The sequence below is a fragment of the Streptomyces sp. NPDC048297 genome, from assembly GCF_043201585.1.
In the GTDB taxonomy this organism is placed as follows: Bacteria; Actinomycetota; Actinomycetes; order Streptomycetales; family Streptomycetaceae; genus Streptomyces.
Window position 1 is genome coordinate 1 of record NZ_JBICZA010000029.1, and the last position, 56177, is coordinate 56177.

58 protein-coding genes (1 of these 58 running past the window's edge) are annotated in these 56177 nt (G+C 70.8%); 28 read left to right on the forward strand and 30 right to left on the reverse strand.

The genetic code is table 11. The features are described 5' to 3' along the window. The 4 genes from ACGFYV_RS27455 to ACGFYV_RS27470 all read left to right on the forward strand — a co-directional run. Positions 1 to 545, forward strand: a 545-nt coding sequence (locus ACGFYV_RS27455) for an RNA-guided endonuclease TnpB family protein (RefSeq protein WP_393881155.1), incomplete at its 5' end; no start/stop codon positions are given. 17 nt (positions 546 to 562) lie between these two features. After that, positions 563 to 1303 carry a DUF1906 domain-containing protein gene (locus ACGFYV_RS27460; RefSeq protein WP_393881250.1) on the forward strand — a complete coding sequence of 247 codons (741 nt, stop codon included), beginning with the start codon at positions 563 to 565 and terminating at the stop codon, positions 1301 to 1303. A 102-nt stretch (positions 1304 to 1405) separates the two neighbouring features. After that, positions 1406 to 1555 carry a hypothetical protein gene (locus tag ACGFYV_RS27465; RefSeq protein WP_393881156.1) on the forward strand — a complete coding sequence of 50 codons (150 nt, stop codon included), beginning with the start codon at positions 1406 to 1408 and terminating at the stop codon, positions 1553 to 1555. 297 nt (positions 1556 to 1852) lie between these two features. Then, the gene (locus ACGFYV_RS27470; RefSeq protein WP_393881251.1) at positions 1853 to 2968 is read left to right on the forward strand and encodes an acyltransferase family protein; all 1116 of its coding nucleotides are present in this window, start codon (positions 1853 to 1855) and stop codon (positions 2966 to 2968) included. A 126-nt stretch (positions 2969 to 3094) separates the two neighbouring features. Here the strand turns inward: ACGFYV_RS27470 and ACGFYV_RS27475 are convergent, their stop codons facing one another. The 5 genes from ACGFYV_RS27475 to ACGFYV_RS27495 form a co-directional block, all read right to left on the reverse strand. Then, a complete protein-coding gene (locus tag ACGFYV_RS27475) occupies positions 3095 to 4252 on the reverse strand; it encodes an acyltransferase family protein (protein ID WP_393881157.1) in 1158 nt (385 codons plus the stop codon). Positions 4253 to 4495: 243 nt separating this feature from the next. Further along, on the reverse strand, positions 4496 to 5041 hold the full coding sequence (locus ACGFYV_RS27480; protein ID WP_393881158.1) for a hypothetical protein: 546 nt from the start codon (positions 5039 to 5041) through the stop codon (positions 4496 to 4498). Continuing rightward, complete coding sequence (locus tag ACGFYV_RS27485; RefSeq protein WP_393881159.1) at positions 4960 to 5676, reverse strand: glycosyltransferase family 4 protein; 717 nt, start codon at positions 5674 to 5676, stop codon at positions 4960 to 4962. The genes ACGFYV_RS27480 and ACGFYV_RS27485 overlap by 82 nt, the downstream gene beginning before the upstream one ends. Before the next feature lie 381 nt (positions 5677 to 6057). Next, positions 6058 to 7392 carry an alpha-2,8-polysialyltransferase family protein gene (locus tag ACGFYV_RS27490; RefSeq protein WP_393881160.1) on the reverse strand — a complete coding sequence of 445 codons (1335 nt, stop codon included), beginning with the start codon at positions 7390 to 7392 and terminating at the stop codon, positions 6058 to 6060. Continuing rightward, positions 7389 to 8369 (reverse strand): glycosyltransferase family 2 protein, encoded by a 981-nt coding sequence (locus ACGFYV_RS27495; protein ID WP_393881161.1) that lies wholly within the window; start codon positions 8367 to 8369, stop codon positions 7389 to 7391. Before ACGFYV_RS27495 ends, ACGFYV_RS27490 begins: the two co-directional genes overlap by 4 nt. A 198-nt stretch (positions 8370 to 8567) precedes the next feature. On the opposite strand from ACGFYV_RS27495, the gene ACGFYV_RS27500 reads away from it, so the two are divergent. From ACGFYV_RS27500 to ACGFYV_RS27525, 6 genes are all read left to right on the forward strand, one after another. Next, positions 8568 to 9896, forward strand: a complete 1329-nt coding sequence (locus ACGFYV_RS27500) for a DUF6716 putative glycosyltransferase (protein ID WP_393881162.1) — start codon at positions 8568 to 8570, stop codon at positions 9894 to 9896. Between the two features lie 32 nt (positions 9897 to 9928). Continuing rightward, on the forward strand, positions 9929 to 11206 hold the full coding sequence (locus ACGFYV_RS27505; protein WP_393881163.1) for a cytidylyltransferase domain-containing protein: 1278 nt from the start codon (positions 9929 to 9931) through the stop codon (positions 11204 to 11206). Positions 11207 to 11218: 12 nt separating this feature from the next. Next, positions 11219 to 12157 (forward strand): N-acetylneuraminate synthase family protein, encoded by a 939-nt coding sequence (locus ACGFYV_RS27510; RefSeq protein ID WP_393881164.1) that lies wholly within the window; start codon positions 11219 to 11221, stop codon positions 12155 to 12157. Between the two features lie 47 nt (positions 12158 to 12204). Continuing rightward, complete coding sequence (locus ACGFYV_RS27515) at positions 12205 to 13350, forward strand: hypothetical protein (RefSeq protein ID WP_393881165.1); 1146 nt, start codon at positions 12205 to 12207, stop codon at positions 13348 to 13350. Between the two features lie 139 nt (positions 13351 to 13489). Then, positions 13490 to 14923 carry a protein kinase gene (locus tag ACGFYV_RS27520; RefSeq protein ID WP_393881166.1) on the forward strand — a complete coding sequence of 478 codons (1434 nt, stop codon included), beginning with the start codon at positions 13490 to 13492 and terminating at the stop codon, positions 14921 to 14923. A gap of 11 nt (positions 14924 to 14934) precedes the next feature. Then, positions 14935 to 15558, forward strand: a complete 624-nt coding sequence (locus ACGFYV_RS27525) for a hypothetical protein (RefSeq protein ID WP_393881167.1) — start codon at positions 14935 to 14937, stop codon at positions 15556 to 15558. On the opposite strand, the gene ACGFYV_RS27530 is transcribed toward ACGFYV_RS27525, so the two are convergent. After that, entirely contained in the window at positions 15555 to 16250 is a 696-nt protein-coding gene (locus ACGFYV_RS27530) for a class I SAM-dependent DNA methyltransferase (RefSeq protein ID WP_393881168.1), read from the reverse strand. The genes ACGFYV_RS27525 and ACGFYV_RS27530 overlap by 4 nt on opposite strands. A 223-nt stretch (positions 16251 to 16473) precedes the next feature. Here ACGFYV_RS27530 and ACGFYV_RS27535 point away from each other — a divergent pair, with 223 nt between their 5' ends. The 8 genes from ACGFYV_RS27535 (at position 16474) to ACGFYV_RS27570 (ending at position 25719) form a co-directional block, all read left to right on the forward strand. Further along, positions 16474 to 17703, forward strand: a complete 1230-nt coding sequence (locus tag ACGFYV_RS27535; protein ID WP_393881169.1) for an amidohydrolase — start codon at positions 16474 to 16476, stop codon at positions 17701 to 17703. Between the two features lie 368 nt (positions 17704 to 18071). Beyond that, positions 18072 to 19130: a BMP family protein gene (locus tag ACGFYV_RS27540; RefSeq protein WP_393881170.1), complete on the forward strand. Its 1059-nt coding sequence runs from the start codon at positions 18072 to 18074 to the stop codon at positions 19128 to 19130. A gap of 169 nt (positions 19131 to 19299) precedes the next feature. Further along, on the forward strand, positions 19300 to 20859 hold the full coding sequence (locus ACGFYV_RS27545; RefSeq protein WP_393881252.1) for an ABC transporter ATP-binding protein: 1560 nt from the start codon (positions 19300 to 19302) through the stop codon (positions 20857 to 20859). Continuing rightward, complete coding sequence (locus ACGFYV_RS27550) at positions 20856 to 21983, forward strand: ABC transporter permease (protein WP_393881171.1); 1128 nt, start codon at positions 20856 to 20858, stop codon at positions 21981 to 21983. Before ACGFYV_RS27545 ends, ACGFYV_RS27550 begins: the two co-directional genes overlap by 4 nt. Continuing rightward, the gene (locus tag ACGFYV_RS27555) at positions 21983 to 23269 is read left to right on the forward strand and encodes an ABC transporter permease (RefSeq protein ID WP_393881172.1); all 1287 of its coding nucleotides are present in this window, start codon (positions 21983 to 21985) and stop codon (positions 23267 to 23269) included. The genes ACGFYV_RS27550 and ACGFYV_RS27555 overlap by 1 nt, the downstream gene beginning before the upstream one ends. Next, positions 23266 to 23670, forward strand: a complete 405-nt coding sequence (locus tag ACGFYV_RS27560; RefSeq protein ID WP_393881173.1) for a cytidine deaminase — start codon at positions 23266 to 23268, stop codon at positions 23668 to 23670. Before ACGFYV_RS27555 ends, ACGFYV_RS27560 begins: the two co-directional genes overlap by 4 nt. Positions 23671 to 23744: 74 nt before the next feature. Beyond that, positions 23745 to 25028: a thymidine phosphorylase gene (locus ACGFYV_RS27565; RefSeq protein ID WP_393881174.1), complete on the forward strand. Its 1284-nt coding sequence runs from the start codon at positions 23745 to 23747 to the stop codon at positions 25026 to 25028. 97 nt (positions 25029 to 25125) lie between these two features. Beyond that, entirely contained in the window at positions 25126 to 25719 is a 594-nt protein-coding gene (locus tag ACGFYV_RS27570; RefSeq protein WP_393881175.1) for a Uma2 family endonuclease, read from the forward strand. Positions 25720 to 25726: 7 nt separating this feature from the next. Here the strand turns inward: ACGFYV_RS27570 and ACGFYV_RS27575 are convergent, their stop codons facing one another. Next, positions 25727 to 26647, reverse strand: coding sequence for an AEC family transporter (locus ACGFYV_RS27575; RefSeq protein WP_393881176.1), 921 nt, complete (start codon positions 26645 to 26647; stop codon positions 25727 to 25729). 81 nt (positions 26648 to 26728) lie between these two features. On the opposite strand from ACGFYV_RS27575, the gene ACGFYV_RS27580 reads away from it, so the two are divergent. Next, complete coding sequence (locus ACGFYV_RS27580; protein WP_393881177.1) at positions 26729 to 27115, forward strand: STAS domain-containing protein; 387 nt, start codon at positions 26729 to 26731, stop codon at positions 27113 to 27115. Here ACGFYV_RS27580 and ACGFYV_RS27585 read toward each other — a convergent pair. Further along, positions 26999 to 28015 carry a sigma-70 family RNA polymerase sigma factor gene (locus ACGFYV_RS27585; RefSeq protein ID WP_393881178.1) on the reverse strand — a complete coding sequence of 339 codons (1017 nt, stop codon included), beginning with the start codon at positions 28013 to 28015 and terminating at the stop codon, positions 26999 to 27001. The genes ACGFYV_RS27580 and ACGFYV_RS27585 overlap by 117 nt on opposite strands. Positions 28016 to 28194: 179 nt before the next feature. Next, on the reverse strand, positions 28195 to 29508 hold the full coding sequence (locus tag ACGFYV_RS27590; RefSeq protein ID WP_393881179.1) for an MFS transporter: 1314 nt from the start codon (positions 29506 to 29508) through the stop codon (positions 28195 to 28197). Between the two features lie 63 nt (positions 29509 to 29571). Between ACGFYV_RS27590 and ACGFYV_RS27595 the strand changes: the two genes are divergently transcribed. After that, positions 29572 to 30525 carry a LysR family transcriptional regulator gene (locus ACGFYV_RS27595; RefSeq protein ID WP_393881180.1) on the forward strand — a complete coding sequence of 318 codons (954 nt, stop codon included), beginning with the start codon at positions 29572 to 29574 and terminating at the stop codon, positions 30523 to 30525. A gap of 371 nt (positions 30526 to 30896) precedes the next feature. Here ACGFYV_RS27595 and ACGFYV_RS27600 read toward each other — a convergent pair whose 3' ends face one another. Then, positions 30897 to 31658 (reverse strand): alpha/beta hydrolase, encoded by a 762-nt coding sequence (locus ACGFYV_RS27600; protein WP_393881181.1) that lies wholly within the window; start codon positions 31656 to 31658, stop codon positions 30897 to 30899. A gap of 124 nt (positions 31659 to 31782) precedes the next feature. On the opposite strand from ACGFYV_RS27600, the gene ACGFYV_RS27605 reads away from it, so the two are divergent. Further along, a complete protein-coding gene (locus ACGFYV_RS27605; RefSeq protein ID WP_393881182.1) occupies positions 31783 to 32970 on the forward strand; it encodes an adenosine deaminase in 1188 nt (395 codons plus the stop codon). 151 nt (positions 32971 to 33121) lie between these two features. Next, positions 33122 to 33475 carry an ATP-binding protein gene (locus tag ACGFYV_RS27610; RefSeq protein ID WP_393881183.1) on the forward strand — a complete coding sequence of 118 codons (354 nt, stop codon included), beginning with the start codon at positions 33122 to 33124 and terminating at the stop codon, positions 33473 to 33475. A 79-nt stretch (positions 33476 to 33554) separates the two neighbouring features. Here ACGFYV_RS27610 and ACGFYV_RS27615 read toward each other — a convergent pair whose 3' ends face one another. From ACGFYV_RS27615 to afsQ1, 5 genes are all read right to left on the reverse strand, one after another. Continuing rightward, positions 33555 to 33758 (reverse strand): PspC domain-containing protein, encoded by a 204-nt coding sequence (locus ACGFYV_RS27615; RefSeq protein WP_393881184.1) that lies wholly within the window; start codon positions 33756 to 33758, stop codon positions 33555 to 33557. A 111-nt stretch (positions 33759 to 33869) separates the two neighbouring features. After that, positions 33870 to 34442, reverse strand: a complete 573-nt coding sequence (locus ACGFYV_RS27620) for a VanZ family protein (RefSeq protein ID WP_393881185.1) — start codon at positions 34440 to 34442, stop codon at positions 33870 to 33872. 562 nt (positions 34443 to 35004) lie between these two features. Beyond that, complete coding sequence (locus ACGFYV_RS27625; RefSeq protein ID WP_393881186.1) at positions 35005 to 35622, reverse strand: hypothetical protein; 618 nt, start codon at positions 35620 to 35622, stop codon at positions 35005 to 35007. Further along, a complete protein-coding gene (locus tag ACGFYV_RS27630) occupies positions 35619 to 37220 on the reverse strand; it encodes an ATP-binding protein (RefSeq protein ID WP_393881187.1) in 1602 nt (533 codons plus the stop codon). Before ACGFYV_RS27630 ends, ACGFYV_RS27625 begins: the two co-directional genes overlap by 4 nt. Beyond that, entirely contained in the window at positions 37217 to 37894 is a 678-nt protein-coding gene (afsQ1, locus tag ACGFYV_RS27635; protein ID WP_186785832.1) for a two-component system response regulator AfsQ1, read from the reverse strand. The genes ACGFYV_RS27630 and afsQ1 overlap by 4 nt, the downstream gene beginning before the upstream one ends. A gap of 249 nt (positions 37895 to 38143) precedes the next feature. Here afsQ1 and ACGFYV_RS27640 point away from each other — a divergent pair, with 249 nt between their 5' ends. Beyond that, entirely contained in the window at positions 38144 to 38884 is a 741-nt protein-coding gene (locus tag ACGFYV_RS27640; protein WP_393881188.1) for a SigE family RNA polymerase sigma factor, read from the forward strand. Between the two features lie 173 nt (positions 38885 to 39057). Here ACGFYV_RS27640 and ACGFYV_RS27645 read toward each other — a convergent pair whose 3' ends face one another. Next, positions 39058 to 39660 carry a uridine kinase gene (locus tag ACGFYV_RS27645; protein WP_393881253.1) on the reverse strand — a complete coding sequence of 201 codons (603 nt, stop codon included), beginning with the start codon at positions 39658 to 39660 and terminating at the stop codon, positions 39058 to 39060. Between the two features lie 161 nt (positions 39661 to 39821). Between ACGFYV_RS27645 and ACGFYV_RS27650 the strand changes: the two genes are divergently transcribed. Next, complete coding sequence (locus ACGFYV_RS27650) at positions 39822 to 40226, forward strand: hypothetical protein (protein WP_393881189.1); 405 nt, start codon at positions 39822 to 39824, stop codon at positions 40224 to 40226. An 89-nt stretch (positions 40227 to 40315) separates the two neighbouring features. Here the strand turns inward: ACGFYV_RS27650 and ACGFYV_RS27655 are convergent, their stop codons facing one another. The 3 genes from ACGFYV_RS27655 to deoC are packed head-to-tail and all read right to left on the reverse strand — an operon-like array spanning position 40316 to position 43649. Next, the gene (locus tag ACGFYV_RS27655; protein WP_393881190.1) at positions 40316 to 41245 is read right to left on the reverse strand and encodes an aldehyde dehydrogenase family protein; all 930 of its coding nucleotides are present in this window, start codon (positions 41243 to 41245) and stop codon (positions 40316 to 40318) included. Next, on the reverse strand, positions 41238 to 42683 hold the full coding sequence (locus ACGFYV_RS27660) for an aldehyde dehydrogenase family protein (RefSeq protein ID WP_393881191.1): 1446 nt from the start codon (positions 42681 to 42683) through the stop codon (positions 41238 to 41240). Before ACGFYV_RS27660 ends, ACGFYV_RS27655 begins: the two co-directional genes overlap by 8 nt. 6 nt (positions 42684 to 42689) lie before the next feature. Then, on the reverse strand, positions 42690 to 43649 hold the full coding sequence (gene deoC, locus ACGFYV_RS27665; protein WP_393881192.1) for a deoxyribose-phosphate aldolase: 960 nt from the start codon (positions 43647 to 43649) through the stop codon (positions 42690 to 42692). 352 nt (positions 43650 to 44001) lie between these two features. Between deoC and ACGFYV_RS27670 the strand changes: the two genes are divergently transcribed. Beyond that, positions 44002 to 44739, forward strand: coding sequence for a PH domain-containing protein (locus ACGFYV_RS27670; protein ID WP_393881193.1), 738 nt, complete (start codon positions 44002 to 44004; stop codon positions 44737 to 44739). Between the two features lie 16 nt (positions 44740 to 44755). On the opposite strand, the gene ACGFYV_RS27675 is transcribed toward ACGFYV_RS27670, so the two are convergent. The 6 genes from ACGFYV_RS27675 to ACGFYV_RS27700 form a co-directional block, all read right to left on the reverse strand. Beyond that, the gene (locus ACGFYV_RS27675) at positions 44756 to 44962 is read right to left on the reverse strand and encodes a DUF397 domain-containing protein (protein ID WP_393881194.1); all 207 of its coding nucleotides are present in this window, start codon (positions 44960 to 44962) and stop codon (positions 44756 to 44758) included. Continuing rightward, positions 44959 to 45804, reverse strand: a complete 846-nt coding sequence (locus ACGFYV_RS27680; RefSeq protein ID WP_393881195.1) for a helix-turn-helix domain-containing protein — start codon at positions 45802 to 45804, stop codon at positions 44959 to 44961. The genes ACGFYV_RS27675 and ACGFYV_RS27680 overlap by 4 nt, the downstream gene beginning before the upstream one ends. Positions 45805 to 45887: 83 nt before the next feature. Further along, positions 45888 to 47519 (reverse strand): phospho-sugar mutase, encoded by a 1632-nt coding sequence (locus ACGFYV_RS27685; protein WP_393881196.1) that lies wholly within the window; start codon positions 47517 to 47519, stop codon positions 45888 to 45890. Between the two features lie 203 nt (positions 47520 to 47722). Then, on the reverse strand, positions 47723 to 48547 hold the full coding sequence (locus tag ACGFYV_RS27690; RefSeq protein WP_393881197.1) for a purine-nucleoside phosphorylase: 825 nt from the start codon (positions 48545 to 48547) through the stop codon (positions 47723 to 47725). Positions 48548 to 48653: 106 nt separating this feature from the next. After that, positions 48654 to 48932 carry a hypothetical protein gene (locus ACGFYV_RS27695; RefSeq protein WP_393881198.1) on the reverse strand — a complete coding sequence of 93 codons (279 nt, stop codon included), beginning with the start codon at positions 48930 to 48932 and terminating at the stop codon, positions 48654 to 48656. Between the two features lie 51 nt (positions 48933 to 48983). After that, on the reverse strand, positions 48984 to 49421 hold the full coding sequence (locus tag ACGFYV_RS27700; RefSeq protein ID WP_393881199.1) for a gamma-glutamylcyclotransferase: 438 nt from the start codon (positions 49419 to 49421) through the stop codon (positions 48984 to 48986). Positions 49422 to 49529: 108 nt separating this feature from the next. Between ACGFYV_RS27700 and ACGFYV_RS27705 the strand changes: the two genes are divergently transcribed. Together ACGFYV_RS27705 and ACGFYV_RS27710 are read left to right on the forward strand one after the other, a co-directional pair. Further along, positions 49530 to 50978, forward strand: a complete 1449-nt coding sequence (locus ACGFYV_RS27705) for an NAD(P)H-quinone dehydrogenase (protein ID WP_393881200.1) — start codon at positions 49530 to 49532, stop codon at positions 50976 to 50978. Positions 50979 to 51144: 166 nt separating this feature from the next. Further along, positions 51145 to 52089 carry a DeoR/GlpR family DNA-binding transcription regulator gene (locus ACGFYV_RS27710; protein ID WP_393881201.1) on the forward strand — a complete coding sequence of 315 codons (945 nt, stop codon included), beginning with the start codon at positions 51145 to 51147 and terminating at the stop codon, positions 52087 to 52089. Positions 52090 to 52334: 245 nt separating this feature from the next. On the opposite strand, the gene ACGFYV_RS27715 is transcribed toward ACGFYV_RS27710, so the two are convergent. After that, entirely contained in the window at positions 52335 to 54110 is a 1776-nt protein-coding gene (locus ACGFYV_RS27715; protein WP_393881202.1) for an acetyl/propionyl/methylcrotonyl-CoA carboxylase subunit alpha, read from the reverse strand. A gap of 390 nt (positions 54111 to 54500) precedes the next feature. Between ACGFYV_RS27715 and ACGFYV_RS27720 the strand changes: the two genes are divergently transcribed. Continuing rightward, positions 54501 to 55088 carry a hypothetical protein gene (locus ACGFYV_RS27720; RefSeq protein WP_393881203.1) on the forward strand — a complete coding sequence of 196 codons (588 nt, stop codon included), beginning with the start codon at positions 54501 to 54503 and terminating at the stop codon, positions 55086 to 55088. Here ACGFYV_RS27720 and ACGFYV_RS27725 read toward each other — a convergent pair. From ACGFYV_RS27725 to ACGFYV_RS27740, 4 genes are all read right to left on the reverse strand, one after another. Next, a complete protein-coding gene (locus ACGFYV_RS27725) occupies positions 55060 to 55677 on the reverse strand; it encodes a Maf family protein (protein ID WP_393881204.1) in 618 nt (205 codons plus the stop codon). The two genes, ACGFYV_RS27720 and ACGFYV_RS27725, sit on opposite strands and share 29 nt — an antisense overlap. Positions 55678 to 55701: 24 nt before the next feature. Then, a complete protein-coding gene (mmpB, locus tag ACGFYV_RS27730; RefSeq protein WP_393881205.1) occupies positions 55702 to 55830 on the reverse strand; it encodes a morphogenic membrane protein MmpB in 129 nt (42 codons plus the stop codon). 59 nt (positions 55831 to 55889) lie between these two features. Continuing rightward, entirely contained in the window at positions 55890 to 56099 is a 210-nt protein-coding gene (locus ACGFYV_RS27735) for an acyl-CoA carboxylase epsilon subunit (protein WP_393881206.1), read from the reverse strand. A gap of 66 nt (positions 56100 to 56165) precedes the next feature. Then, a protein-coding gene (locus ACGFYV_RS27740; protein ID WP_393881207.1) for an acyl-CoA carboxylase subunit beta crosses the window boundary here: on the reverse strand, positions 56166 to 56177 show its 3' portion. It continues 1584 nt past the right edge of the window; only the last 12 of its 1596 coding nucleotides appear in the window; its start codon lies beyond the right edge, outside the window; its stop codon occupies positions 56166 to 56168.

The window sequence follows — 56177 nt, forward strand, 5'->3', positions numbered from 1 at the left end:
AGAACCGGGCCAAGGCCCGCGTCAAGGTCGCACGCCGGCACGCCAAGGTAGCCAACCGGCGCCGGGACTGGCACCACAAGGTTTCCACACAGATCATCCGCGACAACCAAGCGGTGTACGTGGAGGACCTCGCGGTGTCCGGCCTCGGCCGCACCCGGCTCGCCACGTCCGTGCACGACGCGGGATGGTCCGCGTTCGTCGGCATGCTGGAATACAAGGCGGCTCTGCACGGCCGCACCTTCGCCAAGGTGGACCGGGCCTTCCCCTCCTCCCAGGTCTGCTCGGCCTGTGGATTCAGGGACGGCCCCAAACCCCTGCACGTCCGGCAGTGGACGTGCGGCGCGTGCGGCACCGCGCACGACCGCGACCACAACGCAGCCCGCAACGTCCTCTTCGAAGGACGCCGTATCGTCGCCGCCGGACGGGCGGAGACGCCAAACGCCTGTGGAGCGCCGGTAAGACGGGCACCCGTGCCCGCACAGCGCGGTGAAGCAGGAAGCCCCCGGAAGGGTCAGCCGACCCAGGCCGGAATCCCTGGACTTTAGGCCAGGGAGCACGTCAAATCGGTGGTTCTCAGCGCGCGTGCAGCCAGCCCAATCTGACGGCGTCCTGGGTGCAGCAGCGGGCCACTGACGGCTGGAGGTTCGTGCCCATCTACGTGGGGACGCAGGCTTCGGGCATCACCTCGCCCGCGACCCAGGGCGCCGCCGCGGCCGACGACGCCGTCGATGACGCCACCGCTCTCGGCTTCGGGCCCGGGGCGACGCTGTACTACGACATGGAGGCGTACTCCTCGGCGTACTCCGCCAAGGTGCTGGCCTTCGAGGAAGCCTGGACCGAGCGGATACGCGCCCGGGGCTTCCACTCCGGCTGGTACAGCAGCAGTGATTCGGGCATCCAGGACCTGGTCGGCAACGTCACCGGCCACACCATGCCCGATGTCATCTTCGACGCGCTGTGGAACGGCTCCGCGAACACCGCCGACCCGGGCGTGCCCGGCAACCTGTGGAGCGACCACCAGCGCGTCCATCAGTACTCCGGCGGCCACGGTGAATCGTGGGGCGGCACGACGATCGACATCGACCAGGACTACCTGGACGTGCAGATGGCCACGGACACCTCACCGGTGGCGCATGGGCGGGTGTGGGATCGTGCGCGGCCGGACGGTGGTCCGTGGGACACGAACGCCACGCTCATCGACACCAACGACGCCATCACGGCGGTGGCTGCCGCGGGCCTGCCCGACGGCACGGTGCATGTCCAGGCGCTGGTCAACGGCGAGATCTGGGACCGTACCCGCTAGGCCGCGGGTGTCTGGGGCAACGCGACGCAGATCGACGCCAACGGCGGCATCAGCCACGTCAGTTCTGCGGCCCTGCCGAACGGCGACCTTCACGTCGAGGCGGTGGTCAACGGTGAGGTCTGGGACCGGGTCCGCAAGGGGACGACCGGCAACTGGAGCAACAGCTCCATGATCGACGGCAACGGCGCGATCTTCGGCACCTACGCCACCGGCACTCCCGACGGAACCCTCCACGTCGGCACCAACGCCTGACTGGTCCGGTGACCGTCGGCGATGGGCGTCGCGTGAACTCTTGGCGAACAGCGTGGGGATTCACATTGAGAGTTGCGGTAACCCCATGTCGCCAATGTTCGGAATATTCATACTGACTCCCTGTGGGGCAAATGTGGCACCTTAGTGTGGCTGTTCGAAGAAGCGGATGAACGGGGCCGAGGGATGGCTGGGGTCTCCATGCGTGGTGCGAACAGAGGGTCGTTGAGAGCCACCAGGGGCGCGGACGGGCTGCGGCAGTCGCTCCCGCCGCTTGCCGAGGGCCGGCCGACCCAGCCGTTGCGAAGGGTGTCGCCCGACGCGCTCGCCACGTCGCCCCGGCCACAACGCGAGCGTGGTCGCCTCTACGCCATCGACGGCCTCCGGCTCGTCGCCGCGCTGATGGTCGCCCTGCATCACTACGCCGGGACCGACCGGGTCGACCAGCCGCACAACGCGGTCTGGGACCGGCCGGTGTCCGACATCATGCCGACCGTGTTCCACCTCGCGACGTACGGCTGGATCGGCGTCGAGATATTCTTCGTGATCAGTGGCTTCGTGATCTGCATGTCCTGCTGGGGCCGTACGCCCCGGCAGTTCTTCGTCTCCCGGGTGATCCGCCTCTATCCGGCGTACTGGTTCGCCATCATCTTCACGACGGTCGTCCTGGTGGCGCTGCCCGGCGTCTGGGACCGGCTGCGCACGCGTGACATCCTGCTCAACTTCACGATGCTGCAGTCCGGTTCCGGTGTGCTGAACGTGGACGGCGTGTACTGGACGCTCTGGTCGGAGCTGCGCTTCTACCTGCTGTTCATGGTGGTGGTCGTCACCGGGCTGACGTACCGCAAGGTCGTGATCTTCTGCTGTGTCTGGGGCGCGGCGGCGATGCTCGCCCCGGTGGCGAAGTTCGATCTCCTCACCCTGGCCGCCGACCCCGGCGGCGCCTGGTACTTCATCGCCGGCCTCGCCCTCTATCTCATGCACCGCTTCGGTCAGGACCTGCTGCTGTGGGGCATCCTCGCGATGGCGTGGCTGATGGGGCAGCGGGAGCTGCAGCTCAGGATCGATAACGTCGAGCACGTGTCGGGGTGGCGGGGCAGCGTGCTGATCTTCACGGTCTTTCTGCTCGTCATGGTCGCGATCGCGCTCGGTGCGACGGACGGCATCCGGTGGAAGTGGCTGGTGACGGCCGGGAGTCTGACCTTCCCGCTGTATCTGATGCACTACGCGGCCGGTACGACGTTCATCAACCGGATGAAGGACACGATGGACGCGCGGCTGCTGGTCGTCTCGGTGATCGCCGGGTTCCTGGTGCTGAGCTGGCTCGTGCACCGGTTCGTGGAGGCCCCGGTGGCACGGATGCTGAAGCGGGGGCTGGACACGTCCTTCGCGCGGCTGCGGAACGCGGGGGCATGAGGTCCCCGGGGGCATCAGGGCCGCGGAGGCATGAGGTCCGCAGAGGCCGGTCCCCCCCGCCGACGTTCGACGGGGGGACCGGCCTCAGCGGACCTGGTTCAGCGGACCTGGTTCAGCGCACCTGCCTCAGCGGATCTGGTTCAGGGCCTTGCGCAGCCGCGGTGTCAGCGGGTCCTCGACGAACCGGTGCAACAGCCAGGCCAGCAGCAGCATCCCGGTGATCGTTCCGGTGAAGGTGACCGACGAGGGCAGGTGCAGACCGTGGTGCAGCGTGCGGATGACCACCCAGCCCAGGTGCTCGTGCACCAGGTAGAAGGGGTACGTCAGCGCCCCGGCCACGGTCAGCCAGCGCCAGTTCGCCCAGTCCAGCCAGCCGAGCGCGATCGCGGCGACGGCGAGGAAGCCGAAGGCCACGACCGCGATGATGCCGAACGAGGTGCGATGGGCGAAGGCGTTCGGATCCGTGGCGTTCCACAGGTCGCTCACCGCGTAGTGCTGGCCGATCAGGAAGTTCACCCCGACGACCCCCCATGCGAGCGCGTCCTTGCGGTCACGGTGGACCAGATACAGCCCGATCCCGCCGATGAAGAACGGCGCGTACTGCGGCATCAGCACGATGTCGAGCAGCGGCTGCCGGGCCCCCTGCGCGATGGCGGCGCCCATCGTCCAGCAGGCGCAGAACAGGAGCACCCGGCGCCTGCTGACGCCCGGCAGGACCACGAGCAGGGCGAACAGGGCGTAGAAGCGGATCTCCGCCCACAGCGTCCAGTCGACGCCCAGCACCCGGTCGACACCCAGGGGTTCCTGCAGCAGGGTCAGGTTCACCAGGGCATCGCTCGGCGACACCGTCTCGTACACCACCGCCGGTAGCGCGAACACCACCGTGACCAGCACGACCGCCGCCCAGTACGCCGGCATCAGCCGGGACACGCGGGAGGCGAAGAAGGAGCGCAGCGGCCTGCCCCAGCCGCTCATGCAGATGACGAACCCGCTGATGACGAAGAAGATCTCGACACCGAGACAGCCGTAGGCGAACGGCGTGTGCAGCGTGGGGAACTGCTCTTTGGGCGAGGTGCCCCAGGCCTGGCTGACGAAGCCGTCGCGACCGCCGTAGTGGTACAGCGCCACCATGAGGGCGGCGACGAGCCGCAGCCCGTCGAGGGCGCGGAGCCGTCCGCCGGTACGTTTCTCCGGCGGCGCGGGCGCGGTCGGCGTGTCCGCCGCGGAAGCGGGCGCCGCTTTCGCGGATCGCGGATTCTGTGTGGTCACGACCGTCTCGGTCACGCTGGCACCCCTCGCAAGTACACCGCGGGCTGTCCTCGTACGCACTCCCCACTGGATGCGCACACACTCCTGACCGGAGGAGGCCCAGGCCGAAGGAGGATCGCCGACAGGAATACTAGAACTCCCGTTGGGAGCTGATGTTCGACGAAAACCCCCCTTCGGTCAGTTGTTCCCAAGGGGTCATCTCCAGGCCACGTAAGGTTCCCGATACCTTCCCGGGACGTCCCGCGCGGCCCTGTCGCCTCAGTCCAGCTTCAGCAGCCGGCCGGAACGGTTGCCCAACTGGATGCGCAGCGACTCCTTGCGTGCGAGCTGCCGGATGGACCGGCCGCGGGAACCGAGCTTCTCGGCGACTCGTGCCACCTCGGACCACACACGGGCGCGGTCCCCTCCCGCGATCGCGGCCGCGGACAGCAGTTGGCATGCCTCGTCGACGTCGCCCCGTGAAGCCCGTATCTCCGCCATGCCGATGAGCACGTCCACCGGCTGTCTGCGCCGCAGGATCTCCGTGCCGACGCGCAGGGCGTCGTCGTACTTGCCCTTGGTGAAGTGCCGGTTGAAGTCCTCGGCGAGATACTTGCCGTGCCGGGAGAGCACCGCCGAGAACGACCCCTCGCCGTACGACGTGTCGCCGTCAGGCTGCTGGGCATCGCCCTCCGGTACGGCGTGCACCAGGTCCTCGGGGCCCGCCAGGTTGAGCGCGGCCGTCATCCGGGCGGAGAAGGAGGAGATGTCGAACAACTCCTCCACGTCCCGGTACTCGGCCTCCGAGACCTCTTCGTCGAGCACATGACGCAGCGCGTCCAGCGCTGCCTCCGGTGTGTACTCGGCGAACGAGCGGTACCCGGGCACGCCCTCGACACCTCCCGGGAGCCCACCCGGTGGTAGGTGACCGTGCGCAGCCGCTGCTGCACCGCCTCGACCACCGACAGCGGCATCGGATCGTCCACGCTGGACGGGAAGAAGACGTCCGAGGCGGCCAGTTCCTCGCGCACCCGGTCCCGGGAGAGCGCTCCCATCCATTCGACGCGGTCCGACAGCAGCGTCGAGGCACCGATGCGCCACGTCTTGTGGCCGATCCACGCGAACCGCCACGGCAGGCCTCGCGCATAGGCGAGTTCCGCGACCCGCGAGAACAGGTCGAGACCCTTGCGGTCCTGCATCGAACCGACCATCACGATCCGTGGCCGCTCACCGGGCGTCTGCCGGGCCCGTGCGCGGTGGGTGTCGAGCGGCACCGTGTTGTACACGACGACCGGGTCGCTCACGCCGAGCTGGCGGAACATGTCGGCCCGCGCGGTCGAGACGCACAGCACCTTGATCTTGGGCAGCACCTTGAGCATCTCGGCGTGCCGCAGTGCGTGCTTCGCCGAATGGATCGAGCAGGAGGCGGCGGCGCGCTTCGGCGACCTGAAGGTGCACAACCTACATCGCCGTCCCGGTCGGCCGTCACCAGGTGAAAGGAGTGTGCCGCGGCCCCCGGCGCCTTCATGATCTCCGAAGCGAGACCGACGCCATTGCGGTTCTCCACAAACACAGCGATGCGCATGGACCTAATCCATCTTCAGTGGGGCCGGTCGCACCATCATCACGGTCCAGCCCGAGCCTTGATGTGAGTGCATGGAACCTGACCTTGTTGCGCCTGTGATTGAAGCAGGGGGGAACCCTGGGTGAACTCTGGGCCATGCGTCGTTGTGCGGGAGGGGAAAACATGGTGAGGGAAGGGAAAAAAAGGAAGCTTCTTGTGGTCGCACGGTCGTTCGCGCCGTGCGCCCACAAGAAGCTTCGAGGGTTCCCCTCCGCGATCAGCCCTTCATGGCCCTCTTCAACGCCAACGCCCGCCGCGCCACCCGGCGCACGGTGGCGTTGCGCGGGATGAACCCCAGCTGGGCGGGCACTCCGCCCGGCAGCCCCAGTGACGTCAGGCGCCTGCGCTTGAAGTAGCGCAGGGTCTTGGCGTCGAGGTTCTCGGCGAGGAAGGCCTCGGTCTCCCGGCGCAGTCGCGGCAGGATCTTCGACTGCATCGCGAAGCCCACCGCCCGCACCAGCCGGCCCAGGTCGCCGACGTCCATCCCGCGGCGCTGCTCGGTGACCGCGGCCCGGTCCGTCAGCTCCGGCAGCAGCGCGTCGACGATGGTGACGGGGACACGGTTGCTGTTCTCGAACGGGGACAGCCGGTCAAGGAGCAGCCCCGTGCCCACGCGGGCGACCGGCAGACCGTACAGCGCGGACGCGGTCAGCAGCGCCGTGGAGAAGCAGCCGACGACCAGCGCCGGGCGCATCCGCTGGTACAGCACCTCGGCCAGCACCGGCGTCTCCAGGACGGTCAGCTCGGCGCCGAGCTTCTCCGCCTCCTGCTCCAGCGTGCGCGCGAACCGGGCCGGCGCCGTCGGGTGCGGCTTGAACACGATCCTGGTGTGGCCGAGTTCGAAGGCGCCCTTCAGCATGCGGACGTGGAGGTCCTCCTCCTCCTCGGCGCTGAGGATGCCGAGCGCGGAGAGGTACTGGCCGAGCAGCAGCGCGGGCTCCTCGATCTCCGGCAGCCCCTCACCGCCGCCGGCGAGTTCGGCGAGCACCTTGGTGAAGGCAGCGGTCGGCACGATCTCGCCCGCCACACCGAACTCGGTGAGCAGCAGCGGCTCCAGGCCCGGCACCAGGTCGAGGTGGAGCACCCGGTCCACCCGGGTACCGACCAGCGGGTCGATCTTGTTGCGCGTCGGGCCGTAGCTCATCAGGCCGTCCGCGTACACGGTCACGGGCGCGCCGGTGAAGATCTGCGTCAGCGAGAGCGACGGGTTGACCTGGATCGACTCGACCGCGAACTCGACGTCGTCGTCACCGAGCCGCCATTCGAGGCGCAGATACCGCTCCCAGAGCGGCATGTCCTCGGGGCGCGGGGCCCAGCCGCCCGGGTGGAAGGGGAAGATCGTCTCGTTGTACGACAGCACCTCGTCGAACCGCTCGCGCAGCCGCTCGAAGCCCGGCATCTCGTCCGGACCCGGTGTCGTCTCGGGCGTCGCGGCGTTGTTGCAGACCAGCAGGATGCGGCGGTCGGCGGGACGGAAGCAGCCGGAGTCCAGCGCGGCGGCGAGCGTCGCCATGCCGTAGAGCGTGGACGCCTGGAAGATCTGGGTGCTCACGCGGCGACCCCCGGGGCGGCGGCCGGCCGGCGGCGCAGCCGGCGCAGCTTCGTTGCGCGCTGGAGGTCCATGGAGTCCAGGGCCTCCTCCAGCACGTCCTGCGGCATGCGCCGCAGCGCGGCCGCACTCATGGACTTCAGCTTCTTCGCCACCGCGGGCTCGAACCTTTCGATGGATCCCAGATGATGGGAAATGATGGCGCAGTACGTGCGGACGGCCTTCGGCAGCAAGGTGTCCGCCTCCGGGTCCTGGGCCGTCTCCTCGACGACCTGGTCGAACGCCCGGATGAAGTCGAGCTGGCGCACATCGCCGATCTGGGTGAGCGAAGAGGCGACGCCCCGCCGGTAGAACAAGCCGAGCAGGCTCACCGCGGCGAAGGACTCCGCCTCCCGGTGCAGCTTCCAGATCCACGGGCGGTCCTCGGCCGTGCGCAGCCCGTCGGTGAAGTGCAGCAGCCCCCTGTCGAGCAGCCGGCGGTGGTAGATCCCCGCCCAGGCGTACGCGTAGTCGACGGAGGTGGAGCGGTCGGCGGGCAGGATCGCCGCCCGCGGGTCGAGCACCGTGTTGCGGCGGCCGACCGGCACCCGGTGCACGGTGCGCGCACGCGCCGTGGTCTGCACATGATCGGTGCGCAGGAAGTCACAGCCCAGTGACTCGATGGCGGCGAGCAGCTGCGGATAGTAACCGGGGGCGAGCCAGTCGTCGCCGTCCAGGAACGTGATGTACTCGCCGCGCGCCCGGTCGATGCCCGTGTTGCGCGCGGTGGCGAGTCCCCCGTTCTTCTCGTGGGTGACATGCACCGCGCCTGGCAGCTCGCGCTCGGCGCGCGCCAGAATCCCGGGTGTCCCGTCGCTGGAGCAGTCGTCGACGAGGATGAATTCGAAGTCTTCACGCGCGTTCTCTCTGAGGCTCCTCAGAGTGTCGGGCGCGTATTGCTGCACGTTGTAGAACGGCACGATGACGGAGAGCTTGACCACGTACTGGACGTTAGGGCGGTGTCCGTCATCAGTCTTGGACGGTAGCTTGATGGCAGATGAATGACGCATGGCGAACCTGTGAACCGGGACTGTTCCGCACGCGTTTTTGGATCGATTCGCCATTCGGCGATGTGCTGTTAACCGTTTGTTGTGTTCGGGTTGGGCCGATCCTCGGAATGCCTTCCTAGCGTCTTCGACGTGCCAGCAAGTGCTACGAAGTCCCTGCGGGTCGCCGTCCTCGCCGACTCCGACACCCGATGGAAGTGGGGCGCGCTCACCGCGCAGCGCGTCGCCCCCTCGGGTGCCGAGATGAAGCTCGACGGCTACCTCCTGCGCGGACGAGCCACCCCCACCGCCCGCCAGCTCCAGGAAGTCGGCGTCCAGGCCGACTCCCTGCGCGAGGTGACCGCGGCCGAGTTCCTGCGCGCCATGACCGGGGAGTCCTACGACGTCCTCGTCCTCGCGCTGGTCGGCGGCGGCGTCCAGGCGATGCTGCACGGACTGCGCCACGCCTGGGGCACGGGCCCGCGCCCCGTCGTCGTCACCGGCTACGTCGGTGTCGTCTACGAGAAGCTCGCCGACGGCCTGCTGCTGCGGCACGGCGCCGACCTCGTCCTCGCCAACTCGGCCCACGACGCGGACCGGTTCCGCGCCGTGTTCGAGGGGGTGGGCGCCGACGCGTCCGCGGTGACCGAGGTCGCGCTGCCCTTCCTCGGCGGGGAGCCGTACACCGGTGAACACGAGCCGTACACCGTGGTGTTCGCGGCCCAGCCGTCCGTCCCGGACAGCCGCAGAGACCGTGCGTACCTGCTGAACCGGCTGATCGAGCACGCCCGCAGGCACCCCGAGCGCGAGGTGCTGCTGAAACTGCGCTCCAAGCCCGGCGAACACACCACGCACATCGAGGAGTTGCCGTACCAGAAGCTGGTCCAGGGCAAGGACGTCCCGGCCAACTTCCAGCTGGTCTACGGCCACATGGGCGACGTGCTCGACCGCACCGACCTGCTCGTCACGATCAGCTCCACCGCCGCCTTGGAGTCCCTGCACCGGCGCATCCCCACGGTCGTCCTGACCGACCTGGGGGTGCGCGAGGTGCTCGGCAACCACCACTTCACCGGCTCCGGGTGCCTCGCCTCCTGGGACCAGCTCGACGCCGGACACCGCCCGGCGCCGGACGAGGAGTGGGTGGCACGGCAGGGGGTCGCGGCTGGGGGTACCCCCTCTGGGGGAGGGTCGTACGCCACCGCCTTCGACACGGCGCGTGAGCGCATCGCCGAGCTGCTGGAGCGCCCCGGCGGCCTGCCGCCCCTGAACCCGTACTACACACCCGAGACCGCGCCCGGCTACCTGCCCGGCATCCTCGCCCGCCACCACCTCGGCCCCGACGGCGCCCCGCTGCCCGGCGCGCCCGCCGCCGACAAGGAGCCGGGACCGGTCCGCCAGATCGTGCGCCGGGCCGCACGCGGCGCCTACCGCCACGGCGTACAGCGCGTCGCCCCCGTGATCCGCCGGATGGGGGAGCTGTGAGCGACCGGATACCACCTCAAGGAGAACAGCCCATGTCCCACCCGGAAGCAGGCCCAGGCGCTTCGTTGCGCCGGGTGCTCGCGGTGATCCCCGCGCGCGGCGGCTCCAAGGGCGTACCCGCGAAGAACCTCGCCCCCGTCGGCGGCATCCCGCTGGTGGCCCGCGCGGTCCGCGAGTGCCGGGCGAGCCGGCTGGTGACCGACGTCGTCGTCTCCACCGACGACCAGGCCATCGCGGCCGCCGCCCGCCAGGCCGGCGCCGAGGTCGTGCTGCGCCCGGCCGCCATCGCCGGGGACACGGCGACCTCCGAGGCCGCGGTCCTGCACGCCATGGACGCCCACGAGACCCTGCACGGCGCGGCCGTCGACGTGGTCCTCCTCGTCCAGTGCACCAGCCCCTTCATCATCCGCGAGGACATCGACGGCGTCGCCGGCGCGGTCGTCGAGAACGGCGCGGACACCGCGGTGACGGTGGCCCCCTTCCACGGCTTCATCTGGCGCGAGGCGGAGACCGAGGCCGGCGCGGAGCCCGCGGGCGGCGTGGGCGTCAACCACGACAAGTCCTACCGCCCGCGCCGCCAGGACCGCCCCCAGGACTTCCTGGAGACCGGCGCCGCCTACGCCATGGACGCGGCGGGCTTCCGCAAGCACAACCACCGCTTCTTCGGCCACACCGAACTGGTGCGCACCGACCCGGCCCGCGTGCTGGAGATCGACGACCCGCACGACCTGGCCCGCGCCCGCGCCCTGGCCCCGCTCTTCGACGCGGACCTCCCCCACTCTCGAACCTGCTCGAGCGGGGGGACCCCCACCGGCGCCCTGCCCACCTACGACGACATCGACGCCGTCGTCCTCGACTTCGACGGCACCCAGACCGACGACCGGGTGCTGATCGACTCCGACGGACGGGAGTTCGTCTCCGTGCACCGCGGAGACGGGCTCGGCATCGCCGCCCTGCGCAAGAGCGGCCTGAAGATGCTGATCCTGTCCACGGAACAGAACCCGGTGGTCGCCGCCCGCGCCCGGAAGCTCAAGATCCCCGTGCTGCACGGCATCGACCGCAAGGACCTCGCCCTCAAGCAGTGGTGCGAGGAGCAGGGCATCGCGCCTGAGCGCGTGCTCTACGTCGGCAACGACGTCAACGACCTCCCGTGCTTCGCCCTCGTGGGCTGGCCCGTGGCGGTCGCGAGCGCACACGACGTCGTTCGCGGCGCCGCACGCGCGGTCACCACCGTACCCGGCGGTGACGGCGCGATCCGAGAGATCGCCAGCTGGATCCTCGGCCCCTCTCTCGATTCCCTCCCCAAGTAAGGACATCCCCTGATGAGCACCAACTCCCGTCTGCGCTCCTTCGGTTCGCGCGAGGTCGGCCCCGGCAAGCCCGTCTACATCTGCGGCGAGATCGGCATCAACCACAACGGTGAGCTGGAGAACGCGTTCAAGCTGATCGACGTGGCCGCCGAGGCCGGCTGCGACGCCGTCAAGTTCCAGAAGCGCACCCCCGAGATCTGCACCCCGCGCGACCAGTGGGACATCGAGCGCGACACCCCCTGGGGCCGGATGACCTACATCGACTACCGCCACCGCGTGGAGTTCGGTGAGGACGAGTACCGCCAGATCGACGAGTACTGCAAGGAGAAGGGGATCGACTGGTTCGCCTCCCCGTGGGACACCGAGGCCGTCGCCTTCCTGGAGAAGTTCGACGTCCCCGCCCACAAGGTGGCCTCCGCCTCCCTCACCGACGACGAGCTGCTGCGCGCCCTGCGCGCCACCGGCCGCGCGATCATCCTCTCCACCGGCATGTCGACCCCGAAGCAGATCCGCCACGCGGTCGAGGTCCTCGGCTCGGACAACATCCTGATGTGCCACGCCACGTCGACCTACCCGGCGAAGGCCGAGGAGCTGAACCTCCGCGTGATCAACACGCTGGAGAAGGAGTTCCCGAACGTCCCGATCGGCTACTCCGGCCACGAGACCGGCCTGCAGACCACGCTGGCCGCCGTCGCCCTCGGCGCCACCTTCGTCGAGCGCCACATCACCCTCGACCGCGCGATGTGGGGCTCCGACCAGGCCGCCTCCGTCGAGCCGCAGGGCCTCGTGCGCCTCGTCCGCGACATCCGCACCATCGAGGCCTCCCTCGGTGACGGCGTCAAGAAGGTCTACGACTCCGAGCTCGGCCCGATGAAGAAGCTGCGCCGCGTCTCCGGCGTCGTCGCCGAGGCGGAGATCGCCGCGGCGGCGGGCGAGCCGGTCTCGGTCTGAGCGCCCCGATCGCCTTAACTGCCCTACGACGGGACGGTCGTACGACGATGAGCCCCCGCGCCGGCCAGGCCGGCCACCCCGCCCGCACGCTCGCCTTCGTGGAGAGCCCGGTACAGCTGCTGAACGTACTGGAGTGGGCGCACCTGCACGACCTGCGCGGCAGCCCCGAGCAGCACCGGCCCACCGTGCCCGGCCAGGCACGGCGGACACCGGCCGCCGCGGCGCCCGCCGGTGCGGAGCTCACCGTCGTGGTCCTGTCGCCGACCGACCCCATGACACGGGGCCAGCTGCGCCGCATGGCGGACCTGGCCCGGGACGAGGGGCACCGGGTGCGCTGGGAGGAGGCGCGGGGCGGTACGACCGCGCCCTTCCACACCATCGGCGGCCTCGCCGGTCCGCTCCGGCGGGCGGACCGGATCGTCATGGGAGACCCGTTCTCCCGGTACGTCCAGCTGCTGCTGACCATCACCCGTGCCCGGGACCTCGTCGTCGTGGACGACGGCACCGCGACGATGGAGTTCGTCGCCCAGCTCGCCCGCGGCGAGCGCCTGGTCCGCTGGCACCGCAAGGGCGGCCGACCCGGCGCCCGCGACCTGCTCTTCGCCCCCGTCTCCTCCTCGGCCCGCCGCCGCCTCACCCCGAGCGACCGGCGCCGCGTCGAGGTCTTCTCCTCCATGCCGGTCACCGAGACCCCCGAGGGCGTCACGGTCACCGCCAACGGCTTCGCCTGGACCCGCGCCCGCTTCGGGCCGCCGCGCATCACCAAGGGCGCCGACCTGGTCGGCACCTCCCTGGTCGAGACCGGCGTGGTGGACGGCGACCGCTACCTGGAAGCCGTCGGCAACCTGGCCAGGGCCCACGGCGCCACCCGCTACTTCGCGCACCGCCGCGAGCACACCGACAAGCTCCACCGCCTGGCCACCGAGACCGGCCTGGAGATCGTCCGCCCGGACCTCCCGCTGGAGCTGATCGCCCGCCGGGGACCCATCGGCCGCACGATCCTCAGCTTCCCCTCCACGGTCGTCCACACCCTCCCGCTGGCCCTGGCCGGCACGGGCGTCCGCGTCGCCGTCTGCGACATCGACCCCACCTGGCTCACCGAGAACGCCTCGCCCCGCGCCCAGGGCTTCCTGTCCGGAGTCACGGGCACGGCACGGGACGTCCACAGGCTGGCGACAGTGGGCCTCGCGTAACGACAGTGGGCCTTGCGTAACAAGGGGTCGCGCTAGGATCCGTGCCGCCGCGGACGCGTCGGCGGCACCGCGGACGAGTCACCGCCGGCGGCGGACGAGTCACCGGCGCGGCGCACGATCCACAGACATCGGGGGAACGATGAACGACACCGGCATGCCCGGCGGGGCCTTACAGCCGCTGGCCGCGGACGATCCCCGGACCATCGCCGGGTACCGGCTGGCCGCCAGGCTCGGCGCCGGCGGTATGGGCAAGGTCTACCTCTCCCACACGCCCGGCGGACGGCCCGTCGCGATCAAGGTGATCCGGCCCGAGTTCGCCGAGGACCCCGAGTTCCGGCGGCGGTTCGCACAGGAGGTGCGGGCCGCCGAGCGCGTGCAGGGCCTGTACACGGCCCCCGTGATCGACTCCGACACCGACGGTCCCCAGCCCTGGCTGGCCACCGCCTACGTCTCCGGGCCCACGCTCGCCGTCGCGGTCGGCGAACACGGCCCGCTGCCCGCCTCCACCGCCCTGCTGCTCACCGCCGGTGTGGCCGAGGCCCTCCAGGTGGTGCACGGCGCGGGCATCGTGCACCGGGACCTGAAGCCGTCCAACGTGCTGCTGGCCGCGGACGGGCCGCGCGTGATCGACTTCGGCATCGCCCGCGCCGCCGACACCACCGCCCTGACCGGCAGCGGGGTCACGGTCGGCACGCCCGCCTTCATGTCCCCCGAACAGGCGGCCGGCCGGTCCGTGGGACCGCAGTCCGACGTGTTCGCCCTCGGCCAGGTCGCCGCCTTCGCGGCCCTCGGCAGGTCCGCCCACGGAGACGGCCCCTCGCACGCGGTGCTCTACCGGATCGTGCACGAGGAGGCCGACCTCACCGGCCTGCCCGGCGAACTGACCGAACTCGTGACCCGCTGCCTCGCCAAGGACCCCGAGGCACGCCCCGCGCTCGCCGAGGTCCTCGCCCTGTGCCACGCCGCCTCCGGCGCCACCCAGCTGCGCCGCCCCGAGGACTGGCTCCCGGGCGCCGTCACCACGGTCATCGCGGACCGCTACCGCGCCCCCCAGCCGGCGCCGGCACCCCAGGCGGGGCCGGCGTCCCAGGCGGGGCCCGCCGGGCCCGCGACACCGCAGCACCCCGGGACGGCCGTACCCGGGCAACCGGCCCCGTACGAACCCACGGCCCTGTCCGGCAGCCCGGCCCCGTACCAGCTGACCGCGCTCTCCGGCGGCCCCGCCGCGCACCAGCCGACGGCGGGACCGGGTGTACCGGCCGCGCAGCAGCCGACCATGGGCCCGGCGTGGCAGCCGCCCATCAGCCGACCATGGGTCCCGGAGCGTCGGGCCCGCACCAGCCGACGACCGTGTCCGGCGCACCGGCCCCGCACAGCCCGCAGCCGCAGGCCGGTCAGGTCGGGCAGGTCGGGCACCCCTCCTACGCGGCGCCGACGCAGGCCGCGCAACCGATGCGGTCCACCGGGCCCACCCGGCCCGTTCACCCCGGCCAGGCCTTCCCGCCCGGCCAGACCTACCCACCCGGCCAGGCCTACCCACCCGTTCGGCCTTACCAGCCGTACCAGCCGATGACCGGGTACCCCATGCCGCCGAACGCGGGCGGTGGAGCGTCCTCCTCGCGCCGCCGGACGGGGATCGTCGCCGCCTGCGTGGGCGGAGCCCTCCTGGTCCTGTTCGGCGTCATCGGCTACCTCGGCAGCCGCGACGACTCCAAGGGCTCCGACGCCGGCTCCGCCACGTCCGGCACCTCCGGCGGGCAGAACTCCGCCGGTTCGTCCACGGGCGGTTCGAAGGCGTCGAGCGCGCCCAAGCCGGCCGTCTTCAAGAACATCAACCTGACCGACGGCTACTACCTCAAGTTCAGCGACGACCCCCTGGTGCCGCAGAAGACCGGCGTCGACGACGTGTACTACCAGTGCGACATGTTCAACGACTGCACCTTCGGCTCCTACCACAGCAGACTCGCCCTGCTCGACCAGGGCACACGGGGGTCGCTGGACGCCTGCAAGCAGGAGACCCGCTACCTGCCCTCGTACGTCGCGGCGGAGCGGTTCTCCAAGGGCAGGCAGCTGTGCGTGACCACCGAGGGGGGCACCGTCGCCCTGCTGACGTTCCGGGGCCAGGCGCCCGCCACCAGCGACAGCCACTACCTCACCCTGGACGCCAGCGTCTGGCGGGACGCGGTACCCGCGACGGACGAGTTCTAGGCCACCGGGCCGTCGCTGTCGGCGTCGCCGTCGGCCGGGCCGGGCCTGCGGGCGAGCACGAACGCGCGGGGGCGGGTGGCCTCGCCCTCCGGTTCGCGGACCGTCGTGGCGACAGGCTTCAGGCCCGCCCGCGTGAGCAGGGCGGTGATCCGCTCCGGGGTGCGCCAGTAGTAGTCGAGGTCGATCTCGTGGCCGAAGCGTTCGGCCAGATGGAGGTGGCCCGGCTCGGACCCCGTCTGGAAGGCGAGCAGGACGGGCGCGCCGGGGACCAGCGTGCGGCGGAACTCGGCGAAGGCGGTCGGCAGGTGGTCGTCGGGGATATGGATCGTCGAGTACAGGGCCAGGATGCCGCCGAGGGTGGCGTCCGGGAGGTCCAGGCTCGTCATCGAGCCCACGTGGAACCGCAGTTGGGGGTGCGCCGCGCGGGCGAGGTCCACCATGGCGGGGGAGACGTCCACCCCGAAGGCCGGTACGCCCAGCTCGTGCAGGAGGGCGGTGACATAGCCGGGGCCGCTGCCCAGGTCGGCGACGGGAGCCGGGCCGTTCGCCGTCACCAGTTCGGCGAACGCCGTGATCAGCGAGTGGTCCAGGGGATGGGCGAGGCCGCTCGGATGGGCGGCCGTGTAGTCCTTGGCGATGGCGTTGTAGGACGAGCGGGTGGTCTGCAGGAAGTCCGCGTTCGTGTCGCTCACGCCGCCGCACCCTACCGGGGCGCGTGGTCCGGTCCGTGGACAGGCCGAGCGGGAAGAGGGGAGGCGTGGTATCCGTTGGAAGAGGAAAGATGTGTTCTACCCAGCAGTGACAGCCGCCATGCGTCCAACGGTCAGATTTTCTTCCCCTAACGGGCTGAACTTTTGTTGATCGAGGGTCAGTTGACCGGGTGGGCGTCCTACCCTTCAGAGGGTGAACCGATTGATGTCCCGAGAGTCAGAGGCCGAAATCCCCGGGGACGTGCTCCCCGGCGTGCTCAGCGAAGCGCTGCACGCCGAACTCGTGGCCTTCCGCCGCGACTTGCACATGCACCCCGAGCTGGGAAACCAGGAGTTCCGTACGACCGCCGCGATCAAGGAGCGGCTGGAGCGGGCCGGGCTGCGCCCCCGGGTCCTCGCCACCGGAACCGGACTCGTCTGTGACATCGGGCTCGCGGAGGGGGAGCGGCCGGCGATTCCGCTGCTCGCCCTGCGCGCCGACATCGACGGCCTGCCCATCCCGGACACCAAGACGGACTGCCCGTACCGGTCCACCGTGCCCGACCGCTGCCACGCCTGCGGCCACGACGTGCACACCAGCGTGGTCCTCGGCGCCGGGCTCGTCCTCGCCGACCTGCACGAGAAGGGCCTGCTCTCCCGGCCGGTGCGGCTGCTGTTCCAGCCCGCCGAGGAGGTCATGCCCGGCGGCGCCCTCGGCGCCATCGCGGACGGTGTGCTGGACGGCGTCGGGCGGATCCTCGCCCTGCACTGCGACCCGAAGGTCGACGTCGGCCGGATCGGGCTGCGGCACGGCGCCATCACCAGCGCCTGCGACCGGCTGGAGATCGCGCTGAACGGCCCCGGCGGCCACACCGCCCGCCCCCACCTGACCACCGACCTGGTCACCGCCGCCGCCCGCGTCGCCACCGACGTGCCCGCGGTGATCGCCCGGCGCGTGGACACCCGTGGTGGGCTTGCCCTGACCTGGGGCCGGATCGAGTCGGGCCATGCCCCGAACGTCATCCCGCAGCACGCCGAGCTGTCCGGCACCGTCCGCTGCCTCGACCTGGACGCCTGGCGGGAGGCGCCCGACATCGTGCACGCGGCCATCGACGAGGTGGCCACGCTGCACCGGGCCAAGTCGGAGATCACCTACGTGCGGGGCGTGCCGCCCGTCGTCAACGACCGGGAGTCCACCGAGCTGCTGCGCCGGGCCATGGTCGCCCGCCGCGGCCTCGACTCCGTCGAGAGCACCGAGCAGAGCCTGGGCGGCGAGGACTTCTCCTGGTACCTGGAGCAGGTCTCCGGCGCCATGGCCCGCCTCGGCGTCCGCAGACCCGGCGACCGCACGGTGCGCGATCTGCACCAGGGCGACTTCGACGCCGACGAGCACGCGATCACGGTCGGCGTGGAGCTGTTCACGGCGGCGGCGCTGATCGACTCCGTGGACCTCTGAGTCCGGCGGCACACGGTGTGGCGGGGGAGGAGACGGCCGTGCGAGGCCGTTCCTCCCTCCGTGACACACTCCCCGGCACCGGGCAGCACACGTACAGGCCCCCGCGCACCACATTCCCCGGCCACGCGCAACACGCTCGTAAGCCAATCGTGCACTGAGCGCAACAAGCGCCTGAAACCCCCGCCAGACCGCGTTCAAGCAGTGTTTGCCTCGAATCGATAACGGCTTCGCGACAGGGTTTTTTGCGACATCTACGCGCGTTACGATGCCGCGAAGCCGACGCCGCCGGGGCGTTTCGGCTCGAGCACTGGCAAGGTGCTCACATCAAGCGCCGATGGTGGCGCTCAGGTCAGGTGAAGGAGCCTCCCGTGCGCCGGGTTGCAAAGCTTTCCGCCGCGTGTGCCGCGACCGCGGCCCTCGCCCTCACTGCCACTGCCTGTGGCAGCACCTCCTCCGACGACAACGCCTCGCCCTCCTCCTCTTCGGGCGGCGGCAAGGGTGTCAAGATCGGCCTCGCCTTCGACGTCGGCGGCCGTGGTGACCGTTCCTTCAACGACTCCGCCGCTCGTGGTGCCGACAAGGCGAAGAGCGAGTTCGGCGGCGACATCAAGGAGCTGACCGCGAAGACCTCGGACACCGAGGCCGACCGCGAGCAGCGCCTGTCGGACCTGGCGGACGCGGGCTACAACCCGATCATCGGTGTCGGCTTCTCCTACGCGACGTCGATGGAAAAGGTCGCCAAGAAGTACCCCAAGATCAGCTTCGGCATCGTCGACTCGGTCGTGAACCAGAAGAACGTCGACAGCATCACCTTCACCGAGGAGCAGGGCTCCTACCTGGCCGGTGTCGCGGCCGCGCTGAAGTCCAAGGCGCACCACATAGGCTTCATCGGCGGCGTCGACGTCCCGCTGATCAAGAAGTTCGAGGCGGGTTACGTCCAGGGCGCCAAGGCCACCGACCCGAAGATCAAGGTCGACACCCAGTACCTGAGCCACGGCTCGGACTTCTCCGGCTTCGCCAGCCCCGACAAGGGCAAGGCGGCCGCGCAGGGCATGCTGGACAACGGTGCCGACGTGATCTACTCGGCGGCCGGCTCCTCCGGCAACGGCGCCATGGAGGCCGTCAGCGGCAAGAAGGGCGCCTGGGCGATCGGCGTCGACTCGGACCAGTACAACATCCCCGGTCTGGCCAAGTACAAGAACTCGATCCTGACCTCGATGGTCAAGAACGTCGACGTCGGTGTCTACGACTTCATCAAGTCCGTGCACGACGGCAAGCCGCTGACGGGCGTCAACACCTACTCGCTCGAGAAGAACGGTGTGTCCCTGGCCACCAGCGGCAACTTCATCAGCGACATCCAGGCCAAGCTGGACGACGCGAAGAAGAAGATCGTCGACGGCTCGATCAAGGTCAAGACCACCCCGTGACCTGACAGGTCCCCTCGGACCTAGGCTCGGCGCGGGGGCGCCCACCGGGAGCCCCTCGCCGAGCCATAACAATGTGTCAACTCTACGCGTGTAGCACGGAGTTGCCGCGCTAGCGTCGCCGACGCCTGCCCTCCCCTTACGCAGCCCCTTTCCCCGAGGAGAGTGCGCCATCAACGCGTCCAGCCCTCCCGCTGCCGTCGAACTGCGCGGCATCACCAAGCGTTTCCCCGGCGTCGTCGCCAACCGCGACATCGACATCACGGTCCGCACGGGCACCGTCCATGCCCTCTGCGGTGAGAACGGCGCCGGCAAGTCCACCCTGATGAAGATCCTCTACGGCATGCAGCAGCCGGACGAGGGCACCATCACCGTGAACGGCGAGACGGTCACCTTCAACAACCCCGCCGACGCCATCGCCCGCGGCATCGGCATGGTGCACCAGCACTTCATGCTCGCCGACAACCTCACCGTCCTCGAGAACGTCGTCCTCGGCGCGGAGAAGCTCTACGGCATCGGCGCCAGGGCACGCGCCAAGATACGAGAGATCTCCGACGCGTACGGCCTGAACGTGCGCCCCGACGTCCTCGTCGAGGAACTCGGTGTCGCCGACCGCCAGCGCGTGGAGATCCTCAAGGTCCTCTACCGGGGCGCCAGGACCCTCATCCTGGACGAGCCGACCGCCGTGCTCGTGCCCCAGGAGGTCGACGCCCTCTTCCACAACCTCCGTGAGCTGAAGGCCGAAGGCCTCACCGTCATCTTCATCTCCCACAAGCTGGGCGAGGTGCTGTCGGTCGCCGACGAGATCACCGTCATCCGGCGCGGCACCACGGTCGGCACGGCCGATCCGCGCACGACGACCACCAAGCAGCTCGCCGAGATGATGGTCGGCAGTGAACTGCCCACCCCGGAGACCGAGGAGTCCACGGTCACGGACGTCCCGATGCTGAAGCTGGACGGGCTGCACCTCACGCAGACCGGCCTCGACGGCATCGAGCGGATCATCCTCGACCACGTCTCCTTCACGATCCACAAGGGCGAGGTCCTCGGCATCGCCGGCGTGGAGGGCAACGGCCAGTCCGAGCTGGTCGAGGCCATCATGGGCATGCGCCACCCGGACTCCGGCGTCGTCACCCTGGACGACACCGACATCTCCGGGGCCCCCACCCGCCGCCGCCGCGAGTCCGGCATTGGCCACATCCCCGAGGACCGCCACCGCCACGGCCTGCTCCTCGAAGCCCCGCTGTGGGAGAACCGCATCCTCGGCCACGTCACCGAGAGGCCCAACTCCAAGGGCGGACTGCTCGACATCAAGGCGGCCCGCACCGACACCGAGCGGATCGTGCAGGAGTACGACGTCCGCACCCCCGGTATCGACGTGACGGCGGCCTCGCTGTCCGGCGGCAACCAGCAGAAGCTGATCGTCGGCCGCGAGATGAGCCACAGCCCCAAGCTGCTCATCGCCGCACACCCCACCCGCGGTGTGGACGTCGGCGCGCAGGCGGCCATCTGGGACCACATCCGCGAGGCCCGCCGCGCGGGCCTCGCGGTGCTGCTGATATCCGCCGACCTGGACGAGCTGATCGGCCTCTCCGACACCCTGCGGGTGATGTACCGCGGCCGTCTGGTCGCCGACGCCGACCCCGCCACCATCACCCCCGAGGAGCTGGGCTCCGCCATGACGGGTGCCGCCAGCGGCCGCCTGGAGCACGCAGAGGACGACGAGCGATGAAGAAGCTGACCTCACGGATCGACAAGGAGCGGCTGCTCCTCGGGATAGCCGCCCCGCTGCTGGCGGTCGTCGCCGCGCTCGTCGTCACCGCCCTGGTGATCGCCGCCACCGGCAAGAACCCCGGCGCCGCGTTCAGCGACATGACGACCTACGGCTTCGCCAGCGACAGCCAGGTCTACATCCTGAACAAGGCGACCACGTACTACCTCGCGGGTGTCGCGGTGGCCGTCGGCTTCCGCATGAACCTGTTCAACATCGGCGTCGACGGCCAGTACCGGCTCGCCGCGTTCGTCGCCGCCGTCCTCGGCGGCGCGCTGACCGTGCCCGGCTGGATCGCCATCCCGCTGATCATGATCTGCGCCATGGCGACCGGTGCCCTGTGGGCGGCCATCGCCGGCGTCCTCAAGGTGACCCGGGGCGTCAGCGAGGTCATCTCGACGATCATGCTGAACTCGATCGCCACCGCGATCATCGCCTACCTGCTGCAGCCCGGGAAGCTGGCCGAGCTCCAGCAGGGCGGCACGCTCGTCTCGACCAAGCCGCTGCCGTCGTCCTCGTACTTCTTCAGCTTCGACACTGGCCCTGCCGGTGAGCTGTGGGGCTTCATCGTCATCGCCGTGCTCGTGGGCATCGCGTACTGGTTCGTGCTCGGCCGCACCCGGTTCGGCTTCGACCTGCGCACCGTCGGCCAGTCCGAGAGCGCGGCCGCCGCGAGCGGTGTGTCCGTGAAGAAGATGGTCGCCACCAGCATGATCATCTCGGGTGCGGTGGCCGGTCTGATCGGCATGCCGACCCTGCTCAACGACAGCCACCAGTTCAGCAATGACTTCCCGTCGGGCATCGGCTTCACCGGCATCGCCATCGCGCTGCTCGGCCGCAACAACCCGGTCGGCATCGCGCTGGGCGCCCTGCTCTGGGGCTTCCTGGAGCGCACCACCAACCACCTGGAGTTCCAGGGTTACGACAAGGAGATCCTCGGCGTCATCCAGGGCGTCATCGTCCTGTGCGTCGTGATCGCCTACGAGGTCGTCCGCCGCTACGGTCTCAAGCGCCAGCAGCAGAAGGTCGGCGCCGAACTCGCGGCCCAGGCCGCCGCTCCGACGAAGATGCAGGAGGTGGCGTGATGACTGCCACGATGACCGACACGCCGTCTCCGGCGGCGCCCAAGGCGGCGGGAGCGTCCCGGCGCTCCGGCCGCTCCCTCGGCCAGATCCTCATGATCGTCGCCGGTGCGCTGCTGCTCGTCGCCGCGGTCCGCATGATCACCGGATCCAACCAGCTCGACTCCGCCGGACAGGTCGGCGCCGCCCTCGGCCTCGCCGTGCCGATCGGCCTCGCCGGTCTCGCCGGTCTGTGGTCCGAGCGGGCCGGCGTGGTCAACATCGGCCTCGAAGGCATGATGATCCTCGGCACCTTCGGCGCCGGCTGGGTCGGCTGGCAGTCCAGCCCCTGGCTCGGCCTGCTGTGCGGCATCGGCTTCGGTGTCCTCGGCGGCCTGGTGCACGCCGTCGCCACCGTCACCTTCGGCGTCGACCACATCGTCTCCGGTGTCGCCGTCAACCTGCTCGCGCTCGGCACCACCCAGTACCTCGCCAAGCTGTTCTTCGCCGAAGGCAAGCCCGCCGAGGCGGGCGGCAACCCCAAGCAGTCCCCGCCCGTGGACTCGCTGCCCGACATCACCGTCCCCGGCCTCTCGGACGGCCTCGCGTCGATCGAGAAGCACCACTGGTTCCTGGTCTCCGACCTCGCCGGTATCGTCGGCGGCCTCGTCACGAACCTCTCCGTGATCACGATCCTGGCCGCGGTGCTGTTCGTCGGCACCTGGTGGATACTGTGGCGCACCCCGTTCGGGCTGCGGCTGCGCTCCTGCGGTGAGAACCCGACCGCCGCGGAGTCCCTCGGCGTCAACGTCTACCAGTACAAGTACGCGGCCGTCGCCGTCTCCGGCGGCCTTGCCGGACTCGGCGGCGCGTTCCTCTCGCTGGTCACCTCGCACACCTACCTGGAGGGCCAGACCGGCGGACGCGGTTACATCGGTCTCGCCGCGATGATCTTCGGCAACTGGCGGCCGGGCGGACTGGCCATGGGCGCCGGCCTGTTCGGCTACTCCGACGCGCTCCAGCTGCGCAACGGCGGCGTCACGGTCCACGCCCTGCTTCTGCTGCTGGTCGTCCTGCTCGCGCTGCTGGCCGGCTGGAAGCTGTACAAGAAGGCCCTGTGGCAGGGCGTGATCAGTGCCGTCGTGGCCGCGCTGGTCCTGGTCTGGTACCTGCTCACCGACGAGGTCCCGAGCGACTTCGTGGGCGCGACCCCGTACGTCGTCACCCTGCTGGTGCTCTCGCTGTCCGCGCAGCGGTTGCGGATGCCCAAGGCGGACGGCATGCGGTACCGGAAGGGACAGGGCAAGTGACCGCCCCGGCCGCCGGGTTCGACTGGGAGGCACTGCGCACCGAGGCGCGGGAGGCCATGACCCACGCCTACGCCCCCTACTCGGGGTTCCCGGTCGGCGCCGCCGCGCTGGTCGACGACGGCCGCACGGTCACCGGCTGCAACGTCGAGAACGCCTCGTACGGGCTCGGGCTGTGCGCCGAATGCGGGCTGGTCTCGGCCCTGCAGCGCACGGGCGGCGGCCGGCTGACCCACTTCACCTGCGTGAACGGCAAGGGCCACCTGCTCGTGCCGTGCGGCCGCTGCCGCCAGCTGCTGTACGAGTTCGGCGGCCCCGGCCTGCTGCTGGACACCCCCGAGGGCGTCCTGCCGCTCTCCGAGATGCTGCCCCAGGCCTTCGGCCCGGACCATCTCACCAGGTAACTCCCGTACGGCCCCCCTCCGCTCGCGCAGGGGGGCCGTACACCTTCGCACCTCCCGGAAGGAAGCCATCAGCCATGGCCATGGACGCCATCTCCGTCATCCGCACGAAGCGGGACCGCGGTGAGCTGACCGACGCGCAGATCGACTGGGTCATCGACGCGTACACCCGCGGCGAGGTCGCCGACGAGCAGATGTCCGCGCTCGCCATGGCGATCCTGCTCAACGGTATGAACCGGCGCGAGATCGCCCGCTGGACGGCGGCCATGATCGCCTCGGGCGAGCGCATGGACTTCTCCTCGTTGTCGCGCCCCACGGCCGACAAGCACTCCACCGGCGGCGTCGGCGACAAGATCACCCTGCCCCTCGCCCCCCTGGTCGCGGCCTGCGGCGCGGCCGTCCCGCAGCTCTCCGGGCGCGGTCTCGGCCACACCGGCGGCACCCTCGACAAGCTGGAGTCCGTCCCCGGCTGGCGCGCCCTGCTCTCCAACGAGGAGATGCTGTCCGTGCTGGACGGCGTCGGCGCGGTGATCTGCGCGGCCGGCGACGGCCTGGCCCCCGCCGACAAGAAGCTCTACGCCCTGCGTGACGTCACCGGCACGGTCGAGGCGATCCCGCTGATCGCGTCCTCGATCATGTCGAAGAAGATCGCCGAGGGCACCGGCTCCCTGGTCCTGGACGTGAAGGTCGGCAGCGGCGCCTTCATGAAGACCCTGGAGGACGCCCGCGAACTGGCTTCCACGATGGTCGGCCTCGGCACCGACCACGGTGTGAGGACGGTCGCGCTCCTCACCGACATGTCCACCCCGCTCGGCCTCACCGCAGGCAACGCCCTGGAGGTCCGCGAGTCCGTCGAGGTCCTGGCGGGCGGCGGCCCCTCCGACGTCGTGGAACTGACCCTCGCCCTCGCCCAGGAGATGCTGGACGCCGCCGGCATCAAGGACGCCGACCCGGCGAAGGCCCTGGCCGACGGCTCGGCGATGGACGCCTGGCGCCGCATGATCGCGGCCCAGGGCGGCGACCCGGACGCCACCCTGCCCACCTCCCGCGAGCAGCACGTCATCACGGCCCCCTCCTCCGGCGTCCTCACCCGCCTCGACGCCTACGACATCGGCGTCGCCGCCTGGCGCCTCGGCGCGGGCCGCGCCCGCAAGGAGGACCCGGTGCAGGCCGCGGCCGGCATCGAGATGCACGCCAAGCCGGGCGACACGGTGACGGCGGGCCAGCCCCTGCTGACCCTGCACACCGACACCCCGGAGCGCTTCGAGTACGCCCTCCAGTCGGTGGAGGGCTCCTACGACATCGCGGCGGCGGGAACCGAGTTCTCCGCTACGCCGGTGGTGCTGGAACGTATCGCCTGACCTGGGGTTTCCTCATCCGGGTGAACGGGATCGGTGGACCTCCGCCGGTCCCGTTCGGCATGCTGGGATCGGTGACGCACCGATTGGAGACACCGCCATGAGCGCACTCAGTGTCGAGCCCGAGCTCCCGGGGGGAACGGGCTGGGACGAGATCGTCCGTGTCTGGGAGGAGACGGACGCTCCGGAGGGCAGCAAGGTGGAGATCATCGAAGGGGTCGTCACCGTGTCGCCGCCGCCATCCGAAGAACACAACGACACTGCTGAGCTGCTTCACGAACGCCTGTACGGCGCGATTCCCCCTGACAGCAACTGGGGTATCTATCAGACGCTCGGGCTCACCTGTCCGGAGACAGGCGGCTTGTTCGTCCCCGACCTGTGCGTGGTGCCGAGGGCTGCCTTGCGCCGCGGAACGCGCGTGCACGCCGGCGAAGCCGAACTGGTCGTCGAGGTCACGTCTCGGAGCAACGCGAACCACGATCGCATCAAGAAGGCCCACGGCTACGCGAGGGCGGGTGTGCCGCTCTACCTTCTCCTGGACGCCTGGCAGTCGGGGCGCCCAACGGCAACGCTCTACGGAGAACCGCAGAACGGAACATATCGAGTCCTTGACTCGGTGGAGTACGGGGAGGAACTGACGCTGCCCGCACCGTTCAAGCTGGTTCTCGACACCGGAATCTTCCCGCTCGGCTGACACCTGGTCACCCCAGCACCGCCGCCACCCCCACCAGCACCGGCACCGAGACCACCGTCGACAGCAGGATGGACTCGCGGGCGAGGGACTCGGCGACGTGGTAGCGGCTGGCGTAGGTGAACAGGTTCTGGGCGGCCGGGAGCGCCGACGTCACCACCACGTCCAGCAGGGGCGCGCCGTGCAGGCCGAACACGCCGGTCGCCAGGGCCCAGGCCGCAGCCGGCTGGCCCAGTGACTTCAACGCGACCGACAGCAGGACCGGTTGACGGTCCCGGCCCCGGCCAGGGGGTGCGCTGCCGTGCAGGGACATGCCGAAGACCAGCAGGGCCGCCGGGACGGACATGTTGCCGATCAGGGTGAGCGGGTTCATGACGGGGCCGGGCAGGTGCAGGCCCGCCGCCGACACCACGACACCGGACAGGGAACCGATCGCTATCGGGTTGCGCAGCGGGGTCAGCAGCCGCCTCCACACCGTGCCCTTCTCGCCCGTGCCGGACAGGTCCAGGACCGTGAGCGCGACCGGGGTGACGAGGACGACCTGGAAGAGCAGCACCGGCGCCACCAGGGAGGCGTCGCCCAGGACGTACGCGGCGATCGGGATGCCGAGGTTGCCCGAGTTGACGTAACCGGAGCACAGCGCGCCGATGGTCGTACGGCCCACACCCCAGCGGCGTACGACGCCCGCCAGGACGAAGACGACCGCGACCGCGACCGAACTCAGGGCCGTCACCAGCAGGCGGGCCGAGAAGAGGACGGAGAGGTTCGCCGTCGCCAGGGTCGTGAACAGCAGTGCCGGGCCCGCCACCGAGAACGCCAGCCTCGTCAGCACCTCCGCGCCCTGCTCGCCGAGCGACCCGCGCCGCCCGAGGACATAGCCCACACCGATGACGACGGCGATCATCGCGAACCCGCTCAGTACCCCCTGCACAGAGTCCAACCCTCACGGGGAGAGGGGGACCCGGTCAATGTGATCTCCACAGGTGATCCCCGCCCCGAGCGGTCGCCCGCGATGAGTTCTCGACGCGCCGCAGGTCTATCGCACGTGGACGCCAGGACAACCGCCGTGCTCGTGCCGCCCGGCCCCCTCACCCGGGACGAGGTGGCGGGGCTGTGCGCCGACGTGCGCTCGCTGCTGGAGGTCACCGGGGCGACGGTCGTCGTCTGTGACGTGGGCGCGCTGCGGGCGCCCGGACTCGCGGCGGTCGATCTGCTGGCCCGGCTGGAGCTGACCGCCCGCCGGGCCGGCGGACGGATACGGCTGCGCGGGCCGGACCCCGGACTACTCGCCCTCCTCGGCCTCGTCGGTCTTCGCTTCGAGGTGGAGGGGCAGACCGAACAGCGGGAACAGGCGCTGTGCGTCGAGGAAGAAGTGGAACCCGGTCAGACCGCCGTCTGAGATCTCCAGGACCTGGATCGACCACGGTGACAGGCCGCCCTTCTCCGGGGCCGGCTTGTAGTGGGCGAAGCCCGGCAGGCCGTTCACCTCGACAGGCAGCAGACGCGAGCCCTCGCACTCGTGGCCGATCGACGTCATGAAGCCCGTGATGTCGGCCTGGCCGGTCAGCCACATCTCGAACGGCGGCATCGTCATGACGGCGTCCTCGTGCAGCAACGCCGTCAGCGCCGTCATGTCGTACCCCTCGAACGCCGCCACATAGCGCTCCAGCAGCTTCTGCTGCTCGTCGTCCAGGGGGTCGGAGACCGCCGCACGCGCGCCCTTGTCGTCCTTCTGCTCGGCGAGGGTCGCGCGCGCCCGCTGGAGCGCGCTGTTGACCGAGGCGACCGAGGTGTCCAGCAGCTCGGCGACCTCGCTCGCCTTCCAGGCCAGCACCTCGCGCAGGATCAGCACCGCCCGCTGCTTGGGCGGCAGTTGCTGCAGAGCGGCCATGAACGCCAGGCGCACCGACTCCTTGGCGACCGCCGCCTCCGCCGGGTCGTCCACCGTGGGCAGTACGCGGGCGTCGGGCATCGGCTCCAGCCAGGTGTGGTCAGGGCGCGGGGAAAGGGCGTACTGGGTCAGGGGCGTGGACTCGGACAGGTCCACCGGCCGGGCCCGCTTGTTGCCCGCCGACAGCATGTCCAGGCACACGTTCGTCGCGATCCGGTACAGCCACGAGCGGAGGCTGGAGCGGCCCTCGAACTTCTCGTAGCTCCGCCACGCCCGGACCAGGGTGTCCTGCACCGCGTCCTCCGCCTCGAAGGAGGAACCGAGCAGGCGGTAGCAGTACCCCGTCAGCTCGGTCCGGTGCTTCTCCAGTGCGACGTCGAGATCTGCCGTCGCCGTGCCGTTGCCCATCGTCCACCCACCCCTGTGGCCGTCTTGTCCGCGCACCATCGCGCCCCAGCACTTCGGAAGCTACCGCAGCCCACTGACAACGACCCCCTGAGTCCGAAAAAGCCCAGCTCAGACCGGGCTCGGACCAAATGCTTCACGGACCTGTCCGAGGTGGGGCGGGCGGCGCCCCGCAGAGCGGGTCAGTGCGCGGGCAGCGGCTCGCGGCGGGCGGCCACCCGGGCCGCCCGCGAACCGGCGACCGTGATCGTGACGACACCCAGGACCGCCAGCAGCCCGACGCCGACCGTGCCGGACCAGCCGTCCGTGTGGAAGGCCATCGCGCCCACCGTGCTGCCGGCGCTGGAGCCGATGTAGTAGGCGGACTGGTAGAGGGCGGAGGCCTGGGCGCGGCCGTGTTCGGCGGTCTTGCTGACCGCGGAGGAGGCGACCGCGTGGCCCGCGAAGAAGCCGGCCGTGATCAGCACCAGACCCAGCAGGACCAGCGGGAGCGAGTCGGCCAGGGAGAGCAGCAGGCCCGCGGTGGTCGTACCGCCGGCCAGGTACAGCGAGCCCCGGCGGCCGAGGCGGCCCACCAGCCGGCCCGCCGTGGACGCGGAAACGGTACCCACCAGGTAGACCAGGAAGATCGAACCGACGATGCCCTGCGGGAGGGAGAAGGGGGCCTCCGTCAGGCGGTAGCCGATCACCGTGTACACGCCGCCGAACACCGTCATGAACAGCGCGCCGATCGCGTACAGGCGGCGCAGCAGCGGGTCGGAGAGGTGGTCGCGGCACGTGCCGAGCAGAACGCGCGGGCGCAGGGAACCCGCCCTGAAGTGCTTCGGCGCCGGCAGCAGCAGCCGGAACGCCACCGCGCAGCCCACCGAGATCACCCCGACGGCACCGACGGCGATCCGCCAGCCCCACTCCTGCGCGACCCAGCCGGTGATCATCCGGCCGCTCATCCCGCCGACGCTGTTGCCGGCCACGAACAGGCCGATCGCCGTGATCAGCGCCCGCGGCCTGACCTCCTCGGCCAGGTACGCCGTCGCCGAGGCCGGCAGACCGGCCAGCGCCGCGCCCTGCACCGCGCGCAGCACCACCAGCGTGCCGATCGACGGCGCGAAGGGCACCAGCAGACCGACGACCACCGCGACCGCCAGCGAGGCCGTCATCACCGTACGGCGGCCGAACCGCTCCGACAGCGCGCTCATCGGCAGCACGAACAGCGCCAGGCCACCGGTCGCGGCAGCCACGGTCCAGCTCGCCTCCCCGGCCGCGACCCCGAACTCACCGGAGATCAGGGGCAGCAGGGCCTGGGTGGAGTAGAGGAGGGCGAAGGTCGCGACTCCGGCGAGGAAGAGGGCGAGGCTCATCCGGCGGTAGCCGGGGCCGCCCGGGGTCATCCGGTCGTCCTGGACGGTGGCGGCGACGGCGGCGGAGACGGAGTCGGAGCAGGGAACGGGCCTGACGGCGCCCACGCGGGTGGACGCCCCGGTACTGGCGGGAGACATGCCTCGAAACTACGTACGCGCCCGCTCATCCGTCCAATGCATGGATTGGCCATAATCGTTCCCATGGCGCATCAGCAGAGGTCACAGACACGCGTGTCACCGTCCAGTGACACAGAAGACATGGCGCTGTTGCTCGCGCCTCGCCTCGCGTACTTCGCCGGCGTGGCCCGGACCGAGCACGTCACCAGGGCCGCGCACGAGATGAACGTCCCCCAGTCCACCCTCTCCCGCGCGATGGCCCGCCTGGAGCAGGACCTGGGCGTCGACCTGTTCGCCCGGCACGGCCGCACGGTCTCCCTCACCACCGCCGGGCGCACCTTCCTGGCCTCCGTCGAACGCGCCCTCGCCGAGGTGGAGCGCGCCGCCGAGGAGGTCCGCGCCGACGCCGACCCGGCCACCGGCAAGGTCGCCTTCGGCTTCCTGCACACCATGGGCGCCGAGACCGTCCCCGGTCTCCTGCACGCCTTCCGCGCCGACCACCCGCGCATCCGCTTCAGCCTCGTCCAGAACTACGGCGAGGCGATGCTGGAGCGCCTGCGGGCGGGCGAACTCGACCTCTGCCTGACCTCTCCGGTCCCCGACGCCCCCGACCTGGTCGCCCGCCGTCTCGACGAGCAGAAACTCCGCCTGGTCGTCCCCGCCGACCACCGCCTGGCCGCCCGCCGCCGCGTCCGCCTGGCCGAGGCCGCCGAGGAAACCTTCGTCACCCTCGAACCCGGCTACGGCCTGCGCCGCATCACCGACGACCTCTGCCGCGAGGCGGGCTTCCGCCCGAAGGTCGCCTTCGAGGGCGAGGAGACGGAGACCCTGCGCGGCCTCGTCGCCGCCGGCCTCGGCGTCGCCCTCCTGCCCCCGCCCACCGTCCCCCGCCCCGGAGTCGTCGAACTGACCGTCACCGCCCCCAAAGCCGCCCGCGAAATCGGCGTAGCCTGGCTCGCCGACCGCCCCGACACCCCACCAGTAACCGCCTTCAAAAAATTCCTCCTCTCAAGAAGAGGCAACCTGCTGCCGACGTAGGGCGAGGGCAACCTCCCCACTCGCCCAGGGTCATTCACCTCTGAGGGGGGCAACCTTCCCACTCGCTCAGGGGCACTTACCCAGGGGCGCGGGGCTGTGTCGATGTGCGGCTCCGCCGCGTGGGCGCGACCGACAGCACCGCAACTCCCTAGGGGCGCGGGGAACTGCGCGACAAGCCACAACGCACCCGCACCCCGAACACGACCGGCACCCCCGAGCTCTACCGCATCACCCTCTGAGGGGGCAACCTTCCCACTCGCTCAGGGGCACTTACCCAGGGGCGCGGGGCTGTGTCGATGTGCGGCTCCGCCGCGTGGGCGCGACAAGCCACACACGACCCGCACCCCGAACACCACCCGCACCCCCGCCCCCTACCGCCTCAACGACCGCCCGAACCCCGCAGCCAACGGCATCCGAAGCCCAATAGGCGGCGGAGCCGCAAGCGCGTCCTCCACCGGCCGAGACACCGCACACCCGAACAACGCCCCCATCACGAAATCCACCGCAAGACACAGCACTTCATCCCGGTGCTGATGCAACCCGTGCCCGTCGGAGTGCACTTCGAACCGGCACACCTCCCGGTTCACCTTCTTCACCCGCGCCGCCAGCCGGAACGACAACTCCGGATCAGTACGTTCATCATTCGTGCCGTGCACGATCAGCACCCGCCGCCCCACCAACTGCCTCACCGGCTCAGCGGGCGCAGCCACATCGTCCTCCGGCAGCCAGGGAGCCAGCGCGACAACGGAGTTGACCGCCTCGTGCCCGCCCGCCCGCAGCGCCGCCCGGCCGCCCATGTCCAGGCCCACCAGGCACACGGGAACATCCCCGTACCGCCGTACGACCTCCTCCGCGGCCCAGGCCGCGTCCCCGGCCAGATGCGCCTCGCTGCCGTTCCAGCCCTTGTAGCGGTAGTGGACGGAGTGGACGGCCAGTCCCTCCGCCCGTCCCGCGCGGGCGAACCTGCGGCCCAGGGAGCGCAGGACGGACATCGCCCGGACGGGAGAGGGCCGGCGGGCCGAGACCTCCTCCCCGCCGGGCAGGAGCAGCACCGCTCCGCTCACCGCCGTCGGCTCGGGGCCGACCGCCTTTCCCAGCCTGGCCGATCGGACCGGCGTCGCTTGCTGTCCCATAACAGAACAGTGTCAGAAGGCGTGGTGTACAAAACCCTTCCCGGCGGTCACCGTTGGGTATCGACGGAAAAGCATCCCCCGCGTTCACCAGGTGCTCTACGCGCGTAGGCGTTACAGTGCGGAAATGACGAGCCAGACTGCACCGACCGGGACCGTCCAGACGAATGCCACGGTGACCGTCCCGACGCCCGACCAGATCCGCCGGGCGCCCAAGGTTCTGCTGCACGATCATCTCGACGGCGGGCTGCGCCCCGGCACCGTCGTCGAACTCGCCCGGGAGAGCGACTATCACGAGCTTCCCGAGACCGACCCCGGCAAACTGGGCCTCTGGTTCCAGGAGGCCGCCGACTCCGGTTCGCTGGAACGGTATCTGGAGACGTTCCGGCACACCGTCGCCGTGATGCAGACACGTGAGGCGCTCGTCCGGGTCGCCCGCGAATGCGCCGAGGACCTCGCCGAGGACGGAGTCGTCTACGCCGAGGTGCGGTACGCGCCCGAGCAGCACCTGGAGGGCGGACTGAGCCTTGAGGAGGTGGTCGAGGCGGTCAACGAGGGTTTCCGGCAGGGGGAGCGGCTGGCCCGGGAGAACGGCCACCGCATCCGGGTCGGTGCGCTGCTGACCGCGATGCGGCACGCGGCCCGCTCCCTGGAGATCGCCGAACTCGCCAACCGCTACCGGGACTCGGGCGTGGTGGGCTTCGACATCGCGGGCGCCGAGGCCGGCCATCCGCCCACCCGCCACCTGGACGCCTTCGAGTACCTCAAGCGCGAGAACAACCACTTCACCATCCACGCGGGCGAGGCCTTCGGGCTGCCGTCCATCTGGCAGGCGCTCCAGTGGTGCGGCGCCGACCGGCTCGGGCACGGGGTGCGGATCATCGACGACATCGAGGTCGCCGAGGACGGCTCGGTGCGGCTCGGGCGGCTGGCGTCGTACGTCCGCGACAAGCGCGTCCCGCTGGAACTGTGCCCCAGTTCCAACCTGCAGACCGGGGCCGCCTCCTCGTACGCCGAGCATCCGATCGGGCTGCTGCGCCGGCTGCACTTCCGGGTGACGGTCAACACGGACAACCGGCTGATGTCGCACACCACCATGAGCCGGGAATTCGAGCATCTCGTCGACGCGTTCGGTTATACGCTCGACGATCTGCAGTGGTTCTCCGTCAATGCGATGAAATCAGCGTTCATTCCTTTCGATGAACGACTCGCGATGATCAATGACGTCATCAAACCCCGCTATGCCGAACTGAAGTCCGAGTGGCTGTTCCGGCAGACCGCTTCCACCAGCGGTTCTTCCGAATCGGAAGGGTAGCGAAGGCTCGTTCGAGTCCACGGAATGCGGACACGCCTTCACAAGCCGTCCGCATTTCGGTGTTTGCGGGGTGTGGTCCGGCATGTTTACGGTCGAGGACTGCTCGGTTCGTTATTGGTCATCCGTCTCCGTATTCAAGGACGCATTCACGATGAAGCAGTCTGCTGCCAAGACCCTCGGTGTCGCCGCCCTCGGCGCCGCCTTCGCCGCCGTCGGCGCGGGTGCGGCCAGCGCGGCCCCGGCCGCGTCGGCCGCCACGCAGGCGCTGGACACCGTCACCCAGGCGCTGCCGGCCGGCAACGTCACGCAGGCGCTGCCGGGCGCCGGCGAGGCCCTCGCCCACGGTCAGGGTGCCGCCACCACCGGCGTGGCCGCCGCGCAGCCGGTCGTGCAGAAGGTCCTCGCCAATGGGCCGACCGCGCCGGTCGCCGGGCTGCTCGGCGGGCTGCCGCTGCAGGGCCTGCCCACGCACGGTGTGCCGGTGAACGGGATTCCGCTCGGCTGACGCCGTATCGGTGGTACGACGCCGCCGGTGTGTCCCGGAGCGGTCCGGGTGCGCACCGGCGGCGTTCGCGCGCCGGGCCTCACCAGGTGGTGGAGCGGGCCTTGTCCTCGGACGGCAGCAGGAACCACAGCGCTATGTAGACCAGGAACTGCGGGCCCGGCAGCAGGCAGGACAGCAGGAAGATCACCCGCATCGTCGTCGCGGACGTACCGAAGCGCCGTGCCAGCGCGGCGCACACGCCGCCGATCATGCGGCCGTGGGTGGGGCGGGCAAGGGCGGTCATGTCGGCTCCTCCTCCGTCGTCGGCTCGCTCCCGAGCCGGTTGGGGGGCGGCCCGGTGGCCTGCCCCGTCTGGTGTCCAGAGTAGGGAGACGAAGGGGGACGAAGCATCACTCTAAGGGGCTGTTCCGACCCTGGGAATCGTCGGGGTCCGCCCCTGAGACGGCCCCTCCTGCACGCTGACCTGCCCGTCCGCGCCCTCGCCCTCGCGGCCGGCGCGCGCCTGCCCGCGCCGCAGCCGGGCGCGGCCCGCCGGTACGACGGCAAGGTGGGCGAGCGCCACGCCCGCCGTGTTCAGCAGCAGTGAGTCCACGTCCACGACCCGGCCGGGCACCCCGGTCTGCAGCAGGGCGATGCCCAGCGAGATGAGGGCGCCCGCGGCCGACGTACGGGCCAGGGAGGCGAGCGGGGAGACGGCGAGCCTGCCGTGCGTCAGTGGCAGCAGCACACCCAGCGGGGCGAGGAGCGCCAGGCCCTCGGTGAGGGGTTTGACCGCGCCGGGCCAGCCCAGCGCCAGGTCGGCGCGTATGCCGGCCAGCGGGTGCAGGTTGGCGGGCATCACCCAGGGGACGTCCAGGGGCCGCAGCATCAGCCAGGCGACGAGCGCGAGGTGCGCGACGAGGAGGATGCCTCCCGCCAGCCGGATGCGGATCGCGGCGCTGCCGCCGATGGAGCTTTGACGCTGCACGCGGGGGGAGACGCGGGGTTGGGGTTGGGCGGTTCCGGGGTTGGCCTGTGAGGGTGGCGTCCGCCGGAGCAGGGTTCGGGCCGGTCCGTTTTCGGCTTGCGGTCCGTTGTGGCTGGTCGCGCAGTTCCCCGCGCCCCTGGGGGGTTGCGGTGCCGTCAGTCGTCAGTTGCCGGGATCGCGCTGGACGGGGCTTCCGGGGTTGGCCTGTGATGAGGGGGTGGCGTTCGCCGCAGTAGGTTCGGGCCGGTCTGTTGTCGGCTTGCGGTCCGTTGTGGCTGGTCGCGCAGTTCCCCGCGCCCCTGGGGAGTTGCGGTGCTGTGGGTCGTGCCCGCGCGGTGAAGTCGCACGGCGATACAGCCCTGCGGCCCCTGGGGAGTTGCGGTGCTGTTGGTCGTGCCCGCAGCGGTACAGCCTCGCGCACCTGAGGGTGTTGCCGTCAGCCGTCAGCCGTCAGCCGTCAGCCGTCAGCCGTCAGCCGTCAGCCGTCAGCCGTCAGCCGTCAGCCGTCAGCCGTCAGCCGTCAGCCGTCAGCTGTCCGGCGTCAGCGCTCAGGCGTCAGTACTCAGGCCTTCGTTGCCGGGATGGGGCTGGATGGGGGGTTGGATTTGCCGGGGTGGTTGCGGACGTCGTCGGTGCATTCGTAGCGGTGCAGGGGGGTGGTGCCGGGGCCGCCGAGGACGACGGAGCCGTCGCCTTCGGCCGCGGCCGAGTCGGAGAGGGTGCACACGACCTGGGCGAGGGAGTAGGGGGCGAGGCGGTCCGGTGCCGTGCTCAGGCGCAGTGCCTCCTCGGGGTCCCCGCGGCCCGGTCCGGACACGCTCAGGCCGCCCGGCACGTAGGTCAGGTAGCCGGCCGCCCGTTCCGCGGACGACGGGGACGCGGCGAGCTGGTCGAGCAGGCCCTGCGCGATCATGACCCGGCGTTTCGCGTCCGGGGTGCCCTCCGGGACGCGGACCGTCCGGTCCACGGTCACCAGGGACGCGCCGCACAGCAGGAAGACCTGTACCGGAACTCCGTGCGAGGTCTGTGTCGACAGGTCGGGGCCGACCAGCGAGCACGGGACCCGTGAGGGCGCCGCGCCGAAGTCCGTCGGCACCTCGGTGGCCCGGATCCCGCACCCGGTGAGCAGCGCGCCCAGGAGGGGGAGTGCCAGGAGTCGTCGTACCGTCCGTGTCCTCACGATCCCTCCTTTCCGTGGCCCGCGGCCTGGTCGTCCTTGTCGTTCTGGTTGTTCTGGTCGTCCTCGGTGTCCTGTTCGGTCAGACGTGAGGCGTCCAGGGGCAGGCGCAGGGTGAACACCGCGCCGCCCTCGGGGGAGTTGGCCGCGGTGATCCCGCCGCCGTGGATGTGGGCGTTCTCCATCGCGATGGAGAGGCCCAGGCCGCTGCCCTCGGAGCGCGGCCGGGAGGCGCTGGCCTTGTAGAACCGGTCGAAGACGTGCGGCAGGACGTCCTCGGGGATGCCGGGCCCGTGGTCCCGCACCGCGATGACGAGGTCGTCGCCGTCGATCCGCACCGACACCCGCACCGGCGAACCGCCGTGCTTGAGGGCGTTGCCGATCAGGTTGGCGAGGATGACGTCGAGGCGGCGCGGGTCGAGCCGGGCGTGGATGCCGCGTTCGGCGTCCAGGTCGACGGCGTCCAGCCAGGCGCGGGCGTCGATGCACGCGGTGATCTGGTCGGCGAGGTCGACGTCGTCCAGGACGAGGCGGGCGGTGCCCGCGTCGAAGCGGGTGACCTCCATCAGGTTCTCGACCAGGTCGTTGAGGCGGCGGGTTTCGCTGACCACCAGCCGTACGGCCGGTTCGATCATCGGGTCGATGCTCCCGGACTCGAACTCCAGCTCCTCCTCCAGCACTTCCGTGACGGCGGTGATGGCGGTGAGGGGCGTACGCAGCTCGTGCGACATGTCGGCGACGAAGCGGCGGGAGGCCTCGTCCCGGGCGGCCATGTCGGCGACCCGCTTCTCCAGCGCCTCGGCCGCGTTGTTGAACGTCCGTGACAGGTCGGCGAGTTCGTCGGTGCCGGAGACGCGCAGCCGGGTGTCCAGCCTGCCTTCGCCGAGTCTGCGCGCGGCCACCCCGAGCCGGTGCACCGGCTTCAGTACGGTCGTGGCGGCGGCCTGCGCGAGCAGCGCAGAGCCGATCAGCGCGAGACCGGTGGCGATACCCAGCGACCAGGCCAGCGAGTTGAGGTCCTTCGCCTCCGGCTCCAGCGACTTGGCCATGTAACCGGTCGGACCGCCGCCTATCACCTTCGTACCGGCCACCAGATAGGGCGTCCCGTGGTCGACGACCCGCTGCCAGTACAGGTGGTACGACGCCGTGTTGGTGTCGGTCACCTTCTGGCGCTTGTTCACCGCAGCCCGCAGCGACTCCGGAACCTCCTCCAGCGAGAAGCCGTTGATGCCGCCCGAATTGCCGTACACCGCCTTGCCGTTCGGGTCCTGGCCGACCAGCAGCACGCTGAAGCGCTGGCTGCTCGCCGCCATCTGGCCCGCCGCGCGCTGCAGTTCGTCCTGCGTGGGGTGCACGGGCAGCGCGCCGGCCCGGTTCTGCATCTCCTGCTGGAAGTCGCGCAGCACCGCGTCCTGGGCGCGGGTGAGCACCGCCTCCCGGTTCAGCCAGTAGGCGATGCCCGACGCGGACACCGCGGCGGTCAGCGCGACCAGCCCGAAGACGAGGACCAGCCGGAGCCTGAGGCTGGTGAACCGCAGTCGTGACAGTCTTCCCTTGCGCCCCGCGGCCCAGCCGCGCAGCCCCCCGTGCGTATCGCTCACTGAGGAGCGTCCAGGCGGTAGCCGACACCACGGACGGTACGGATCAGGGTCGGGGACGAGGGAACGTCCTCCACCTTCGCGCGCAGCCGCTGCACACAGGCGTCCACCAGGCGCGAGTCGCCCAGGTAGTCGTGCTCCCACACCAGCCGCAGCAACTGCTGCCGCGACAGCGCCTGACCGGGCCGCCGGCTCAGCTCCAGCAGCAGCCGCAGCTCGGTCGGCGTCAGCTGGAGGTCCTCGCCGTTCTTGGTCACGGTCATCGCCGACCGGTCGATGACAAGGTTGCCGAAGGACGCCGAGTCGCTGGACTCGCGCTCCCCGCGCCGCAGCACGGCACGGATCCGGGCGTCCAGCACCCGGCCCTGCACGGGCTTGACGACGTAGTCGTCGGCGCCGGACTCCAGCCCGACCACCACGTCGATGTCGTCGCTGCGCGCGGTGAGCAGGATGATCGGCAGCTGGTCGGTGCGCCGGATGCGCCGGCACACCTCGAACCCGTCGATACCGGGCAGCATCACGTCCAGCACGATCAGGTCCGGCCGCTGTTCGCGCAGCAGCTTCAGACCGTCCTCACCGCTGGCAGCGGTGGCGACCCGGTGTCCCTGACGCGTCAGGGAGAGCTCCAGGGCCGTGCGGATGGCGTCGTCGTCCTCGATCAGCAACAGGGAAGGCACGCGCTCATTCTGGCCCATGGAGGGGCTCTCGTACGACCCACCCGCATCGCGCCCTCTCGACCGTCGTCATCTGTGCGCATCCTGTGAGGACGCCCGGACGGGGGGCCCTGCGGCAGGGACGGGGCCCTGTGACAGGTCTGTGACAGTCGGCGGACACGGCCATGAAGGTCGATCGGCAAGCTTTTCGGCACCGGCAGGAGAGCACCGCGGATCAGGCCGGAACCGGAAGTCCACGACGGGGAGCGCGAGATGAACACGCTGCACAGCATGAGCACCAGCGCAGTGGTCACGCGTCTGCACGACGTGCACCGGGGTTCTGAGAAGTCCGGTGCCGTGAGCATGCGGGGGTGCGCTCGCGGCGCCGGGCGTCAGCACACCGGGTACATGACGGTGGTTGACGCGTACACGGGGGAGACGCACGGGGGAAGCGCGTACAGGGAGGACTCGGGGGAACCGCGCCGCTCGCTGACGGAGGAGGAGTTCACCGCCTACGTCCAGGAGCGCCGCGCCTCCCTGTACGCCACCGCCTACCACCTGACCGGCGACCGCTTCGAGGCCGAGGACCTGCTGCAGAGCGCGCTGTTCTCGACGTACCGGGCGTGGGAGCGGATCAGCGACAAGGCGGCCGTCGGCGGATACCTCCGCCGCACCATGACCAACCTGCACATCAGCGCCTGGCGGCGCCGCAAGCTCAACGAGTACCCGACCGAGGAACTGCCGGAGACGCCCTCCGACACGGACGCGATGCGCGGCACCGAACTGCGCGCGGTCCTGTGGCAGGCGCTGGCCCGGCTGCCCGAACTCCAGCGCACCATGCTGGTCCTGCGCTACTACGAGGGCCGTACGGACCCGGAGATCGCGGAGATCCTCAACATCAGTGTCGGCACGGTCAAGTCCAGCATCTGGCGCTCGCTGCGCCGGCTGCGCGAGGACGAGGTCCTCAGCTTCGGCCGTGACGAGGAGGACGCCTTCGGCGAGCTGGTCGCCTGAAGGTCCGGGGGGAAGCGGGGGAGTAACGGGGGAGGTAGCGGGGGGAAGAGGAGAGAACGAGGGGGAACGGGGGAACGCGGGGGGCACGAAGAAGCGGGACTGCGGGGGCCGGGGGGCCCGTACGGTCCCGCTTTTTCGCGCGTTCTGCCGTCCATGTACGGCGTGCGCCCCCGTTACGCCGTCGTCTGCTGCCGTGTCTGCCGCCCCGCCGCGGCAGCCGCCAGCCGGCCCAGCGCCTCGTCCCGGTCGCAGGGGTATGCGCCCAGGCAGACCTGGCGGGCCACGATCGAACGCTCGGTGCGCATCAGCCGCCAGCCCCGCCGCAGCAGGAACGGCACCGACTTGCGGCCTTCCTTCAGGTCGCGCAGGAAGCGCCGGCGGAAGGTGGCGAGCGGGCCGCGGGACAGGCACAGCGCGTCCGCCAGTACCCCGTGCTCACGGCATCGCTCGATGATCTCGGCGGCGAAGATGCCCTCCGCGATGAACAGCGGGGTACGGCCGATGCGCAGCGTCTCCTCGCCGGTGCGGGCGCTCAGCGAGAGGTCGTACACCGGCACGGGCGTCGACCCCGTGGCGCACAGCCGCCTGATCGCCTCGACGGCGGCGTCCGCGTCCCACGACCGCGGGTGGTCCCAGTCGATGTCCGAACTCCCCTCCACCAGCGGCAGGGTGGGGTCGCCGGCCTCCTTGTAGAAGTCGTCGAGACGCAGTACGGGGAGCCCGGAGCGGGCGGCGACCAGGGACTTGCCCGAACCCGAGGGGCCGCACAGCAGCACGACACGGGCGGGGGACGGGGGATGAATGCTCACGGAACACCAGTTTGACGCATGGTGGGCCTTCTGCCGAGCCCCGCGGGTCGGCTTTTGAGCGTGACTCACACCTCAACTACCCTTCGTGTCGACATCATTACCCTGCGCACCAGAAGGTGGCATCAGCGATGGCCCGACACACCTCCCCCCGGCACCCCCACACGCAGCGCGCCCTGTTGACCCTCGTGGCCGCGGGGGCGGCTCTGGCGGCGGGCTCGGCAGCGGCACACGCGCAGACGGGCGCCCCGGTCGTGGACGTGCCCTCGCGGCCCACCTCGCTCGGCGCGGTCGACCCGCAGGCCGGACTCCAGGGCCTCACCGGCTCCGTCGGCTACGTCACCGGTCCGGTCGCCGCCCTCAAGCCCAACCCGCTCGCGGGCACGGGCGTCGACCCCCTGGACAACGGGGTGGGCACCCAGGTGGCCGACTTCAAGGCCGTCGGCTCCCGGATGCTGACGGCCCCGATTGCCCAGGCGCCGTCCGTGGGCAGCCTCCCGGTGGCAGGGCAGGTCCTGGGACCACTGGGCCACTGAAAGCGCCCTGAAGGGGCGCGGGGAACCGCGCGACCAGCCACCACGAACCCGCAGCCGGCACAAGACGGCAGCTCCCCGCCGCTACCCCGTCAGTAGGAAGACCCACCCGCACCCAGCGACCCCGTCGGGTGCCACACCGTCTTCGTCTCCAGGAACGCCGTCATCCGCTCGATGCCGGGCGCCTCGAAGTAATCCACACCCTGTGGACGCAGCACCCGCTTCAGGTTGTCGGCCGCCGCGATCTCCAGCTCCTTCGCCAGGACCTCGTCCGCTCCCGCGAGGTCGATCGCGTTGACGTCCTGGTGCGCGGCCAGCGGTGCCGCGATCTCCGCCGTACGGCCCGAGAGGATGTTGACGACTCCGCCGGGGACGTCGGACGTGGCCAGCACCTCGCCCAGGGAGAGGGCGGGGAGCGGGGCCTGCTCGGAGGCGATCACGACCGCCGTGTTGCCGGTGGCGATCACCGGGGCGAGCACCGAGACCAGGCCGAGGAAGGACGACTCCTGCGGGGCGAGGACGGCGACGACGCCGGTCGGCTCCGGGGAGGAGAGGTTGAAGAAGGGGCCCGCGACCGGGTTGCCGCCGCCGACCACCTGGGCGATCTTGTCGGTCCAGCCCGCGTACCAGACCCAGCGGTCGACGGTCGCGTCCACGACCGCGGCGGCCTTCGACTTCGACAGGCCCTCCGCGTCCGCGACCTCCCGGACGAACTGCTCCCTGCGGCCCTCCAGCATCTCCGCGACGCGGTACAGGACCTGGCCGCGGTTGTACGCCGTCGCGCCCGACCAGCCGCCGAACGCCTTGCGCGCGGCCACGACCGCGTCACGGGCGTCCTTGCGGGAGGACTGGGGGGCGTTCGCCAGCCACTTGCCCTTCCCCGCCGCGTCAGCGGCTGATGTCTTCGCCGTCACCTCGTACACCCGGCCGCTCTCGGAACGCGGGAACTTCCCGCCGACGTACAGCTTGTAGGTCTTGAAGACCGACAGCCGGGGCTCGGTCTTTTCGGTCTTCTCAGACATCGAGGTACGCCTCCAGGCCGTGGCGACCGCCCTCGCGGCCGAAGCCCGACTCCTTGTAGCCGCCGAACGGCGAGGCCGGGTCGAACTTGTTGAACGTGTTGGACCAGACGACACCGGCGCGCAGCTTGTTCGCGACGGCCAGGATCCGGGAGCCCTTCTCGGACCAGATGCCCGCCGAGAGGCCGTACTGCGTGTTGTTCGCCTTGGCGACGGCCTCGTCGGGCGTGCGGAAGGTGAGGACCGACAGCACCGGGCCGAAGATCTCGTCGCGGGCGATGGTGTGCGCCTGGGTGACGTTCGTGAACAGCGTCGGGGCGAACCAGTAGCCGGAGGCGGGGAGTTCGCAGGCCGGCGACCAGCGCTCGGCGCCCTCCGCCTCGCCCCGATCGGCCAGCGTGGTGATCCGGGCCAGCTGCTCGGCGGAGTTGATCGCGCCGATGTCGGTGTTCTTGTCCAGCGGGTCGCCGAGGCGCAGGGTGGACAGGCGGCGCTTGAGCGAGTCCAGCAGCTCGTCCTGGACCGACTCCTGCACGAGGAGGCGGGAGCCGGCGCAGCAGACCTGGCCCTGGTTGAAGAAGATGCCGGTGACGATGCCCTCGACGGCCTGGTCGACGGGCGCGTCGTCGAAGACGATGTTGGCGCCCTTGCCGCCCAGTTCGAGGGTGAGCTTCTTCCTCGTGCCGGCGACCGTGCGGGCGATCTCCTTGCCCACGGCGGTGGAGCCGGTGAAGGCGACCTTGTTCACGTCCGGGTGCGCGACCAGCGCGGCGCCCGCGTCGCCGTAGCCCGGAAGGATGTTGACGACGCCCTTGGGCAGGCCCGCCTGGCGGCAGATGTCCGCGAAGAACAGGGCGGACAGGGGGGTCGTCTCGGCGGGCTTGAGGACGACCGTGTTGCCGGTCGCCAGCGCCGGGGCGATCTTCCACGCCAGCATGAGGAGGGGGAAGTTCCAGGGGATGACCTGGCCGGCCACGCCCAGCGGCTTCGGGTGCGCGCCGAAGCCGGCGTGGTCGAGCTTGTCGGCCCAGCCCGCGTAGTAGAAGAAGTGCGCGGCGACCAGCGGGAGGTCCGCGTCGCGGGTCTCCTTGATCGGCTTGCCGTTGTCCAGCGTCTCCAGGACGGCCAGCTCACGGCTGCGCTCCTGGATGATGCGGGCGATGCGGAACAGGTACTTGGCGCGCTCGGAGCCGGGCAGCGCCGACCACTTCCCGAACGCCTTGCGGGCCGCCCTGACCGCGCGGTCGACGTCCTCGGCGCCGGCCTGGGCGACCTCGGAGAGGACTTCCTCGGTGGACGGGGAGACCGTCTTGAAGACCTTGCCGTCGGCGGCCTCGGTGAACTCGCCGTCGATGAACAGGCCGTAGGAGGGGGCGATGTCGACGACGGAGCGGGACTCGGGCGCCGGCGCGTACTCGAAGGGGGATGACGTGTTGTTCATGGGGTCTCAGTCCACCGTCACGTAGTCGGGGCCGGAGTAGCGGCCGGTGGCCAGCTTCTGGCGCTGCATCAGCAGGTCGTTGAGGAGCGAGGAGGCGCCGAAGCGGAACCAGTGGTTGTCCAGCCAGTCCGCGCCCGCGGTCTCGTTGACCAGGACCAGGAACTTGATCGCGTCCTTGGTGGTCCGGATGCCGCCCGCGGGCTTCACACCGACCTGCACGCCGGTCTGGGCGCGGAAGTCGCGCACCGCCTCCAGCATCAGCAGGGTGTTGGCGGGGGTGGCGTTGACGGCGACCTTGCCGGTGGACGTCTTGATGAAGTCGGCGCCCGCCAGCATGCCCAGCCAGCTCGCCCGGCGGATGTTGTCGTACGTCGACAGCTCGCCGGTCTCGAAGATGACCTTCAGCCGTGCGCTCGTCCCGCAGGTCTCCTTCACGGCGACGATCTCGTCGTACACCTTCAGGTACTTGCCGGCGAGGAACGCGCCCCGGTCGATGACCATGTCGATCTCGTCGGCGCCCGCGGCGACGGCCTCACGCACGTCGGCCAGCTTCACGTCCAGCGCGGCACGGCCGGCCGGGAAGGCGGTGGCGACCGAGGCGACCTTGACGTCGGAACCGGCGACGGCCTGCTTGGCGACGGCCACCATGTCGGGGTAGACGCAGACGGCGGCGGTCGTGGGGGTCGTCCGGTCCGTCGGGTCCGGGTGGACCGCCTTGGCGCCGAGCGCCCGGACCTTGCCCGGGGTGTCCGCGCCTTCCAGCGTCGTCAGGTCGACCATCGAGATGGCGAGGTCGATGGCGTACGCCTTCGCGGTGGTCTTGATGGAACGGGTGCCGAGAGACGCGGCGCGCGCCTCTAGGCCGACCGCGTCGACGCCGGGCAGCCCGTGGAGGAAGCGGCGCAGCGTGCTGTCGGACGCGGTGACGCCGGCGAGAGCAGATGCTGGGGATGCAGTGGTGGGCATGGTCACCAGACGAGCATATCTACGCGCGTAGCGGCTGTACACCCCGGGGAACGGTTCTCCGGGGGATCGTCGGTGGTGGGGGGCGATCCCTGGCGGCGCCGATCAGCGGACGAACCCGAAGGGGCGCGGGGAACTGCGCGAGCAACCACGCACGACCCGCACGTACGACTACGCGCGACCCGCACGTACGACTACGCGCGACCCGCGCGCACGACCCGCGCGCACGACCCGCACCGGGACCCGCACGCACGACCCGCACCGGGGACTCGCACCCGGACCCGCATCCGCGCGGATCTCCGACGGTGCCTGGGCGATCGGCTGAGCTCCGCAGGCATGATGCACAATCGGGGCCATGACGACCCCGGACCACCAGTCACCCGCGTCACAGCCTCCGGCGCCCACCGCCAAGGACCGGATCTATCGCTCGCCCATGGCGCTCGTGGGCGGCGTGCTGCTGCTCGCGCTCGTCGCGTGGCTGGGCATCGACGGGCTGATCCGCGGCCACGGGCGCACACCGTGGCTGGCGCTCGCCGGGATGATCCTGATCTTCCCGCTGGTGACGGCCTTCACGCTGCGCCCGGCCGTGTTCGCGAACGAGGACCGGCTGCGGGTGCGGAACCCGTTCCGGGTGATCGTCCTGCCCTGGGGCGAGATCGAGACCCTGCGCTCCGGTTTCTCCAACGAGGCCGTCGTCAGCTCCGGCGCCAAGTACCAGCTGTGGGCCGTCCCCGTCTCGCTGCGCGCCCGCAAGAAGGCGACGCGCCGCCAGGCCCAGGCGGCGGCCGACGCGGCCCGTGCCGCGCGGGGTGAGAAGCCCCGTGGCGGGGGCTTCGGCGGGTTCGGGGGCTTCGGCAGTGGCGGTGGGTTCGGTGGCGGCGGTGGATTCGACGGCGGAGCCGGTGCGGGCGCCTCCGCAGGGCCCGTCCGGGCGGAGACCGACAAGATCATGGACGACCTGCGCAAGGACCTGGAGCGGCGTCATACGGAGGAGTCGGCCCAGGGCGAGGTCACGGCGCGCTGGGCCTACGAGGTGATCGCCCCGGCGGTCGCGGGCGCGGTGCTGCTGGCGATCCTGATCGCGGTGGGCTGAGATCCGGCTGCCGCCGTCACACCCTGGCGTACGGGAGGAAGTCCGCCCAGGCGGTGGGAGTGAGGGCGAGCGTGGGGCCCTCGGTGGTCTTGGAATCGCGGATGTGGACGGTGCCGGGGGTGGTGGCTATTTCGAGGCAGGATTCGCCGTTGGTGCCGTCGCTGTAGCTGCTCTTGAACCAAGCCAGCTCAGAGGGGACGCCGGCGGTGGGCTTGCGGGTCATGTCTCTCCCAGCAGATTCTCGATGAAGGCCAGCGACTCTCGTGGTGAGAGGGCCTGCGCCCGGATGGTCCCATACTGCAACTCCAGGATGCGCAGCTGCTTCAAGTCAGAGGTGGGTCGACCGTTGAACAGGCCATCAGCGCGCCCCACGGCCGTACCGTCCGGGAACTTGAGCAGTTCGATCCTGCCGTCCACTCCTGGCTGCGCATCGGCGTGCGTCGGCATCACCTGAAGCCGCACGTGCCACAACCGGCCTACTTTCAACAGGTGTTCGAGCTGTTGTCGCCACACCATCGTGCCTCCGACCGGACGGCGGAGCGGTGCCTCTTCCAGCACGAAGTGGAGAGACGGAGCCGGGTCTCGTTCGAAGATCGCTCGCCGGGCCATGCGAGCGGCCACCATGCGTTCCACATCGTCCGGCGAGTACGGAGGCTGCGCTGCCTCGATCAGGGCGCGGGCGTGCTCCGGCGTCTGCAACAGCCCGCTGATGCTGTTGCACACATACAGTCCGATCTCGGCGGCCTGCGCTTCGAGCTTTCCCAGTTCTCGGACTTTCCTGGGATATCGGACCTGCTTCACGTCCTCCCAGATGGCGACGATGAGCCCGCCCGCCTTCAACACCTCATCGGCCTTGATCAGGTACTCCTGGCGAGGAATCCGCTTCCCGCTCTCGATCTTGTACACAAGATCCTCGCCGTACCCCACCGCCTTCGCGAACTCCGAGGCCCGCAGCCCCGCCGCCTCCCTGCGCAGCTTCAACTGCCGCCCCACCGTGGCGATCACGGCGACGCCCCACTCGTCGTCCGGATCGACCTCCCAGCCCGGTTCGTCCGCCTCGGTCATCCCGTACCCCTCCAGTCACACTCCGTTCGGTCATCGTAGGAATCCGAAGAGTCACTGGTCCCGGGAACTGCCAAAAGGGTGCCTCAGATACCGGCCGCCGCCGACAGGTCCCGCTCGATCGCGGCGAGCAGCTCGCTCGCGCGGGCGCGGGCGGCCGGGAGGGCGTCGTGGCCGGCGACCGGGACGACGACCTCCAGGTAGCACTTGAGCTTGGGCTCGGTGCCGCTGGGCCGGACGACGACACGGGCGCCGTCGAGGGTGTAGCGCAGCCCGTCGGTGGGCGGCAGCGTGTCCGTGCCCCGCGTGAGGTCCTCGGCGCGGGTGATGGCGAGGCCGGCCAGCTCGGTCGGGGGCTGCTCGCGCAGGCGGCGCATCGCGTCGGAGATGACCGAGAGGTCCTCGACCCGGACCGACAGCTGGCCGGTGGCGTGCAGCCCGTGCTCCACGGCGAGGTCGTCGAGGAGGTCGAGGAGGGTGCGGCCCTCCTCCTTCAGCACGGAGGCCAGCTCGGTGATCAGCAGGGCGGCGGTGATGCCGTCCTTGTCGCGCACGCCCTCGGGGTCGACGCAGTAGCCGAGCGCCTCCTCGTAGCCGTAGCGCAGCCCGTCCACGCGGGCGATCCACTTGAAGCCCGTGAGGGTCTCCTCGTACGGCAGCCCGGCCTTCTCGGCGATCCGGCCGAGGAGCGAGGAGGACACGATCGACTCGGCGAACACGCCGTGCGCGCCACGCCGGACCAGGTGGGCGGCGAGCAGCGCGCCGACCTCGTCGCCGCGCAGCATGCGCCAGTCGCCGTCCTGCTTGACGGCCGCCGCGCACCGGTCGGCGTCGGGGTCGTTGGCGATGACGAGGTCCGGGTCGGTGGCGCGGGCCTGCGCGAACGACAGGTCCATCGCGCCCGGCTCCTCCGGGTTCGGGAAGGCGACCGTCGGGAAGTCCGGGTCCGGCTCGGCCTGCTCGGCGACCAGCACCGGCGCGGGGAAACCGGCGCGCGCGAAGGCGGCCACCAGGACGTCGCGGCCGACGCCGTGCATGGCCGTGTAGACGGTACGGGCGGTCCGCGGGGAGTCCGCGGCCAGGACGGCGTCCGTACGGGCCAGATAGGCGTCCAGGACGGAGTCGTCCAGGGTCTCCCAGCCCGCGTCCGGGCGGGGGACGTCGTGCAGGGAGGCGATCGCGTCGATCTCGGCGGCGATCTCCGCGTCGGCGGGCGGGACGATCTGGGAGCCGTCGCCGAGGTAGACCTTGTAGCCGTTGTCCCGGGGCGGGTTGTGGCTGGCGGTGACCTCCACGCCCGCGACCGCGCCGAGGTGCCGTATGGCGAACGCCAGGACGGGGGTGGGCAGCGGGCGGGGGAGGACCGCGGCGCGCAGGCCGGCGCCGGTCATGACGGCGGCGGTGTCCCGGGCGAAGTCGGCGGACTTGTGACGGGCGTCGTAGCCGACGACGACGAGGCCGTCGCCCTGGCCCTTGGCCTTCAGGTACGCGGCGAGGCCCGCGGCGGCGCGGATCACGACGCTGCGGTTCATGCGCATCGGGCCGGCGCCGAGTTCGCCGCGCAGGCCCGCGGTGCCGAACTGGAGGGAGCCGGCGAACCGGGCCGCCAGCTCGGTGACGTCACCGGCGTCGAGCAGTGCGGCGAGTTCCTCGCGGGTCTCGGCGTCGGGGTCCTCGGCGAGCCATGCCTTGGCCTTGGCGATCAGATCGTCGTGCACCTGGGGATCAACCTCTCCTGTGTGTGTTCGCCCGCCGTCCCGCCCGTCCGCCTCCGGGCCCGGCCGGCGCGTGAAGCGGTCGGCCGGGAGGCGGACGGGCGGTACGTGGACGGCCGGCCGGGCGGGTCGGCGGGCGGCGTCTGCGCGGCGCCGGGGCCGCGGCGCCGGATCCGTGGCGGCGGATCCGTGGCGCCGCGACCTGCTTACAGCCGGCCGAGCACCTGCGTCAGCAGCTGGCCCATGCGGGCGGCCGAGTCACGGCCGGCCTGGAGGACCTCTTCGTGGTTCAGGGGCTCGCCCGTCATGCCCGCCGCGAGGTTGGTGACCAGGGAGATGCCCAGCACCTCGGCACCCGCCTCACGCGCGGCGATGGCCTCCAGGACCGTGGACATGCCGACGAGGTCCGCACCGATGACCCGGGCCATGCGGATCTCCGCCGGGGTCTCGTAGTGCGGGCCGGGGAACTGCGCGTACACGCCCTCCTCCAGGGAGGGGTCGACCTCCTTGCACAGGGCGCGCAGCCGCGGGGAGTACAGGTCCGTCAGGTCGACGAAGTTGGCGCCGACGATCGGGGAGGTCGCCGTCAGGTTCAGGTGATCGCTGATCAGGACCGGCTGGCCGGGGCGCATGCCCTCGCGCAGGCCGCCGCAGCCGTTGGTGAGGACCACGGTCTTGCAGCCGGCGGCCACGGCCGTCCGGACGCCGTGCGCGACGGCGGCGACGCCGCGGCCCTCGTAGTAGTGCGTGCGGCCCAGGAAGACCAGCGCGCGCCTGTCGCCGATGGAGTACGAGCGGACCTTGCCGCCGTGGCCCTCGACGGCCGGCGGCGGGAAGCCGGGCAGCTCGGTGACCTGGAACTCGGCGTCGGGTGCGCCCAGGGCGTCGACGGCGGGAGCCCAGCCGGAGCCCATCACGAGGGCGACGTCGTGGGTCTCGGCGCCCGTCAGCTCGCGCAGGCGCGCGGCGGCGGCGTCGGCGGCGGCGTGGGGGTCGCTCTGGATGTCGTCCGGAAGAAGAGATGCGTTCACGCCGTCGAGGGTAGCCGGTTTACGCCTACGCGCGTAGATGCCAGAGGCCACGGGATTGCGATCGTTGTCTTGTCGTTTCCGACGAACCGCTCCGCGGCCGGGACGCTCAGTCCTCCGTGATGAGGACGTCCTTGTCGTTGAAGACCTCGACGATGAAGACCAGCAGGCGGCCGCGGCTGACCGTGTACTCCACGAGGATGTTCTGCGTGAGGCGGATCGTACGGTCGTCGCCGGTGGAGCTTATGGGCCGCGACACCGAGAGGAAGGGGTCGCGGGCCAGCAGTGCGATGCCCTTGTCGAACGAGTTGCGCTGCCGGTCGTCCAGGCGGTCGCGGGCCTCGGCGGCTTGCACCGTGTAATAGACGTCGTAGGTGGTGGGGGTCATGCGTACTCCCGTTGGTGCGTCGGCCCCCCAAGTCTAAGGAGCCGACGGCCGTCAGCACGGTCGCTTGCGCAGCTCCATCACGTAATCGTGTGGCGCGCCGGCCGATTCCGCCGCGTCGGCGATCTCGCCCAGGTAGCGGGCCGAGGGCAGGCCGCCCTCGTAGCCGTTGAGCACGTAGAGCCAGGCCGACTCCTCGCCGTCCAGCGTGTGCACGCGCACCCGCATGCGCCGGTAGATGCCGAGGCCGACGCCCTCCCAGCGGTCCAGCGACTCCTCGTCCATCGGCGCGATGTCGTACAGACCCACGAAGACCTGCGCCCCCGGCTCCTCGACGATCGTCGCCAGCGCGCCGTCCCAGCCCAGCTGCTCGCCGCCGAAGGTCAGCCGCCAGCCGTTCAGCCAGCCGATGGCGCGCAGCGGGGAGTGCGGGGTGCGGCGGGCCATCAGACGCGTTTCGAGGTTGCCGGCGTACGCGGCATAGAGCGACATGGGGGAGAGCGTACGGCAGCGGAAAACTCCCGCCTCCCGCGTCCCCGGGGTCCCGCCCGCCCCGCGAGCGGCGCCCCCGGGCAGTGGCACCTTGAGGCGTGCGGGACAATGGGGTACGTGACTCGGATCGTGATCATCGGTGGCGGACCCGGCGGATACGAAGCGGCGCTGACGGCGGCGCAGCTCGGCGCGGAGGTGACCGTCGTGGACTGCGACGGTCTGGGCGGGGCGTCGGTGCTGACCGACTGCGTACCGTCGAAGACCCTTATCGCTACGGCCGAGGTGATGACCACCTTCGACTCCTCCTACGAGGAGCTGGGCATCATCGTGGCCGACGACACCCCGCACATCGAGCAGGCGGCCCGCGTCGTCGGTGTGGACCTCGGCAAGGTCAACCGGCGGGTGAAGCGCCTCGCGCTCGCCCAGTCCCACGACATCACCGCCTCCGTCACCCGGGCCGGCGCCCGCGTCATGCGCGGCCGCGGCCGGCTGGAGGGCATGCAGGCCCTCGACGGCTCCCGCAAGGTCGTCGTCAGTGCTGCCGACGGCAGCGAGGAGACCCTCACCGCCGACGCCGTGCTCATCGCCACCGGCGGTCACCCGCGCGAGCTGCCCGACGCGCAGCCCGACGGCGAGCGCATCCTGAACTGGACCCAGGTCTACGACCTCACCGAGCTGCCGGAAGAGCTGATCGTGGTCGGCTCCGGTGTCACCGGTGCCGAGTTCGCCGGCGCCTACCAGGCCCTCGGCTCCAAGGTCACCCTGGTCTCCTCCCGCGACCGCGTGCTCCCGGGCGAGGACCCCGACGCCGCCGCCGTCCTGGAGGACGTCTTCCGCCGCCGCGGCATGAACGTCATGGCCCGCTCCCGCGCGCAGGCCGCCAAGCGCGTCGGCGACCGCGTCGAGGTCACCCTCGCCGACGGCCGCGTGATCACCGGCACCCACTGCCTCATGGCCGTCGGCGCCGTCCCGAACAGCGCGGGGCTCGGCCTGGAGGAGGCCGGCGTCCGGCTGAAGGAGTCCGGGCACATCTGGACCGACCGGGTCTCCCGCACCTCCGCCCCCGGCGTCTACGCGGCCGGCGACGTCACCGGCGTCTTCGCCCTCGCGTCCGTCGCCGCGATGCAGGGCCGGATCGCCATGTACCACTTCCTCGGCGACACGGTGAGCCCGCTGAACCTCAAGACGGTCTCCTCGAACGTCTTCACCGACCCCGAGATCGCCACCGTCGGCTACACGCAGGCGGACGTCGACGCGGGCAAGATCGACGCCCGGGTCGTGAAGCTGCCGCTGCTGCGCAACCCGCGCGCCAAGATGCAGGGCATCCGGGACGGCTTCGTGAAGATCTTCTGCCGGCCCGGCACCGGGATCGTCGTCGGCGGTGTGGTCGTCGCGCCGCGCGCCTCGGAACTCATCCACCCCATCTCGATCGCCGTCGACAACAATCTGACAGTCGAACAGATCGCGAACGCGTTCACGGTGTACCCCTCCCTTTCGGGGTCGATCGCCGAGGTCGCGCGACAGCTCCACACCCGAAAGGCCAGCGCGGAGGCCTGACGCCGGACGCCGACTCCCCGGTGGTCACGGGGAGTTGCCGGACATGCGTGCGGCATAGTCGGGCGGATTAGGCCCTATACCACTTCCTGCCCGACCATGCGAACAACTTCTGTTATTCGGCGCAAACTGCTGAAAGCAGACGGTCGTTGGGGTTACTGTCAGTTTCGTGTTCGCTGCAGAACGTCGCCAATTGATTCTCGAAATGGTGCGAGCGAACGGGGCCGTGTCGCTCCGTGAACTCGCCCGCGTCGTCCAGACCTCCGAAGTGACCGTACGGCGGGACGTGCGGGCTCTGGAGGCAGAAGGACTCCTCGACCGCCGGCACGGCGGTGCGGTACTGCCGGGTGGGTTCACGCGTGAGTCGGGCTTTCCACAGAAGTCCCACCTCGCCACCGCCGAGAAGACGGCCATCGCCGACCTCGCCGCCGGTCTCGTCGAAGAGGGCGAGGCCATCGTGGTCGGGGCGGGTACGACCACGCAGGAGCTGGCCCGTCGGCTCGCGCGGGTGCCCGGACTGACGGTCGTGACCAACTCCCTCCTGGTGGCACAGGCTTTGGCCCATGCCAACCGGGTGGAGGTCGTGATGACCGGCGGCACCCTGCGCGGCTCCAACTACGCGCTCGTCGGCTCCGGGGCGGAGCAGTCCCTCCAGGGGCTGAGAGTCTCCAAGGCCTTCCTGTCCGGCAGTGGTCTGACCGCCGAGCGCGGCCTGTCCACGTCCAACATGCTGTCGGCGTCCGTGGACCGGGCGCTGGTGCAGGCCGCGGCGGAGGTGGTGGTCCTCGCGGACCACACCAAGCTGGGGACGGACACGATGTTCCAGACGGTGCCGACGGACGTCATCACCCGCCTGGTCACCGACGAGCCGCCCACGCGCGACGACCGGGCCGGAACCGAGTTGCAGGCGCTCGCCGATCAGGGGGTGCAGATCGCGGTGGCGGGGGCGAGTGGCCCTCCGGGGGGTGAGCAGGCCCCCGCGGCGCGTCAGCGGAGTGTTCCCGGTCCGCGGCGGGGGCAGTTGCCGGGGGCGGGGCTTCGGTCGGCCGCGGTGCTGGGGGAGTCGGCGGCGGGGGCGGAGAGGGGGCGCGTCGCGGATATGCGGCGCCGTTAGCTGTTTGGCCGGTGGGGGCGGCGGATCGGTCGCCGGGGCGCCGTGGGGGTGCTGCCTGGTTGGCGGGTGACGGTGCGTGGTGGCTTGTCGCGCAGTTCCCCGCGCCCCTTAGGCCTACTGCCCCGCTGTAGATCGACAGGTTCCCGTGTCCCTTTGGGAGTGGCTGGCCGATCGTGCCCCTGGAGCGCAGGACGCCCGGTGGACCGGAGCAAGCGGTCCACCGGGCGTCACGTCGGATACTGCGCTCAGTCCTTGATCTCGCAGATCGCCGCGCCCGAGGTGAGGGACGCGCCGACCTCGGCGGTCAGGCCCTTGATGGTGCCCGCCTTGTGGGCGTTGAGGGGCTGCTCCATCTTCATGGCCTCCAGGACGACGACCAGGTCGCCCTCCTTGACCTCCTGGCCCTCCTCCACCGCGACCTTGACGATCGTGCCCTGCATGGGGGAGGCGAGGGTGTCGCCGGAGGCGACGGGGCCGGACTTCTTGGCGGCGCGGCGCTTGGGCTTGGCACCGGCGGCGAGGCCGGTACGGGCCAGCGACATGCCCAGGGAGGACGGCAGGGAGACTTCGAGGCGCTTGCCGCCGACCTCGACGACGACCGTCTCACGGCCGTTCTCCTCCTCCGCCTCGGCGTCGGCGGGGGCCGTGAAGGGCTTGATCTCGTTGACGAACTCGGTCTCGATCCAGCGGGTGTGGACCGTGAACGGGTCGTCGGCGGAGGCGGTCAGCTCCGGGGCGAAGGCCGGGTCCCTGACCACCACGCGGTGGAACGGGATGGCGGTGGCCATGCCCTCGACCTGGAACTCGTCCAGGGCGCGAGCGGCCCGCTCCAGGGCCTCCTTGCGGGTGCGGCCGGTGACGATCAGCTTGGCCAGCAGCGAGTCCCAGGCCGGGCCGATGACCGAGCCGGACTCCACGCCCGCGTCCAGGCGGACACCGGGTCCTGACGGCGGTTCGAACACCGTCACCGTGCCGGGGGCCGGGAGGAAGTTGCGGCCCGGGTCCTCGCCGTTGATGCGGAACTCGAACGAATGGCCGCGCAGCTCGGGGTCGCCGTAGCCCAGCTCCTCGCCGTCGGCGATGCGGAACATCTCGCGGACCAGGTCGATGCCGGCGACCTCCTCGGTCACCGGGTGCTCGACCTGGAGGCGGGTGTTGACCTCCAGGAAGGAGATCGTGCCGTCCTGGCCGACGAGGAACTCACAGGTGCCCGCGCCCTCGTAGTGGGCCTCCTTCAGGATGGCCTTGGAGGCGCGGTACAGCTCCGCGACCTGCTCGTCCGACAGGAACGGCGCGGGGGCCTCCTCGACGAGCTTCTGGTGGCGGCGCTGCAGCGAGCAGTCACGCGTGGACACGACGACCACGTTGCCGTGCTTGTCGGCCAGGCACTGGGTCTCGACGTGCCGGGGGCGGTCGAGGTAGCGCTCGACGAAGCACTCGCCGCGCCCGAAGGCGGCGACGGCCTCGCGGACGGCCGACTCGTACAGCTCCGGGACCTCTTCGAGGGTGCGGGCGACCTTCAGGCCACGGCCGCCACCACCGAAGGCCGCCTTGATGGCGATCGGCAGCCCGTTCTGCTCGGCGAACGCGACGACCTCGTCGGAGCCGGAGACCGGGTCCGGCGTACCGGCGACGAGCGGGGCACCCGCACGCTGCGCGATGTGCCGCGCGGCGACCTTGTCACCCAGGTCGCGGATGGCCTGCGGCGGCGGGCCGATCCAGATCAGGCCCGCGTCCAGCACCGCCTGGGCGAATTCGGCGTTCTCCGACAGGAAGCCGTAGCCCGGGTGGATGGCGTCCGCGCCCGATTCGCGCGCCGCGTTCAGGACCTTCTCGATGTCCAGATAGCTGGTGGCCGGTGTGTCACCGCCCAGGGCGAACGCCTCGTCCGCGGCCCGGACGTGCAGAGCGTCCCGGTCCGGGTCGGCGTATACGGCCACGCTCGCGATCCCGGCATCCCGGCAGGCCCGGGCAACGCGGACAGCGATTTCGCCACGGTTGGCGATGAGCACCTTGCGCACGATTGAGGCTCCCTCCTTGAAACAAGCCGAGTTTAGGGACTGCCCACACGGCACTTCGAGCCGTCCCCAATGGTGAGCTTGCCCACACGGAGCGTGATGCCAGGCCCGCTCGACCCGCGAAAGCCCTTGTCGCACCGAGGTGCGCAGGACTCCACCGGAAAACCCTAGCCCCGCCATGTGGTCAAGGTCTCTGTGAGACCGTGCTGCGGGCCACTCGGTTTCTTTGTCGAGTCCCTACGAATGGCCCAATGGTTCTTTGCTGACGACCAAACCCTTGTCCCTCGGTTTACCCATGAGTAGCGTTCGCGCTGACTCGAACGTACTTCAGGTAACAGCAGCTCTGCTCGGGCTGAGGTCGAAAGTGGGTGGGGACCGGTGGTGCGCAGACCGGTGGCATGGGTCGTGGCGATCGTCCTGTTGGCGGAGGCCTGCGGGATCGCGGCGTTCAACTGGTTCCTCGGAGTGGTCGCGGACCACCAGCAGATGTCGCTGGCGGGTGTCGACCCGGGCGTCATGTCGACGTCCTCGAAGATCGGCGGCGTGATCTTCGGACTCTACTTCGCGCTGTGCGCCCTCGTGGCCCTGCTCGTCGCGATACGCGACCGCGCCCCGGCCGGCTTCGGGCGTGTCGTGCTCATCAGCGCCGCTGTGGTGCACGCCCTGCTGGGCGCCCTCACCTGGGGCCTGGTGGGCTGGCCGGCGTTCGTGTTCATGGTCGTGGTGTTCACCCTGATCCTGCTGATCCTGATGTCGTACGACCGTCAGGACGGCCCCGGACAGCGGGCGGCCGGCGGCGCTCCCGGCACAGGCGGCGCCCCGAAGGCCGAGACCGGACCGGTCGAGACTCCGGCCGGGGCCCCGTGGGCCCCGGCGCCAGGGGGCCGCACGGGTGAACCGCGGACCGGGACCGGCGGGGACGGGGAGCCGCAGGACACGGTCTCCTCCCAGCTCACTCAGCCGGTGCCCACAACTCTGTGATCCCGACACCCAGTTCGGCCAGCAGGCGCCGTACGAGGGGCATGCTGATGCCGATCACGTTGCCGTGGTCGCCGTCGATGCCCTCGATGAACGGCGCCGAGCGGCCGTCCAGGGTGAAGGCCCCGGCGACGTAGAGAGGCTCGCCCGAGGCGACGTACGCGGCGATCTCCTCGTCCGAGGGCTCGCCGAAGCGGACGACGGTGGAGGCGAGCCCCGCGACGTACCGCTTGGCCGCCGTGTCCCAGACGCAGTGGCCCGTCTGGAGGGTCCCGGCGCGCCCGCGCATCGACTTCCAGCGGGCGGTGGCCTCCTCGGCGTCGGCGGGCTTGCCGAGCGCCTGTCCGTCCAGCTCCAGCACCGAGTCGCAGCCGATCACCAGGGCGCCCTGCACCTCCGGCCGCGCCGCCACCACGGAGGCCTTGGCCTCGGCGAGGGCGAGCGCCAGATCGGCCGGGGTCGGCGCGGTGACGGCGTCCTCGTCGACCCCGCTCACGATCACCTCGGGCGTGAGCCCCGCCTGCCGCAGCAGGCCGAGACGGGCGGGGGACTTGGAGGCCAGGACGAGGCGCCGGCGCGGATGGTCTGTCATGCGATCAGGGTATCGCCGGGGCGTTCATCTGAACCCGATCACGATCATCGCCAGGACCATGGCCACCGCCAGGAAGAAACCGAGCCGCCGAAGGGTCTCCTCCATGTCGCGGAGTTCCTTCGGCGGCTCGTTCTCGGGATCTGACCACAGCATCCCTCAAGCGTGTGGCCCTTCGCCGTCCGGTGCCTGAGTAGGCGTACTCAGATTCCCGCTCAGCTCGGCCAGTAGGTGCGAGTCCAGGACGCCCGGCCCGGCCTCGGGACACGCCGTGCCGCGATGCGGGACGGGTCGGACCACGCGTCCCTCGGGTTCTCCGCGCCGGACGGCTCGGCTGCCGCCGCCGCGGCGCGGACCCGGACCACCGCCAGTGCGGCGGCCAGCTCCTCCGGGGTCGGGTTGCCCCGTACGACCTTGATGTTCATGACCGCTCCAAAGGTCCGGGCCCGGGGGCCCAGGGATCCAGGGATCCAGGGGGATCTACCGGTGGTTCAGAGGGGGAT

Coding starts and splice junctions, on each gene's coding strand:
- ACGFYV_RS27505 (WP_393881163.1), top strand. CDS start 9,929: ATGTCCCACCCGGAAGCAGGCCCAGGCGCTTCGTTGCGCCGGGTGCTC.
- ACGFYV_RS27615 (WP_393881184.1), bottom strand. CDS start 33,758: ATGACCGCCCTTGCCCGCCCCACCCACGGCCGCATGATCGGCGGCGTG.
- ACGFYV_RS27705 (WP_393881200.1), top strand. CDS start 49,530: ATGGGGTACGTGACTCGGATCGTGATCATCGGTGGCGGACCCGGCGGA.
- ACGFYV_RS27640 (WP_393881188.1), top strand. CDS start 38,144: ATGAACACGCTGCACAGCATGAGCACCAGCGCAGTGGTCACGCGTCTG.
- ACGFYV_RS27510 (WP_393881164.1), top strand. CDS start 11,219: ATGAGCACCAACTCCCGTCTGCGCTCCTTCGGTTCGCGCGAGGTCGGC.
- ACGFYV_RS27595 (WP_393881180.1), top strand. CDS start 29,572: ATGGCGCATCAGCAGAGGTCACAGACACGCGTGTCACCGTCCAGTGAC.
- ACGFYV_RS27550 (WP_393881171.1), top strand. CDS start 20,856: ATGAAGAAGCTGACCTCACGGATCGACAAGGAGCGGCTGCTCCTCGGG.
- ACGFYV_RS27580 (WP_393881177.1), top strand. CDS start 26,729: ATGAGTTCTCGACGCGCCGCAGGTCTATCGCACGTGGACGCCAGGACA.
- ACGFYV_RS27725 (WP_393881204.1), bottom strand. CDS start 55,677: ATGACAGACCATCCGCGCCGGCGCCTCGTCCTGGCCTCCAAGTCCCCC.
- ACGFYV_RS27655 (WP_393881190.1), bottom strand. CDS start 41,245: ATGTCTGAGAAGACCGAAAAGACCGAGCCCCGGCTGTCGGTCTTCAAG.
- ACGFYV_RS27585 (WP_393881178.1), bottom strand. CDS start 28,015: ATGGGCAACGGCACGGCGACGGCAGATCTCGACGTCGCACTGGAGAAG.
- ACGFYV_RS27670 (WP_393881193.1), top strand. CDS start 44,002: ATGACGACCCCGGACCACCAGTCACCCGCGTCACAGCCTCCGGCGCCC.
- mmpB (WP_393881205.1), bottom strand. CDS start 55,830: ATGCTGTGGTCAGATCCCGAGAACGAGCCGCCGAAGGAACTCCGCGAC.
- ACGFYV_RS27605 (WP_393881182.1), top strand. CDS start 31,783: ATGACGAGCCAGACTGCACCGACCGGGACCGTCCAGACGAATGCCACG.
- ACGFYV_RS27660 (WP_393881191.1), bottom strand. CDS start 42,683: ATGAACAACACGTCATCCCCCTTCGAGTACGCGCCGGCGCCCGAGTCC.
- ACGFYV_RS27600 (WP_393881181.1), bottom strand. CDS start 31,658: ATGGGACAGCAAGCGACGCCGGTCCGATCGGCCAGGCTGGGAAAGGCG.
- ACGFYV_RS27570 (WP_393881175.1), top strand. CDS start 25,126: ATGAGCGCACTCAGTGTCGAGCCCGAGCTCCCGGGGGGAACGGGCTGG.
- ACGFYV_RS27555 (WP_393881172.1), top strand. CDS start 21,983: ATGACTGCCACGATGACCGACACGCCGTCTCCGGCGGCGCCCAAGGCG.
- ACGFYV_RS27515 (WP_393881165.1), top strand. CDS start 12,205: ATGAGCCCCCGCGCCGGCCAGGCCGGCCACCCCGCCCGCACGCTCGCC.
- ACGFYV_RS27700 (WP_393881199.1), bottom strand. CDS start 49,421: ATGTCGCTCTATGCCGCGTACGCCGGCAACCTCGAAACGCGTCTGATG.
- ACGFYV_RS27520 (WP_393881166.1), top strand. CDS start 13,490: ATGAACGACACCGGCATGCCCGGCGGGGCCTTACAGCCGCTGGCCGCG.
- deoC (WP_393881192.1), bottom strand. CDS start 43,649: ATGCCCACCACTGCATCCCCAGCATCTGCTCTCGCCGGCGTCACCGCG.
- ACGFYV_RS27590 (WP_393881179.1), bottom strand. CDS start 29,508: ATGTCTCCCGCCAGTACCGGGGCGTCCACCCGCGTGGGCGCCGTCAGG.
- ACGFYV_RS27650 (WP_393881189.1), top strand. CDS start 39,822: ATGGCCCGACACACCTCCCCCCGGCACCCCCACACGCAGCGCGCCCTG.
- ACGFYV_RS27680 (WP_393881195.1), bottom strand. CDS start 45,804: ATGACCGAGGCGGACGAACCGGGCTGGGAGGTCGATCCGGACGACGAG.
- ACGFYV_RS27675 (WP_393881194.1), bottom strand. CDS start 44,962: ATGACCCGCAAGCCCACCGCCGGCGTCCCCTCTGAGCTGGCTTGGTTC.
- ACGFYV_RS27525 (WP_393881167.1), top strand. CDS start 14,935: ATGCCGCCGAACGCGGGCGGTGGAGCGTCCTCCTCGCGCCGCCGGACG.
- ACGFYV_RS27610 (WP_393881183.1), top strand. CDS start 33,122: ATGAAGCAGTCTGCTGCCAAGACCCTCGGTGTCGCCGCCCTCGGCGCC.
- ACGFYV_RS27535 (WP_393881169.1), top strand. CDS start 16,474: ATGTCCCGAGAGTCAGAGGCCGAAATCCCCGGGGACGTGCTCCCCGGC.
- ACGFYV_RS27565 (WP_393881174.1), top strand. CDS start 23,745: ATGGCCATGGACGCCATCTCCGTCATCCGCACGAAGCGGGACCGCGGT.
- ACGFYV_RS27695 (WP_393881198.1), bottom strand. CDS start 48,932: ATGACCCCCACCACCTACGACGTCTATTACACGGTGCAAGCCGCCGAG.
- ACGFYV_RS27735 (WP_393881206.1), bottom strand. CDS start 56,099: ATGAACATCAAGGTCGTACGGGGCAACCCGACCCCGGAGGAGCTGGCC.